Here is a 57,671-nt window from a genome sequence, read left to right on the forward strand (position 1 = left end):
GGGCGAAGCGTTTTTGGTTACTTTTTGCGCTCTTAAAAAAGGGACCCGCTGTAAGAGCGGAACCCATAGCCGCCGTTACCCAAATAACGGATATGCCCGCCCCCACCCCCCCCAACCACTCACAAATTCTCATACCGATTCATATCCAGGACCCCCGCCTCAACCGGCGTAGTCTCCCGAACATACTCCGACAAGTCGTGGAAATACCGCCAAAACAGCGGATGACTACGCCTCACCCCCCAACGATCCACAATCTTCTCAAATTGCGCGGCATCCTTGACCTGCTCCATCTGCGCCACAAAAACAGGCACTTCCTGCGCCGGAATATTGAACATGAAGTTCGGATAACTACTGAGCACCCCAGGGTAAACAGTCACCGTATCCAGCCCCGGCTGATAGCGGTACGCCTCACCCAGCAAAAACGCCACATTACTGTGAGCCCTGTTACGCAGCAGGCTGTAAACCACACGCGTCCCACTGGCAGTCTCAACACGCAACATCGTCGCCTCAGGCAACTGATCTATCACCTTGAGACCAGCCGCCGGACGCAAGGTCAGCCGGCTAAGCGCCTGTTCAGCATCCTGCAAGGCAGGCTCAATACCGTCACGCGAACAATAAGCACCAGAACAGCGATTGATCGGGTCCGGGCTCGCATTCAGATCGCCGTAACGGGCAATCAACTGGTTGGCAAAGTCCCGCTTGGGATCCTGTTCATTGAGGTGCAAGCCTGTAGGCTTATCGTCATCAATGGCTTCGTAATCCAGCCACAGCTTGATCTTGCCGCTGTTCTGGTACCAGTCGTCCATAAAGTCTTCACGAGAGTCCGCCGGCATCAGGCGCAGGAAGTTCTGCTCGGCACCGTTACGGATCAAGTCGAAGTAAAGGCGAGTCTGGGCCTGGTGCGAGACGTTGCCAAACACATCGAAATTCACCGCCAACTGGTAATAGGTCCGTTCCAGCAACGGATAGTCGAACAGCCACATCGTCTGAGGCACTTCGCCGATCAGGCCTTTGTTGACCGACGCACTGTCAAAGTGGCGGAAGATACTCAGCAAGGCGTTGTCATTGCCCGCCCACAGGCTCGACCAACTGGGTGGCGGCAAATCGGCATAACTGTCCCGGCGCAGCGCTTCGTACTGGTTGCGCTTGTCGCGATAGGCCAGCCACAGGCTCAACACGCTGCCTACATCATCGTTCTGCCCCGGCATGGCGAGCAACGGCGTGGCCTGTCCGCGATAACGTGCATCGGTGATGTAAAGGTCGTGGTCCGGGTCCTGGAACAGGGCCCAGAAGTTGTCGCGGATCACATCCGTGGCGATCTGCCCACGGCACACCGGCCCACGAATAAAGGTGCGTACAAAGTACTCGGCGTTATCCAGCATGAACTGGTAGCGCGCCTTGGCGGGGATTGCCTCGAAGGTGTCGAACGGATTGGCGCGACGTCCAGGACCGTAACCCGGCAAGGCGCTGACCTGCCAATCGCCGGTGTAAAACAGCGCTTTGATCCGCGCCATTTTGGCAGCGCTGAACGGATAGGTAATGTGAGTCTTGTGCACGATCACGCCCTGCACCGGCCACAGACGGTAGTACACCCGCGTGCCCGGATCGTCATTGGGGCGACGGGTGCTGATCAGGTCGATGGGCTGCCCACTCGGTGTGCGCGAGCGCACCCACTGGAAGAAATGCCCCGGCTCGCCGTTCTCGAAATAGATATGGGCCAGGAACAAGTGCTCGAACAACCAGCGGGCCACCAGGCTTTCTCGGGCGCCGGGCTGGTTGAGCAGGTTTTCCCACTGCTGCACCTGCAAGGCTTCCTTGGCACTCGGTGCCAGGCCCTGCTCATCGATCGGCGCGCCGGACGCCAGCCAGCGCTGCAGCGTCTGGTATTGCTGGTCGGTCAGGCCGGTGACCGCCAGTGGCATGCCTTCCTTAGGATGACTGCCTGCGTAGGCATTGAATTCGCCGGGGGTGGCGCACATGTTTTCGCGGTTCAGGCCCAGCACAATGTCGTCCGGCAGCTTGGCGTTGGGCTGCAGCGGCGCGTTATGCCCAAGTTCCAGCATGCGTGCCATCAACGCGGCCTGGCTGCCCTGGGCGTCCAGCACCGAATAGAAGCCCTTCTGCTGCCAGGCTTGCTTGCCGAATGCGTCATAGAACAAACGCGTAGTCGGCGCAGCCTGGCTGCGCTCGCCGTCGTACACCGGCACTTTGCTCGCGCCTCGGGCGGCGCCCTCGGCACTGCCCAGGTTGAGCTGGCAGGCGGAGTCATAGCAGGCATGGCAGGCCACACACTTCTCGGTGAAAATCGGTTGGATGTCGCGGGTGTAGGAGATCGCCGGGGCGGGACCTTCTGCCTGGGCAGTACTGGCAATCAATGCCAGGACGGCGCTGACGATAAGACGAAGTGACATGTATCCGGTCCCGATTCAATGCGTGCGCTGAAAAATTGCCGGTGATTCTACCGGGCCATCGCACCTCACAACGTGAGCGATATTCATGCAAAAGCCGGACATGCCGCAAATCCGCACAGGTTTGCTATGATCCACGCCCTCCGTAATGCCTGACCAGAGTAGTCCCATGTCCGATCGTAGCGCTCGTCTGCAAGCCCTCCACCACGCCCTCAAGGAACGCATCCTGATCCTCGACGGCGGCATGGGCACGATGATCCAGAGCTATAAACTGGAAGAGCACGACTACCGTGGCAAGCGCTTTGCCGACTGGCCGAGCGACGTCAAGGGTAACAACGACCTGTTGGTGATTACCCGCCCGGACGTGATCGGCGGCATCGAGAAGGCCTACCTGGATGCCGGCGCCGACATCCTCGAAACCAACACCTTCAACGCCACGCGCATTTCCATGGCCGATTACGGCATGGAAGAGCTGGCCTATGAACTGAACGTCGAAGGCGCACGCCTGGCGCGCAAGATCGCGGACGCCAAGACCGCCGAAAACCCGGACAAGCCACGCTTCGTTGCCGGCGTCCTGGGCCCGACCAGCCGTACCTGCTCGCTGTCGCCCGACGTGAACAACCCCGGCTACCGCAACGTGACCTTCGATGAACTGGTGGAAAACTACACCGAGGCCACCAAAGGCCTGATCGAAGGCGGTGCGGACCTGATCCTGATCGAAACCATCTTTGACACCCTCAACGCCAAGGCCGCGATCTTCGCCGTGCAGGGTGTGTTCGAAGAGCTCGGCATCGAATTGCCGATCATGATCTCCGGCACCATCACCGACGCCTCCGGCCGTACCCTCTCGGGCCAGACCACCGAAGCATTCTGGAACTCGGTCGCCCACGCCAAGCCGATTTCCGTGGGCCTGAACTGCGCCCTGGGTGCCAGCGAGCTGCGCCCGTACCTGGAAGAGTTGTCCAACAAGGCCAACACCCATGTGTCGGCGCACCCGAACGCCGGCCTGCCCAACGAATTCGGCGAGTACGACGAACTGCCTTCGGAAACCGCCAAAGTCATCGAAGAGTTTGCCCAGAGCGGCTTCCTCAATATCGTCGGCGGCTGCTGCGGCACTACGCCTGGTCATATTGAAGCCATCGCCAAGGCCGTGGCCGGTTATGCGCCGCGCCCGATCCCGGATATTCCCAAGGCCTGCCGCTTGTCGGGCCTGGAGCCGTTCACCATTGATCGCAGCTCGCTGTTCGTCAACGTCGGCGAACGCACCAACATCACCGGCTCCGCACGCTTTGCCCGCTTGATCCGCGAAGACAACTACACCGAAGCCCTGGAAGTCGCCCTGCAGCAGGTGGAAGCCGGCGCCCAGGTGATCGACATCAACATGGACGAAGGCATGCTGGATTCGAAGAAGGCCATGGTGACCTTCCTCAACCTGATCGCCGGCGAGCCGGACATCTCCCGCGTACCGATCATGATCGACTCCTCCAAGTGGGAAGTGATCGAAGCCGGCCTCAAGTGCATCCAGGGCAAGGGCATCGTCAATTCCATCAGCATGAAGGAAGGCGTCGAGCAGTTCATTCACCACGCCAAGCTGTGCAAGCGCTACGGCGCCGCCGTGGTGGTGATGGCGTTCGACGAAGCCGGCCAGGCCGACACCGAAGCGCGCAAGAAAGAAATCTGCAAACGCTCCTACGACATCCTGGTGAATGAAGTCGGCTTTCCGCCGGAAGACATCATCTTCGACCCGAACATTTTTGCGGTCGCCACCGGTATCGAAGAGCACAACAACTATGCCGTCGATTTCATCAACGCCTGTGCCTACATCCGCGACGAGCTGCCGTATGCGCTGACCTCCGGCGGCGTGTCCAACGTGTCGTTCTCGTTCCGTGGCAACAACCCGGTGCGCGAAGCGATCCACTCGGTGTTCCTGCTGTATGCGATCCGCAACGGCCTGACCATGGGTATCGTCAACGCCGGCCAGTTGGAGATCTACGACCAGATCCCGGCCGAGCTGCGCGAAGCCGTTGAAGATGTAGTCCTCAACCGCACCCCGGAAGGCACCGACGCACTCCTCGCCATCGCCGACAAATACAAGGGCGACGGCAGCGTAAAAGAGGCCGAGACCGAGGAATGGCGCGGTTGGCCGGTGAACAAGCGCCTGGAACACGCGCTGGTCAAGGGCATCACCACCCACATTGTTGAAGACACCGAGGAATCCCGGCAGTCGTTCGCGCGCCCGATCGAAGTGATCGAAGGCCCGCTGATGTCCGGCATGAACATCGTCGGCGACCTGTTCGGCGCGGGCAAAATGTTCCTGCCCCAGGTGGTGAAATCCGCCCGTGTGATGAAGCAGGCCGTGGCTCACTTGATCCCGTTCATCGAGCTGGAAAAAGGTGACAAGCCGGAAGCCAAGGGCAAGATCCTGATGGCCACGGTGAAGGGCGACGTGCATGACATCGGCAAAAACATCGTCGGCGTAGTGCTCGGTTGCAACGGTTATGACATCGTCGACCTGGGTGTGATGGTGCCGGCGGAGAAGATCCTGCAGGTGGCCAAGGAGCAGAAGTGCGACATTATCGGGCTGTCCGGCCTGATCACGCCGTCCCTGGACGAGATGGTGCATGTGGCCCGCGAGATGCAGCGTCAGGACTTCCACCTGCCCCTGATGATCGGCGGCGCGACCACCTCCAAGGCGCACACGGCGGTGAAGATCGAGCCTAAGTACAGCAACGACGCGGTGATCTACGTCACCGACGCCTCACGCGCGGTGGGCGTGGCCACGCAGTTGCTGTCCAAAGAGTTAAAAGCCGGCTTCGTCGAGAAGACCCGCCTGGAATACATCGATGTGCGTGAGCGCACCTCGAACCGCAGTGCGCGCACCGAACGCCTGAGCTACCCGGCGGCCATCGCCAAGAAGCCGCAGTTCGACTGGAGCAACTACACACCGGTGGTGCCGACGTTTACCGGTGCCAAGGTGCTGGACAATATCGACCTCAACGTCCTGGCCGAGTACATCGACTGGACTCCGTTCTTTATCTCCTGGGACCTGGCCGGCAAATTCCCACGCATCCTCACCGATGAAGTGGTGGGCGAAGCCGCCACCGCGCTGTACGCGGATGCCCAGGAAATGCTCAAGAAGCTGATTGATGAAAAGCTGATCAGCGCCCGTGCGGTGTTTGGTTTCTGGCCGACCAACCAGGTGCAGGACGATGACCTTGAAGTGTACGGCGACGACGGCCAGCCAATTGCCAAACTGCACCACCTGCGCCAACAGATCATCAAGACCGACGGCAAGCCGAACTTCTCCCTGGCCGACTTCGTCGCGCCTAAAGACAGCGGCGTGACCGACTACATCGGTGGCTTTATCACCACCGCCGGCATCGGCGCCGAAGAAGTGGCCAAGGCCTACCAGGATGCCGGCGACGATTACAACTCGATCATGGTCAAGGCCCTGGCCGACCGTCTGGCCGAAGCCTGCGCCGAGTGGCTGCACCAGCAAGTGCGTAAAGAGCACTGGGGCTACGCCAAGGACGAGCAACTGGACAACGAGGCGCTGATCAAAGAGCAATACAGCGGTATCCGCCCTGCTCCCGGCTACCCGGCGTGTCCGGATCACACCGAGAAAGCCCAGTTGTTCCAACTGCTCGACCCCGAGGCCCGCGAAATGCACGCCGGGCGCAGCGGTGTGTTCCTTACCGAACACTACGCGATGTTCCCGGCGGCGGCGGTCAGCGGCTGGTACTTCGCCCACCCGCAAGCGCAGTACTTTGCCGTGGGCAAGGTCGACAAGGATCAGGTCGCCAGTTACACCGCCCGCAAGGGCCAGGACCTGGCCGTGACCGAGCGCTGGCTGGCGCCGAACCTGGGTTACGACAACTAAGCCCTGACGGAGAAACGTGCCCACGCTCAACGCGGGCATGCAGCCCGTGACACTGCGCGTCGCCTCCCCGAACCCGCCTCGGGCAATCGTCTATGCTATCCCTCACACACCTTGTGTCGAGGGACGTATGGACGATCCAGCCAACTACAAGCCCCCTACCTTCTGGCAGATGCTCCACAGTGTGGTGGCCGCTGCGTTTGGCGTGCAGAGCGGCAAGAATCGAGCCCGCGACTTCACCCATGGCAAGCCCAGCCACTTTGTGATCCTGGGCATCCTGTTTACGGCGGTGTTTGCCTTGACCTTGTTTGGAATCGTCAAGCTGGTGCTGCACCTGGCCGGCGTCTAGCGCAGCAACAGACGTAGGCTGAATGGGTAGCGATAGGACTCGGGCTTGCCCTGGGCCGACAGCACGCGAAAATTCACCGACGGTGTCGGCCCCAACAAACGCCGCGCCTGGCCGGCATCGATCAATTGGAACAACGTCAACTGCCGGTCGCGCCCGCCGTATGCGCCAATGTCCAAGCCCTTGGCATCATCATGAACCAACACCATGGCCCAGCCGCCGACAGTGAAATGCCCGGCGACCAGGGACGACAAGCGTCCGTCCAGTCGAGCCTGCAAAATCTCCGGCGAGCTGTTGATCGCGCTGAACAGCACGTCCTTACCCGGTAACCGCCCGCTGGCCTGCAGCGCCTGCATGGCGCCCAGCGCCATCTGATCGTTGGCCGACCACACCAGCGCCGTCTGCGGGTAGCGCTTGAACAGTTGCGTCGCTTGCTCGAAGGCGCGCTCGCGGCTCCATTCACCGTAGACCAACTGACGCAGGCGCACCTCGGGATGCTCGGCCAGCGCCCGACGCATGCCCCGCTCACGCAATTGCGCGCCCGGCGTGGTCTTGACGCCGGAAAAGGCCAACAGGTCGAGGGATTGACCGGGCGCAACCGGTCCGTGCTGGCGCAGCAAGTCGTGAAGCATGAGGTAGCCAGCCTCTTCATCGTCAGCCACTAGGCTGCCGATCAAACGGATGCCACTGCGGGTTCCCAGCAAATGCATCTGGTCGGGGGTCAGCGCGCTGTTCACCAACAGCAGCTTGACGCCACTGCCCTCGGCCATGCGCAGGATCTGCGGTGCAACGTATTGCTCATTCACCAGCACCAGGTAATCAGGTCGCTGGCTGCCTTGCAGCACCTCACGCGCCTGAAGCAGCGTATTGTCGGGATTACGCTCGCCATAACGCACACGCAATTCCAGGCCGAGGTCCTTGGCGGCGGCCTGCATGAATTGCGTGTAGCTGACCCAGAAGGTTTCCGTCGATACGCCCGGATTGAGAAAGACCACCGACGTTGCATGAGCCATCACTCCATACGTCGATCCCAGCAACCAGACACACGTAATCAACACCTTCAACATAGATGCCTGAGCCTCGAAAATAGGCCGCCATGATAGTAGCAATGCCCAAACCAATCGAGGTTCGATCAACCACCTTTATTGGTGGCTTACCCAAAACACGGCAGTTCCCACCACCAGAATGATCAAGAACAGAATGGCCCACGCATCCACGGTACTGTCGGGTTTACGGGCTTTTGTCGGATTGCTCATCGCATCGCCTCTTGTCGGTTTTATAGGTGATTGCACTAAGACTCGCTCACAGTAAAGTTGATGATTGCCCGCATGACAAATGTGGATATCGCGATAACTGTTCTCATTAGTCATTTTGGTTATTTGCATATACTCAAACATCACTTTTGCGCATAAACGCAAACTGGTATCGTGCGCCGGCTCCGTTGGGAGTGCGCGGCCGTGCGCGCAGATTTGCCGAGAACAGGACCTATATGTACGTATACGACGAATACGATCAGCGCATCATCGAGGACCGCGTCAAGCAGTTCCGTGATCAGACCCGACGCTACTTAGCAGGTGAACTGAGCGAAGAAGAGTTCCGCCCTCTGCGCCTGCAAAATGGCCTTTATGTTCAGCGCTTTGCGCCGATGCTGCGGGTGGCCGTGCCCTATGGCCAACTGACTTCGCGCCAGATGCGCATGATGGCCAAGATTGCCCGCGACTTCGACAAAGGCTATGCCCACATCAGTACCCGCCAGAACGTACAGTTCAACTGGCCGGCGCTGGAAGATGTGCCGGACATCCTCGCCGAGCTGGCCACCGTGCAGATGCACGCCATTCAGACCAGCGGTAACTGCCTGCGCAACGTGACCACCGACCAATTCGCCGGTGTTGCCGCCGATGAGTTGATTGACCCACGCCCATGGTGCGAAATCGTCCGTCAATGGACTACCTTCCACCCAGAGTTCGCCTACCTGCCGCGCAAGTTCAAGATCGCCGTCAACGGCTCGACCTCGGACCGCGCGGCCATCGAAGTCCACGACATCGGCCTGGAGCCGGTCTACAACGCCGCTGGCGAGCTGGGCTTCCGTGTGCTGGTGGGTGGCGGCCTGGGCCGTACCCCGGTAGTTGGCGCGTTTATCAACGAGTTCCTGCCGTGGCAAGACTTGTTGAGCTACCTCGACGCCATCCTGCGTGTCTACAACCGCTATGGCCGTCGTGACAACAAGTACAAGGCCCGGATCAAGATCCTGGTCAAGGCGCTGACCCCTGAGGTATTCGCCCAGAAAGTCGATGCCGAGATGGAACACCTGCGCGGCGGCCAGACCACCCTGACCGAAGCCGAAGTACACCGCGTCGCCAAGCACTTCGTCGACCCCGAGTACAAGGCCCTGAGCAATCAGGACGCCGAACTCGCCGCACTCGACCAGCAGCACCCGGGCTTCGCCCGCTGGCGTACGCGCAACACCCTGGCGCACAAAAAGCCGGGCTATGTGGCCGTAACCCTGTCGCTCAAGCCTACCGGTGTTGCCCCAGGTGATATTACCGACAAGCAGCTGGACGCCGTTGCCGACCTGGCCGACCGTTACAGCTTCGGTCAACTGCGCACCTCCCACGAGCAGAACATCATTCTCGCGGATGTGGAGCAAAGCCAACTGTTCACCCTGTGGGGCGAACTGCGCGAAGGCGGTTTCGCCACGCCGAACATTGGCCTGCTGACCGACATCATCTGCTGCCCAGGCGGCGATTTCTGCTCCCTGGCCAACGCCAAGTCGATCCCGATTGCCGAATCGATCCAGCGCCGTTTCGACGACCTGGACTACCTGTTCGACATCGGCGAGCTGGACCTGAACATTTCCGGTTGCATGAACGCCTGTGGTCACCACCACGTCGGCCACATCGGCATCCTGGGCGTGGACAAGAAAGGCGAAGAATTCTACCAAGTGTCCCTGGGTGGCAGCGCCAGCCGCGATGCGAGCCTGGGCAAGATCCTCGGCCCGTCCTTCGCCCAGGAAGCCATGCCCGAGGTGATCGGCAAACTGATCGATGTGTACATCGAACAGCGCACCGAAGATGAGCGTTTCATCGACACCTACCAGCGCATCGGCATTGACCTGTTCAAGGAGCGCGTCTATGCAGCGAATCATTAAGAACAACGAAGTCCTCGACGAAACCTGGCACCTGCTGCCCAAGGACGCGAGCTTCGATGGCATTTCCAACTGCGACGACCTGATCGTGCCGCTGGCCCTGTGGCGCGAGCATGGCCACGCGCTCAAGGCCCGCGACGGCGGCCTGGGTGTGTGGCTGGACGCCGATGAAGAAGCCGAGGAGATCGGTCCTGACGTGGAACACTTCCAGGTCATCGCCCTGAATTTCCCGGCCTTCACCGACGGTCGCAACTACTCCAACGCACGCTTGCTGCGTGACCGTTATGGTTACAAAGGTGAGCTGCGGGCGATCGGCGATGTGCTGCGCGACCAGTTGTTCTACCTGCGCCGTTGCGGGTTCGATGCCTTCGCGCTGCGCGCAGACAAAGACCCGTACGAAGCATTGGAAAGCCTCAAGGACTTCTCGGTGACGTACCAGGCTGCAACCGATGAGCCGTTGCCGCTGTTTCGCCGGCGTTAAGTCTGCGGACATGAAAAAGCCCTGGCATGCCAGGGCTTTTTTTATGGTTGAAGTTTTATCGACGCCAGCACCTGCTTCTGCCCCATGGAGCATGGCACGCCTTCCGGCTGCGCCCGCACGGCCTCGATCACGCCCAGCAACTGCGCTTTGCTGTGCGCCAATTGCGCTTGCATCACTTCGATCTGTGCCACTTTGCGCTCCAGGGCCTCGATCAACTCGTCGCGCTTGTGCTCTCCAGGCGCAGGCATCAGCGCCTTGAGTTCCTGCAAGGTAAACCCGGCCTGCTGCGCACTCTGAATCAATTGCAGGGTCTGCAAGGCCTCAGGTGCATAACGCCGGTATCCGTTGGACTGGCGTCCGACCTGACTGATCAACCCTTCGCTCTCGTAAAAACGAATGCGTGAAGCGGCCAGACCGCTCTGTTTTGCCAGCTCACCAATATTCATCACAACGCCTGCTTGACATTAAAGTTAACTTTAAGCTTAGCCTGAGCCCTCCCCCGCTCAGGAGTCAACTCATGTCACCTTTTGAAGCCCTGCAACTGCCCAACGGCCAAATCATCGCCAATCGCATCGCCAAGGCTGCGATGGAAGAGAACATGGCCGATATCAACCAAGCGCCGTCCCGCGAATTGAAGCAGTTGTACAAGGCCTGGGCAGACGGCGAACCCGGCCTGCTGCTGACCGGCAATGTGATGATCGACCGCCACGCCATGACCGGCCCCGGCGGCGTGGCCCTGGAAAACGAGGAGCACCTGGACAGCTTTCGCGAATGGGCCGATGTAGCCCGTAACAAGGGCGTGCACTTCTGGATGCAGCTCAGCCATCCGGGGCGCCAGACCATGGCCAATCTCGGCCAACAAGCCTTGGCACCGTCTGCCATTGCGCTGGACCTGGGCAGCTTTTCCAAGATGTTCGCCACACCAAAAGCGATGACCGAAGACGATATTCAGGACGTGATCCGGCGCTTCGCAACCAGCGCACGCCTGGCCGAGAAAGCTGGCTTTACCGGGGTGCAGATCCACGGCGCCCACGGCTATTTGTTGAGTCAATTTCTCTCGCCCTTGAGCAACCACCGCAGCGACCGTTGGGGCGGCTCGCTGGAAAATCGCGCGCGCCTGCTGCTGGAAGTGATTCACGCCGTGCGCGCCAGTGTCAGCCCGTCGTTTTGCGTGGCGGTCAAACTCAACTCGGCGGATTTCCAGCGTGGCGGCTTCGATGAAACCGATGCGCGCGCGGTGGTCGAAATGCTCAACCCGTTGCCCATCGACTTGTTGGAATTGTCCGGTGGCAGCTACGAGGCGCCCGCCATGCAAGGCGAAGCGCGGGATGGTCGCACCCTGGCCCGTGAGGCGTATTTCCTAGAATTTGCCGCAGAAATGGCCAGCGTCGCCACCATGCCCGTGATGGTCACCGGTGGCATTCGCCGACTGCCTATCGTGAAGCAGGTACTGGACAGCGGCATCGCCATGGCCGGTATCGCCACCGCCCTGACCCTGGAACCACAATTGATCAAGCATTGGCGCGAAGGACGCGACCTCAACCCGCAACTCAAACCGATCGATTGGAAGCGCAAGCCCCTGGCCTCACTCGCTACGCTCGCCGTGGTGCGCGGCCAGATGCGCCGCCTCAGCCGTGGTCGTTTGCCCAACCCCCAGGTTATCCCCTGGCTGGCCCTGGCGTGTGACCAATGGTTTATCGCTCGGCGCACTCGGCAGTACCGTGCGGCCATGACGCAATCTTCACATTAAAGACGGAGCATTCGCCGTGATCGAGCTGTCCCCTATTGATCAGCAGTTTTTTAACCTCACTGACGATTGGAGTGCTTCATGGCGAAAATCAACCTGGCCCAGCAACTGGCGACCACCCTTGAACAGGCGGGCATCAAGCGCATTTGGGGCCTGACCGGCGACAGCCTCAACGGCCTCACCGACGCCTTACGCACCATGGACAGCATTGAGTGGATGCATGTGCGCCACGAAGAAGTCGCCGCGTTTGCCGCCGGTGCCGAAGCAGCAGCCACCGGCGAGTTGACGGTGTGCGCAGGCAGCTGCGGGCCGGGCAATCTGCACTTGATCAATGGTCTGTTCGACTGCCATCGCAACCATGTGCCAGTGCTGGCGATTGCCGCGCAGATTCCGTCTTCGGAAATTGGCTTGAACTACTTCCAGGAGACCCATCCCCAGGAACTGTTCAAGGAATGCAGCCACTTCATCGAGCTAGTCACCAACCCCGCGCAGATGCCCCAAGTGCTGCACCGCGCCATGCGCTCGGCGATCCTCAATCGCGGCGTAGCAGTGGTGGTGATTCCGGGGGATGTGTCGCTGCTGGAAGTCGAAGACACCCTCAAGCCGTGGCCGGCCCTGCACGCGCCACGCACAATGCCTGCGGAGGCCGATCTGCTGCACTTGAGCGAGATCCTCAAGGACAGTGAAAAAGTCACGCTGCTGTGTGGCAGCGGCTGTGCGGGCGCCCATGCGCAAGTGGTGGCCCTGGCCGATACGCTGGGTGCGCCGGTGGTACACGCCCTGCGCGGCAAAGAACATGTGGAATGGGATAACCCGTTTGATGTGGGCATGACTGGCCTGATCGGCTTCAGCTCCGGTTACCACGCCATGCTCGACTGCGACACACTGATCATGCTCGGCACGGACTTTCCATATCGCCAGTTCTACCCTACGGACGCAAAAATCATCCAGGTCGACCGCAACCCACAGGCATTGGGTCGTCGCGCTACCTTGGACTTGGGCATCGCCGCAGATGTGGGCGAAACCATCGACGCCCTCCTTCCGCACTTGACCCGCAAGACGGATCGCAGCTTCCTTGAGACTTCATTGAAGCATTACGTGAAAGCCCGCCAGGGGCTCGATGACCTTGCGCAACCTTCAAAAGCCAACCGGCCGATCCATCCGCAATACGTCGCGCGATTGCTCAGTGAGCTGGCCGACGATGATGCGATCTTTACCGCCGATGTCGGTTCGCCCACGGTCTGGGCGGCGCGCTACCTGAAGATGAACGGTAAACGCCGCCTGATCGGCTCGTTCAACCACGGTTCCATGGCCAACGCCATGCCCCAGGCCATTGGCGCGCAGGCAGCATTCCCGGGGCGGCAAGTGATTTCGATGTCCGGCGATGGCGGGTTCGCCATGTTGATGGGGGATTTCATCTCGCTGGCGCAGCTGAAGTTGCCGGTGAAAGTCATCGTGTTTGATAACTCGTCACTGGGGTTCGTCGCCATGGAGATGAAGGCGGCGGGTTATCTGGACGCGGGCACCGAACTGAAAAACCCGGATTTCGCGGCGATGTCCAATGCCATGGGTATCCTCGGCATTCGTGTGGAGCAGTCCGAAGACCTGGAGCCGGCCCTGCGCCGCGCCCTGGCCCACGATGGCCCGGTGCTGGTGGACGTGGTGACTGCCACCCAGGAACTGGTGATGCCGCCGAGCATCAAGCTGGAGCAGGCCAAGGGGTTTAGCTTGTACATGCTCAAGGCGGTGATGAGTGGGCGTGGCGATGAGGTAATCGAGCTGGCGCGGACCAACTGGCTGCGCTGATCTAAGCATGTGGGAGGGGGCAACCCCCTTCCCACGCTTTACGCTATTGCCAACTCAAGCCGTTTGTTTTTCTACCCACTGCCCGTAGGCATCGATAAAAGCCTGCAAAAACGGCTTGGTCTTTTCCGACACTTTGCCCGACTCATCAAACACACTGCCCGCCCCACCCAGGTAGGCTTCGGGCTGCTGCATGCACCATACATCCAGGAACACCAGGGACTGACGCAGATGGTGGTTGGCGCCAAAGCCTCCGATAGCACCAGGCGACACACTGATGATCGCACCCGGCTTGCCGCTCCAGGCGCTTTGCCCATAAGGACGGGAACCCACATCAATCGCGTTCTTCAACGGGGCCGGCACCGAGCGGTTGTATTCCGGGGTCACGAACAGCACCGCGTCGGATGAACTCACCTGTTTGCGGAAAGTACTGTAGGCTGCCGGCGGTGAATCAGCGTCGATGTCTTCGTTGTAGAGCGGCAAATCGCCAATTTCGACGATGTTCAACTTCAGATTGGCTGGGGCCAGTTCGGCCAATGCCAACGCGACCTTGCGGTTGATCGACTGTTTTCTCAAGCTGCCAACCAGGACGGCAATCGTGTAGACCTTGCTCATTGAGGTTTTCCCGATGTCTGACTAAAGGAGCTTGTAGTTATAGAGGCTTCACGACAGGTTCACCAGAAGGTTTTGAGAATCCTCCAGACGTTTGCCTCGCACCTCTCTGCGTAGGAGGCGTCGTAAAATCCCAGCGAATAGTATTTTTTTTCCGTAGGCAAACTACCCCTCTTTATTACGGTCTACAGAACCGCAAATCGAGTGTTTATCTCCAGAGGTTCTAAACAGATGGCAGCAGTACTTGTCGGACAGTTCCATGCCAGAGACGCGGAAGGTCGCGTTTATTCCGTGCATGAGTTCCAGGAATCCAACCCGGCGCAAGGCGACCTGGCTGGCTCGGCGCCCACCACAACCTACAAGCTGGCCATTGGCGACCGTGTAGAAAAACTGGAAGGCGATGAGTTCAAACTGATCCAGTCGGGCATCATTATTGTCCGCGAATCGCAAACCACCCTCGCTTCATAAGATCTCGCCTTGATGACCTGCTCAGTCCTGGCCATTGCTGGCGTTGACTGGGCTGGGGTGATCAGGGGCTGCGGATTTCCGTCACTTCGATGCCCTGCTCGCCTTGCTTGAGCGTGACCAGCAAGTGCCCCCGCTCCCCTTCCACGGCGTACATCGAGCGCGTGTAGCCCGACGTGTTGTACGCGGGATACGCGTCCACCTGCCTGATCAAGGTCACCCCCAACACCGCCCCCACTTGTTCGCCGACCTGTTCCTGAGCACGGATAAACGCTTCGAGCGCCAGACTTTCCGGTGTGTTGTTGTCGTGATTATTGAGGAGATAAGCCGCCGCGCACCCCACGGTCACCAGAACCATGAGTTGCTTGGCCGTTACCCCGAAGAACGTCGAGGGAATAGGCATTCGAGACCAGACCTGTTTTTGTTGTAGTGCCGGTACCCGGCTTTGGTCGTTGATGATCAGACGAGCCATTTTAGTAAGGTCGTGGCTGAACGCCAGTGGCATAGGCGACTTGCACCGTCTTTTTTGCGCACGACCGCTTGCACCATTGAAACCCCACCACACTGCACATAGACTCCGGCCATGCGTTTACGTCATATCGAAGTGATTCAGGCCATCTTGCAGACCGGACACCTCGGCACGGCCGCCGAATGGTTGCAACTCCCCGTGGGCGATGTGGACGCGGCGCTGAAGGAAGCCGAGCAGCAACTGGGCTTTATGCTGTTTGCCAGCGTGCGCGGGCGCTTGCAGGCAACACGGGAAACCCTCGAACTGCAGGCAGAAATCGCCCATATATACGAAGCGCTGGAACCGGTGCAACGCCTGGCCAGCCGTTTGAAACACCATCACGCCCCGCCCTTGCGTGCGCTCTGTACCCCGCCCCTGGCCAATCAACTGCTGCCGCAAAGTATCGCGGTGCTGCGTCGACGCTTTCAGGACACCCCGTGCAACCTATCAAGCCAGCCCACAAGGGAGATCGTCAGGAGCCTGTTGCTGCATGAGGCCGATGTCGGCTTGAGCCTGCATGACCCGGAACACCCGCAAATCGTCAGCACCGTGCTGGCTCAAGGCAAACTGCAGTTGCTCGCGCCCCACGGCTGGCTCAAACCCAAGCAGAAGTACATTGCACTACAGGACCTAGCCGGCCAGTCGATGATCGGGTTGGAGGGGCAAGACCCGCTCAGCAGCCTGCTGGACGCCAAGCTGCAAGCCCTACGGCCGCTTCCGGTGGTGCAGACGCGGGTGCAGACCTACCAGATGATGCGCAGCATGGTAGAAGCGGGAGAAGGCTTGGCGATTGTCGACCCCTTCACTGCGTTTGGCGCGCCAGAGGCCGGACTGGATGCGTGCCCGGTGTCGCCGCCAATGATGGTCAGCCTGTACGCGCTGACCCTCAAGGATGGCGCGGCCTCTCCAGCGATGAATGCATTGCTGGAGATTGTCACGCAGAAGGCTGAAAGCCTGCTGCTGAGTTAAGCCTTGTCGACTTCGGCCTTGAACAGCCGATACCAGAAAATCGCCACTTCGCGAGTTTGCGGGTCAATGCCGCGATAGCGCAGGTGGTCGATCCCGCCCATCACATAGCCGCATCGCTCATAGAGGCGGCAGGCGCCGAGGTTGTTGTTCTGGGTTTCGAGCATCATGCCCGGCAGGTTTTTCTTGCGGCTCCAGAACTGCGCTACATCCAGCAAGGCCTTGGCTACACCGTGCCGCCGCGCCGGCAAGACCACCGCCAGTTCATCCACATGGGCAAAGCCATTCCAGTTGGTGCTGACCACGACATGCCCCACCGGTCGATCGTCCAGATAGGCCATGAAGATCGCACTGTCTGGGGCATCGCGGAAACTGGCGAACTCCTCAGGATCAATCCCATAACATTTGCGGTACGGCAGGATACGCTCCAGCGGCCATTGATCGACGCGCTTGCCCATCTCCGGCACGCTGTAGGCGCTGACCTCGAAACTGAAGTCATTGCCCCACACGTAGGCATCAAAACCTTCGTCGGCGACTCGCACACTGAGCCCTGGATACTTCGGGTTCATTACAGCTTGCATAAACATCCTTAACCCTTGATGCAGTCGACGGTGTAACAACGACCACTGCCGTCATCTTCGTGTTGTAACCCGTGAACATCGGCAAAAAAACCGGGAAAACTGCTATCGAACGTACGGGCAAATGCCAGGTAGTCGATGATCGAGCGGGTGCTCTCGGTAAAGCGCTCGCCGGGCATGATCAACGGAATGCCAGGCGGATACGGCACCAGCATCACGGCTGCGACGCGTCCTGGCAAGGCATCAATAGACACTGCTTCCACTTCACCCCTTACCAATTGGTCGTAGGCGTGCGCCGGTTTCATCGCAATTTCCGGTAATACGGTGTACATGCGCTTGAGGTGTTTGGCGGTGGCGTTGCTGCGGTAACAGCTGTGCAATTGGTCGCACAGGTCGCGCAAACCCAGGCCCTGATAACGCGCCGGCCCTTGGGCAAACACCGAGGGCAAACAACTGGCCAGGCTGACATTCGCGTCGTAGCTGCGTTTGAATTCCAACAACTCGGTGAGCAACGTACTCCATTTGCCTTTGGTGATGCCCATGGAAAACAACACGAGGAAGGAATACAACCCGGTCTTCTCCACCACCAACCCGCGCTCCCAGAGGAACTTACTGACCACGGCGGCAGGGATCCCACAATCGCTCAAGGCGCCGCCGGCATTGAGACCGGGCATGACCAGCGTCACTTTGATCGGGTCCAACAACACATAATCTTCGGCCACATCCCCAAAGCCATGCCAGTCATCCTGCGGCTGCAACAGCCAGTCCTCCGTCGCGACGCGGTCGATGCCCGCCACCGACGGCGGCTGCCAGATCGAGAACCACCAATCTTCAGCGGCGATATGCTGGCGGAGGTTAGCCAGCGCGCGGCGAAAACTCAGGGCTTCGTCGAACATTTCCTGGAGCAACGAACGCCCGGCAGGGCCTTCCATCATCGCCGAAGCCACGTCCAGCGACGCGATGATGCTGTACTGAGGCGAGGTGGAGATGTGCATCATGAACGCCTCGTTGAAACGGTCACGGTCCAACTGACGGGCGCCGCCGTCCTGTACATGGATCATCGAGGCCTGGCTGAACGCGGCCAACAACTTGTGAGTGGAGTGAGTGGTGAACACCAGTGGGCTGTCCGGAGTGCGCGAGGTGCCCATGCCATAGCGCCCGGCAAAGAATTCGTGGAACGCCGCGTAGGCGTACCAGGCTTCGTCAAAGTGCAGCACCTCGACGCTGTTGCCCAATTGCTGCTTGATCAGCTCGGCGTTGTAGCACAGGCCGTCATAGGTGGAGTTGGTGACCACGGCCAACTTCACTTTCGCTGGCCGGCCACGGGTCAACGGGCTGGCGTCGATCTTGGCGCGGATCGACTCGGGGCTGAATTCACTCAGGGGGATCGGACCGATAATGCCCAGCTCGTTGCGCTCCGGGCACAGGTACAGCGGGATCGCGCCGGTCATGATGATCGAGTGCAATACCGACTTGTGGCAGTTGCGGTCCACCAGCACCAAATCATCGCGGGCGACCATCGAGTGCCAGACAATCTTGTTGGCGGTGGAAGTGCCGTTGATCACAAAGAAGGTGTGGTCAGCGCCAAAATTACGGGCAGCACGAGCCTCTGCTTCGGCCAGGGGGCCAGTGTGGTCCAGCAGCGAGCCCAATTCGGGAACAGAGACCGACAAATCCGAACGCAGGGTGTTTTCCCCAAAGAACTGATGAAATGCCTGCCCCACCGGGCTTTTGCGGTAGGCCACGCCACCGCCATGGCCGGGGGTGTGCCAGGAATAATTTGAATCAGCGGTGTGCTGCACCAAGGCCTTGAAGAACGGCGGCAACAGGCCATCCAGGTAGGTGCGCGCAGCGCGGGCCACTTGCCGGGCCAGGAATGGCACGGTGTCTTCGAACAGATAAAGGATGCCACGCAGTTGATTGAGCTCGCTCATGGCATCGGCCGGGGCGTTTTCCAGGGTGACTTGCTCGCCCAAGGCAAAGATCGGCAGATTCGGTGCCCGTACCCGCGCCAAGCGAATCAGCTCAACCATGTTTTGCAGCAGATGGGTATTTTCGCCAGCGCCTTCGGCGGCGATCAACATGCAGGCCAAGCCGTGATGGGTAGACGCCACTAGCCGACCTTCGGCGTAGTCCACGGCGGAAAAAACACTGAAGCCCTCTTGTTCCAACTCCCTGGCAATGCCGCGGACCCGGTCGCCGGCAACGGAGTCGGCCTTGATGTCGCGGTGCACGATAAGGATAGGGAACTTCAGGTCTTTGTACATGGGGGCGTGGGAGTCCTGAGGGCTATGCACTCAGGGTAGAAGCTGGGAAGCGATGACGCGAATGAAGATTTTGAAAGCTATGCAGATCAACTGTGGGAGGTGGCTTTCTCCCGATCACGGTGTGTCAGCTAATAGTTGATTGGCTGATCCACCGCTATCGGGGGCGAGCCCCCTCGCACAGGTTGATCGGACCCACGCAGGGCTATTGTTGTGTCAACTGGGTCCACAGCGCCGGCGCGCCCGCCGACTTGGCAATCGCTTCCAGGCGTTGCGCATGCTCGACCATGTCCTGCTCGCTGGCGCGGAGAATGGTGGTCGGCTTGCGATCTGCCGGCAGGCGCCGGATTTCCGAAGGACGATTGCCCGAGCCTTCCGCAGAGCCGCTGCCATCGGAAGCATTGCCGGCCAGGGACAGGCTGGTCTGCCCGCCGGTCATGGTCAGGTAGACGTCGGCGAGAATCTCGGAGTCGAGCAAGGCGCCGTGGAGTTCTCGGCCGGAGTTGTCGACGCCATACCGCTTGCACAATGCATCCAGGCTGTTGCGCTGGCCAGGGTGACGCTCCCTGGCCATCATCAAGGTGTCGAGGATCGAGCAGTGCTGGGAAATATCCGCGCGATCCGTCTGCCCCATGAGGGCAAATTCGTTGTTGATGAAGCCGACGTCGAACGCCGCGTTATGGATGATCAACTGGGCGCCGTTGATGAATTCGAAGAACTCATCGGCCACCTCGGCAAAACGCGGTTTGCCCTTGAGGAACTCGTCGGTGATGCCGTGGACGCCGATGGCGCCTTCGTCACTGTCGCGATCCGGTTGCAGGTAGACGTGGAAGTGACGCCCGGTGAGGCGCCGACCCATGAGTTCGACACAGCCGATTTCAATGATCCGGTGGCCGTCAGTCACCGGCATGCCGGTGGTTTCGGTATCGAGTACAACAGATCGGATGGCCATCAGGGTTCAGCTCTCAACGGGGTGGTGGTGTGCGTCAAAGGGCGGGATGTTAACACGTCAGACGGCATCAGCTTTGCTTGTAGCCCCGCACTTCATCCACGCCACGGTTGGCCAACTGGTCGGCACGCTCGTTGCCGGGGTGGCCGATGTGACCACGTACCCACTTCCAAGTGATGTCATGGCGATTGCATTGCTCATCGAGCAGTTGCCATAGGTCGGCATTCTTGACCGGTTCTTTGGCGGCGGTCTTCCAACCGCGCTTTTTCCAGTTGACCATCCACTCGTTGATGCCCTTCATCACGTACTGCGAGTCGGTCACCAGCAGTACGTTGCAACGGCGCTTGAGTTCTTCAAGGCCGCGAATCGCGCCCATCAATTCCATGCGGTTGTTGGTGGTGTTGGCTTCGCCGCCCCACAGTTCCTTCTCGACGCCCTTGCACACCAGCAACGCGCCCCAGCCGCCGGGGCCTGGGTTGCCCTTGCAGGCGCCATCGGTGAAGAGTTCTACGGTATCGGTCATCGGTTACATCCATCAAAACAGGCGGGATCTGAAATCAAAAAGGTTTTACGGTTCGCTTTGCTTGCGATTGACCTTGGCCATCGGCATCGGCACCAGCTTGCCCATGGGCTGGCGGGGCACCTGGCGCACTGGCCGCAGCCCGACCACAATCTTGCGCGCTACTAATAAATAGAAGCCGCCGCCCGACAGTTGCCAGGCACCCGCGCGGCGTTCCCAGCCGGCCAGGCGCGCCTGCCACTTGGTCGAGGCAAGCGGCGGACGATAGCACCCGAAGCGGCGTTTCTCCAGCGCGAAGCCCAGCAGGTTCAACCAGTCCGCCACCCGCGACGGCGAGATGCAGCGCGCCTGGCGAAGGCCATCATGAGCGAACACATGGCGCAGCCCCCAACTGCTCCAGGGGTTGATACCAACAATCAGCAAATGGCCACCAGGGCGCACGCTGCTCGCCGCCTCGCGCAGCAACCCGTGAGGCGACAGGCAGAAATCCAGACCATGCTGCAACACCACCACATCCGCAGCGTGCTCGCTCAACGGCCAGGCCTGTTCCTCACAAACGATCTCTACGCCCGGCAACGGCGCACCCAGGCGCACATTGCGCTGCACCTGCGGCGCAGACGGCGGCGTCTGTGCCGAGGGACCGTAATGCACGAGGTAGCCACCAAAGAAACGACCCAACTCGTCTTCGAGCATGCGCCGTTCTTCATCCAGCAAAAATTGCCCGATGGGCCCGGACAGCCATTCGCGGGCCGCGCCGATCAGGGCCAGCCACTCAGGATCGGCCTGGGCGAACGCTTTATCAGTCATTGCATTCTCCAACTCGCCTAGACGTTCTAAGATGCACCAATGTGTTCAGCTTGGCGAATCGAAGAATGATACAGATCAGTGCTCTGCCCGCCTTCACCGATAACTACATATGGTTGCTACAGGACCCGCATACCCAACGTTGCGCGGTGGTCGATCCCGGCGATGCCGCGCCGGTACTGGCCTGGCTTACGCAACATCCGGAGTGGACCCTGAGCGACATCCTGATCACCCACCATCACCATGATCACGTGGGTGGCGTCGAGCAACTCAAGCGCGTGACCGATGCCAAGGTCTACGGACCGGCCAACGAGCAGATCCCGGCGCGGGACGTCGCCCTGCAGGATAACGATCGCATCAACGTGCTCGGCTGGGACTTTGACATCTATACCGTGCCAGGCCACACCCTCGGCCACATCGCCTTCTATCACCAGGGCGTGCTGTTCTGTGGCGACACCCTGTTCGCCGCCGGCTGCGGCCGCCTGTTCGAAGGCACGCCGGAGCAGATGCACACTTCCCTTGAGCGCCTGGCCGCACTGCCCGCCGACACGCTGGTGTACTGCACCCACGAATACACACAAAGTAACCTCAAGTTCGCCCAGGCAGTGGAACCGGACAACGCCGATATCGCCGAACGGGTGGAAATCGTCCGCCAACTCCGGGCCCGTGGTGAGATAACACTGCCCTCCAACCTGGCATTGGAAAAACGCACCAACCCTTTTCTGCGTACTTCTGAAACATCCGTTAAACAAAAAGCGGACGAACGGAATGGCCGCGACAACCGCTCTGGGGCCGAGGTGTTTGCTAGCTTGAGGGCTTGGAAAGATAAGTTCTAAGACGATGCAATCTGATACGTAATTTCTGAATGGTTGACCGGAACCAAAGTGCTTTCTAGAATCGCCCGACATTTTTGCCCGGAACTTACTTCCAGCCAATGTCGTCATCTATTCGTAAATCCAACCATTCAGACGCATTGACCCGCCTGGCTCAAGCTGTGGCGGTGGCTGTGTCCGCAACGCTGGCGGGCTGCCAATCGACCAATTTCACTGCACAATCCACCGTGCAACCCAAGCCCAACCTTACTGCCAAAATCAAACAGAAACCCGTCATCTGGCTTTCAGAAAAACCTGCTCCCGAAGTACCGCAGGATGTCTGGGAACGCATGCGACGGGGCTTTCAATTGCAGGACAACGTTGGCGTCAACCCGCGCATCGAGCAACAGCGCCTGTGGTTCGCCAGCAACCCGTCCTTCCTGGAGAACGCCGGCGAACGCGGCAGTCTCTACATTCATTACATCGTCGAACGCCTTGAAGAACGCAACATGCCCCTGGAGCTGGCGCTGCTGCCAGTGATCGAAAGTGCCTACAACCCAATGGCCTATTCGCGCAGCGATGCCGTCGGCTTGTGGCAGTTCATCCCCTCCACCGGGCGCTACTTCAACCTGCGCCAGACCCGCGCCTATGATGGCCGCCGCGACATTACCGCCTCCACCACCGCCGCCCTGGACTACCTGACCCGTCTGCACGACATGTTCAACGGCGACTGGCTGCTGGCGCTGGCAGCCTATAACGCCGGCGAAGGCACGGTGAGCCGGGCGATCGAGCGCAACGAGAAGCTCGGTCTGCCCACCGACTACTGGAACCTGCCCCTGCCCCAGGAAACCAAGGATTACGTGCCCAAGTTCCTGGCGCTGTCCCAGGTGGTGCTGGCCCCTGAGGCCTACGGCGTCAACCTGAACCCGATTGCCAACACGCCTTACTTCGAAGTCGTAGAAGTCAAACAAAGCATGGACCTGTCACGGGTCGCTGCGCTGGCTGAAATCGATGAAGACGAGCTGTTCCAGCTCAACCCGGCCCTGAAACAACGCACCACCCTGGATGGCCCGCAGCATCTGTTGGTACCGAGTTCCAAGGCGCAGTTGCTGACCAGCACCCTTTCGACGATGAAGCCTGAAGAATTACTGGCGATGCGCCCGAAGAAACAGGTCTTCGACGAAGTTGAGACCGCACGGGTTGCCGGCCGCAGCCGAAGCTACAAGGTGCGCAGCGGCGACAACCTCACGCTGATTGCCAAGGCCAACAAGGTCGATGTGCATGACCTGCAACGCTGGAACAAGCTTAACGGCCAGGCCCTCAAGGTTGGCCAGACCCTGGTGATGCAGGACACCCGCCGCGCAGTAGCCAGCAGCAAGAAGCCGGTGCAGTACAAGGTCAAGAAAGGCGACTCGCTGTACATCGTCGCCAAGCGTTTCAACGTCGAGATGCAACATCTCAAGCGTTGGAACCCGCGTACTGGCCAGGCGTTGAAGCCGGGGCAGATGCTGGTAGTTTCCGGGCCGCGCTAAGGCTTTCAGAACACTGTAGAACCAATGTGGGAGGGGGCTTGCCCCCGATATCGGTGGATCAGCCAATGAATCTGGTGGCTGACAAACTGCTATCGGGGGCAAGCCCCCTCCTACACTGAATCTCCAGTGTTCCCAACCGGCTTTTTCCAACCGGAACAAGCTGTTACTGTACCGACCATAAAGCCCAAGCCGCCTGGATCGGATCTCTGACTTGAAGCGTCCCCTCCTTCTACTAATAAGTCTGGCCTTGAGCTTTGGTGCGAACGCGACGATTACCGAGAGCCACGGGTATACGCAGTTCGGCAGGCTCAAATACCCAGCCAAATTCACCCACTTCGATTGGGTAAATCCTGCAGCGCCGAAAGGCGGGACCTTGCGGGTCATGGCATTTGGCACCTTCGATACGCTCAACCCCTACACGTTCAAAGGCTCAAGCCCGGTTTCAACCCCCAACTTCCTGCAATACGGCGTCAATGAGCTCAACGAACCATTGATGGTCGGCACCGGCCAGTACGCGCCATCCGGCGATGAGCCGACCTCAAGTTACGGATTGATTGCCCAATCGGTGGAGTACAGCGAGGACCGCAGTTGGGTAGTGTTCAACCTGCGCCCGGAAGCACGCTTTCACGACGGCAAGCCGATCACCGCGTATGACGTGGCGTTTTCCTATCGCACTCTGCTGACCGAAGGCCACCCGCAATACCGCACCAACCTGCAGGAAGTGGCGCGGGTGGACATCCTCAACCGTCACCGCATCCGCTTTGTATTCAAGCGCGCCGGCAACCCGCTGCTGATCCTGCGCTTGGGCGAGTTACCGGTGCTGCCCCAACACTATTGGAAAAACCGCGATTTCAAGGCGACCACTTTCGAACCGCCGCTGGGCAGTGGGCCTTACCGTATCAGCAAGGTCACGCCTGGGCGCCAATTGGTGTTCGAACGGGTCAAGGATTACTGGGGCAAGGACCTGCCGGTCAACCAGGGTTTCTATAACTACGACAAGGTCGAGGTGGAGTTCTACCGCGACAGCGACGTGGCCTTCGAAGCCTTCAAGGCCGGCGAGTTCGACATCTATATCGAGCACCAGGCCAAGAATTGGGCGAATGGTTACAACTTCCCGGCGGTGAACCGGGGTGACGTGATCAAGGCGCAGATCGCTCACCAGATCCCCACTCAGAGCCAGGGCCTGTTCATGAACACCCGCCGGCCGACCTTCAGCCAGACCAAGGTGCGCGAAGCCCTGGGGCTGATGTTCGACTTCGAATGGACCAACCGCACGCTGTTCAGCAACGCCTACAAACGCACTTTGAGCTACTACCCCAACAGCGAATTCGCGGCGACCGGCGTACCCGTGGGCCACGAATGGCTGATGCTCTCGCCGTACCGCGAGCAATTGCCGGCGAACCTGTTTACCCAAGCCTTCAGCCTGCCGCAGACCGACGGGCGCGGCATCCCCCGTGAAAACATGCGCCGCGCCCTGTCGCTGCTGGGCGAAGCCGGGTGGAAGCTGTCGGGCCAACGCCTGCTCAACAAGGACGGGCAACCGCTGCGCTTCGAGATTCTGCTGGTCAATCCGAACCTGGAGCGCATCCTGCAGCCCTATGTCGAGAACCTGATCAGCATCGGCATCGACGCGCGGCTGCGCACCGTTGACCGCGCGCAGTACAAGCAGCGCCTGGATCAGTTCGACTTCGACATGATCCTGATCACCCTCAATCAGACCCTGAGCCCCGGCCTTGAGCAGTGGCAGTACTTCCACTCCAGCCAGGCCGCAATCAAGGGCAGCAAGAACTACGCGGGCATCGCCAACCCCGTTGTCGATCACCTGCTGGAACAACTGCTGGCCGCGCAGACCCGCGAAGAACAACTGGCCGCCGGCCGCGCCCTGGACCGAGTGCTCCTGTGGCAGCACTACAGCATTCCCAACTGGTACCTCAACTATCATCGCCTGGCGTACCGTAACCGGTTCGCCTTTGTCACCACGCCGCCCTACAGCCTGGGCCTGAGCGCGTGGTGGCTGAAAGCGTCGGAGAAAGCCCAATGATGTCTTTGCGTACTTCACTGTTTGCCGGCCTGTTGCTGTGCTCCGCAGCCCACGCGGCGCCGCAACATGCGCTGACGCTCTACAACGAGCCGCCGAAATACCCCGCCGACTTCAAGCACTTCGACTATGTGAACCCGGATGCCCCCAAGGGCGGCACCTTCCGCGAATCGAGCATGGGCGGCTTCGACAGCCTCAACCCGTTTATCAGCAAGGGCGTGCCGGCCGACAACATCAGTCTGATCTACGACACCCTCGCCATGCAGAGCCTGGACGAACCCATCACCGAATACGGCCTGGTCGCCGGCAAGATCGAAAAAGCCCCGGACAACAGCTGGGTGCGTTTCTACCTGCGCCCCGAAGCGCGGTTCCACGACGGCCACCCGATCCGCGCCGAAGACGTGGTGTTCACGTTCCAGGAACTGATGAAGGAAGGCTCGCCGATCTACCGCACCTACTACGCCGATGTCGATGAAGTGGTCGCCGAAGACCCGCTGCGGGTGTTGTTCAAATTCAAGCGCACCAACAACCGCGAGTTGCCACTGATCCTCGGCCAACTGCCGGTACTGCCCAAGCATTGGTGGGCCACGCGGGACTTCGCCAAGGGCAACCTGGAGGTGCCGCTGGGCAGCGGGCCGTACAAGGTGGCCGAGGTCAAGGCCGGGCGCATGATCCGCTACGAGCGGGTCAAAGACTACTGGGCCAAGGACCTGCCGATCACCAAGGGTTTCTACAATTTCGATAACCGCATCACGGACTACTACCGCGACAGCACCGTGTCCCTGGAAGCGTTGAAGGCCGGGCAGTTCGACTACTGGCTGGAATTCAGCGCCAAGAACTGGGCCAACGCCTACAACATTCCGGCAGTGACCCAGGGCCGGTTGATCAAGGAAGAGATCCCCAACGGCAATCCCACGGGCATGCAAGGTTTTGTGTTCAATACGCGCAAGGCGATGTTCCAGGACGTGCGCGTGCGCAAGGCCATCAGCCTGTTGCTGGACTTCGAGTGGAGCAACAAACAGCTGTTCAACGGCGCCTACACCCGCACCCGCAGTTACTTCGAAAACTCTGAAATGGCCGCCACCGGCCTCCCCGGCCCGGATGAGCTGAAAATCCTCGAGCCCCTGCGCGACAAAATTCCGGCCGAAGTCTTCACCCAGGCCTTCGAGCCGGCCAAAACCGACGCCAGCGGCATGATCCGCGCCCAGCAACGCGAGGCCTACCAACTGCTGCAGGAGGCCGGCTGGCGCATCGTTGATGACAAGATGGTCGACACCACGGGTAAACCTGTGACCATCGAGTTCCTGCTGGCACAGACCGAGTTCGAACGCATCCTGCTGCCCTTCAAGCGCAACCTGGCGGACCTGGGCATCGACCTGGTAATCCGTCGGGTGGACGTCTCGCAGTTCGTCAACCGCGTCCGCTCTCGGGACTTCGACATGATGGTGGGCAGCTTCCCGCAGTCCACTTCGCCGGGTAACGAACAACGGGAGTTCTGGAAGTCTTCCAGCGCCGACAAGCCTGGCAGCCGCAACTACATGGGCCTCAAGGACCCAGCAGTGGACCAGTTGGTGGAAGAACTGATCGACGCCGATTCGCGCAAAAGCCTCGTGGCCCATGCCAAAGCGCTGGATCGCGTGCTGCAGTTTGGCTACTACGTGATCCCCAACTGGCATATCAAGACGTTCCGCGTGGCGTATTGGGACCACCTGGGGCACCCCAAAGTCCCGCCGCGCTACGACGTGGGCACAGCCACCTGGTGGAGCAAACCCAATGTCAAACCTGCCGTCACCTTGGACACAGACACGAACGCCGATTCGGCGAGCGGAGGCGATTAAATGCTGGCCTATATTGTTCGCCGCCTGTTACTGATCATCCCCACGCTGTTCGGGATCCTGCTGATCAACTTCATCATTATCCAGGCCGCCCCCGGTGGTCCGGTGGAACAGATGATCGCCAAGCTTGAGGGCTTTGAAGGCGCCACCAGCCGCATTGCCGGCGGCGGCGCCGAAGTCTCGGTGGCTGGTTCCAGCAGCTATCGCGGCGCCCAAGGGCTGGACCCGGCGCTGATCAAGGAAATCGAAAAGATGTACGGCTTCGACAAGTCGGCGCCGGAACGCTTGTGGATCATGGTCAAGAACTACGCCCAGCTGGATTTTGGCGACAGCTTCTTCCGTGACGCCAAGGTCATCGACCTGATCAAGGAAAAGATGCCGGTGTCCATCTCCCTTGGGTTATGGAGCACGCTGATCATGTACCTGGTGTCGATCCCCCTGGGGATCGCCAAGGCCACGCGGCATGGCAGCCATTTCGACGTCTGGACCAGTTCGGCGATCATCGTCGGCTACGCGATCCCGGCGTTTTTGTTCGCCATCCTGCTGATCGTGGTATTTGCCGGCGGCAGTTACTTCGACTGGTTCCCGTTGCGCGGGCTCACCTCCAACAACTTCGACGAGTTGAGCTGGGGCGGCAAGATCCTTGACTACTTCTGGCACCTGGCATTGCCCATCACTGCGCTGGTCATCGGCAACTTCGCAACCATGACGCTGCTCACCAAAAACAGCTTTCTCGACGAGATCAACAAGCAGTACGTGGTCACCGCCAAGGCCAAGGGTCTGACCAACCACCGCGTGCTCTACGGCCATGTGTTCCGTAACGCGATGCTGCTGGTGATCGCCGGGTTTCCGTCCGCGTTCATCGGGATTTTCTTCACCGGCTCGTTGCTGGTGGAAGTGATCTTCTCCCTCGACGGCCTGGGCCTGATGAGCTTTGAAGCGGCGATCAACCGCGACTACCCGGTGGTGTTTGGCACGCTGTTTATCTTCACCCTGCTGGGGCTGATCGTGAAACTGATCGGTGACCTCACCTACACCCTGGTCGATCCGCGTATCGACTTCGCCAGCCGGGAGCATTGAGATGAATCTATCCCCCCTCAATCGCCGCCGGTTCGAGCGTTTCAAGGCCAACAAACGTGGCTGGTGGTCCCTGTGGCTGTTCCTGATCCTGTTCGGGCTGAGCCTGGGCGCGGAGCTGATCGCCAACGACAAGCCGCTGGCCGTGCACTACGACGGCGACTGGTATTTCCCGGCGCTCAAGCGCTACCCGGAAACCACCTTCGGCGGCGAATTCCCACTGGAAGCCAACTACAAGAGCCCGTATATCCAGGAGCTGCTCAAGGCCAAGGACGCCTGGACTCTGTGGGCACCGATCCCGTTCAGCTATCAGAGCATTAACTACGACCTGAAAGTGCCGGCCCCCGCGCCGCCCTCTTCCGTGAACTTGCTGGGTACCGATGACCAGGGCCGCGATGTACTGGCGCGGGTGATCTACGGGTTCCGGGTTTCGGTGCTGTTTGCCCTGACCCTGACCATCCTAAGCTCGATCATTGGCGTAATCGCCGGAGCCTTGCAGGGTTTCTATGGCGGCTGGGTCGACCTGGCCGGGCAGCGTTTCCTGGAAATCTGGTCCGGGCTGCCGGTGCTGTATTTGTTGATCATCCTCGCCAGCTTCGTGCAGCCCAATTTCTGGTGGCTGCTGGGCATCATGCTGCTGTTTTCCTGGATGAGCCTGGTGGATGTAGTGCGCGCCGAGTTCCTGCGTGGGCGCAACCTTGAATACGTGCGTGCAGCCCGGGCACTGGGGATGCAGAACGGCGCGATCATGTTCCGCCACATCCTGCCCAACGCCATGGTCTCAACCATGACCTTTATGCCGTTCATCCTCACTGGCGCTATCGGCACCCTGACCGCACTGGACTTCCTCGGCTTTGGTCTGCCAGCCGGCTCGCCGTCCCTGGGTGAACTGGTAGCCCAGGGCAAATCCAACCTGCAAGCACCGTGGCTGGGCATGAGCGCGTTTGCCGTGCTGGCGATCATGTTGAGCTTGCTGGTGTTTATCGGCGAGTCCGCTCGCGATGCCTTCGACCCGAGGAAATGAGATGAATCAGGACAATCTGATCGAAATCCGCGACCTCAGCGTCGAGTTTGTCACCGGCGAGCATCACCACAGGGTGGTCAACAACGTCAGCTTCGACATCAAACGCGGCGAAACCATCGCGCTGGTCGGCGAGAGCGGCTCTGGCAAGTCGGTGACCGCCCACTCGATCCTGCGCCTGCTGCCCTACCCCTTGGCACGGCACCCAAGCGGCATCATCCAGTACGCCGGACAAGACTTGCTGACCCTCAAGGAAAAGACCCTGCGGCACATTCGCGGTAACCGCATCGCAATGATCTTCCAGGAGCCGATGACCTCGTTGAACCCACTGCACTCCATCGAGAAGCAGATCAACGAAGTGCTCGGCCTGCACAAGGGGCTGACCGGCAAGGTTGCCACGCAGCGCACCCTGGAATTGCTCGAACTGGTGGGCATTCCCGAACCGCACAAGCGCCTAAAAGCCCTGCCCCACGAGTTGTCCGGCGGTCAGCGCCAGCGGGTAATGATTGCCATGGCATTGGCCAACGAGCCGGAACTGTTGATCGCCGACGAGCCGACCACGGCCCTCGACGTGACCGTGCAGTTAAAAATTCTGGAGCTGCTCAAGGAGTTGCAGGCACGCCTGGGCATGGCCTTGCTGCTGATCAGCCACGACCTGAACCTGGTGCGGCGCATTGCCCATCGCGTCTGTGTGATGCAGAAAGGTTGCATCGTCGAGCAGGCCGAATGCGAGACGCTGTTCCAGTCGCCGCAACACCCTTACACCCAGGAATTGCTGGCGGCCGAACCCAGCGGTGGACCGGCCAATAATGTGGTCGGGCCGCCGCTGCTGGAGGTCGATGACCTGAAGGTGTGGTTCCCGATCAAGAAGGGCTTTTTGCGCAACACCGTCGATTACGTCAAGGCGGTCGATGGCATCAACTTTAGCCTGCCCCAAGGGCAAACCCTGGGCATCGTCGGCGAAAGTGGTTCGGGCAAATCCACCCTCGGCCTGGCGATTTTGCGCTTGATCGGAAGCAAAGGTGGGATTCGCTTCGAAGGCCAGCAGCTTGACCGCCTGACGCAACAGCAGGTGCGCCCGCTGCGCCGGGAAATGCAGGTGGTGTTCCAGGACCCGTTCGGCAGCCTGAGCCCGCGCATGAGCGTCAGTGAGATCGTTGGCGAAGGTCTGCGCATTCACAAAATGGGCACGCCGGCCGAGCAGGAAGCGGCGATTATCGCGGCGCTCAAGGAAGTGGGCCTGGACCCGGAGTCCCGCCATCGCTACCCCCACGAATTTTCCGGCGGGCAACGCCAACGCATCGCCATCGCCCGCGCGTTGGTGCTCAAGCCGCGCCTGATCCTGCTGGACGAACCTACCTCGGCGCTGGACCGCACGGTGCAACGCCAGGTCGTGGAATTGCTGCGCAGCCTGCAGGCCAAGTACAACCTGACCTACCTGTTCATCAGCCATGACCTGGCGGTCGTGAAGGCATTGAGTCACCAATTGATGGTGGTCAAGCATGGCCAGGTGGTGGAACAAGGCGATGCGCGGGCGATTTTTGCTGATCCGCAGCACGCGTATACCCGGCAGTTGCTGGAAGCGGCGTTCCTCGTTCCTGCCTGAATGCACGCAGACCAAATGTGGGAGGGGGCTTGCCCCCGATGAGGGATTGTCAGCTGATGCAGCTGTGGCTGACCCACAACAATCGAGAGCCCCCCCTCCCACCTTCAGCCCTACTCCTTAACGCCTGCCTAGTAGCGAACCAATATCATTTGCGCTCACCCCATCCTTTTGCTTTAATCGCGACCAATTCTTATTTACACCGTTTCTCTCGCGCTGGATGGCTAGTGTGTCGACCTCCTTCACCCACCTCTACGGCACCCACCACGGCTGGCTGCTCGGTCTGTTGCGCAGACGCCTGAACGACCGCTGGGATGCCGCCGACCTGGCCCACGACACCTTTATCCGCTTACTCAGCCGCCCACCGACCGAGACCGATCACGCGCGCCAGCGCTCCTACCTGGCCACCATCGCCCGTGGTTTGTGCATCGACCATTGGCGACGTCGCCAACTGGAAAAAGCCTGGTTCGACAGCCTCGCCCTGCGTCCCGAAAGTACCCAGCCGTCGCCGGAACAGCGGGCAATCATCGTCGAAACCCTCTACGAAGTGGACGCCATGCTCGCCCGCCTGCCGAGCAAGGTTCGCGAAGCATTCCTGCTGGCCCAACTGCATGGCCTGCCCTACAAAGCCATTGGCGAGCAACTGGGCGTGGGCGAACGCATGGTCAAGAAATACATGGCCCAGGCCTTGCTGCATTGCGCGATCCTCGAAGCCGAGCTGGATGGGATGCTGGTGCAATGAATACCCCCGGCAAGCTCAGCCACGCCAGCCTGGAACAGGCCGCGCACTGGTACGTGCGCCTGCAGGACCAAGGCAGCGCCCAGGAGCAGCAACGCTGGCAGGCCTGGATGGCGCAGAACCCGGAGCATCTGGCGGCCTGGCAGTATGTGGAGCGCGTCAGCCAGCGTTTCGCGCCGCTGATGGACCAAGCCCCGAGCGCCAGCCGCGCCTTGCGCAGTTCGCGGCGCCAGACACTCAAAACATTACTGGTGTTGTGTGCCGGTTCAACCCTGGCGTGGGGCACTTGGCGCAACACCGCCCTGCCCCGGCTGGTGGGCGGCTGGAGCGCCGACTACGCCACCGGCAGCGGCGAGACCCGCGATGCCGTGCTGGCCGATGGCAGTCATGTATGGCTCAACGCCCTGAGCGCACTGGATGTACGCTTCGATCCCCTGCAACGCCTGTTGCACCTGCGCTTTGGCGAAGTGCTGATTGATACGGCCAAGGACGCCGGCCGACCCTTCCTGGTAGACACCGAACACGGCCGCCTGCAGGCCCTGGGCACTCACTTCAGTGTGTTGCAAGGCGAAGACCACACTGAGCTCAACGTCTTTGAGGGCCGGGTGCAAGTGCGCACCGCCAGCCAGCAGGTGCGCATCATCGACGCCGGCCAGCAAATCGCGTTCAACCGCGATGGCTTCAACCCAACCACCGCGGTATCCCCCGCGCGTGAAGCCTGGAGCCGTGGCGTGCTGCTGGCCGACAATTTGCCCCTGGGCCAGTTGGTGGCCGAGCTCAACCGCTATCGCCCCGGCCACCTGGGCTGTGACCCGGCGGTGGCGCACTTGCCGGTGATGGGTTCATTCCCGCTGATGGACAGTGACCACGCCCTGCATCTGCTGCAAGCCGCGCTGCCGGTTCGGGTCGATCGGCTGATGCCATGGTGGGTCACCGTCGGCCCACGGTAAGTTTTTCCCCGCCGCCAGTTCCCTTTTTCAAAACTCGTTCGGTTAACCCTGTAGACGCTTTCAATTCGCCGATCGACTTGATCCAAAGGGAAACATTCATGTCGCAACCTGCTCGCTTCGCGCTGCGCCCATTGGCGCTGGCCACTTCGCTGTTTTGCCTCGGTGTGCCGGTGGTGTATGCCGCCGAATCGCCTTCGACCCAGGAGACCACGCGCAGCTACCGCATCGCTGCTGGTTCGCTGATCAGTGTGCTGAACCGCTTTGCCGAGCAGTCGGGCATTTTCATTGCCGGCCACAACAGCCTGGCCGCCGGCAAGACCAGCCCTGGCCTGTCGGGCAACTACACCGCCGCCAGTGGCTTGCAACACGTGCTGCAAGGCAGCGGCTTGCAGGCCCTGCCCCAGGGCAACAATGGCTACGTGCTGGAACTGATCCCGGCCAGCACCGGGGCCCTGGAGCTGGGCGCTACCACCATTTCTGGCCAGGACTTGGGCGCTACCACTGAAGACACCCACTCCTACACCACAGGCTCGATGGCCTCGGCCACCGGTCTACCGTTATCGATGCGTGAAACCCCGCAATCGGTCACCGTGATCACCCGCCAGCAGATGGACGATCAGGGTTCCAATAGCATTGCCGATACCCTGCGCCGCGCCCCTGGCGTGAGCGTGCAGAACTACGACAGCGAGCGCTGGGAGTTCTCCAGCCGTGGCCTGCCGATCACCAATTTCCAGTACGACGGCGTCAACTCCACCTACGACGGCGTGTACGACTACGGCACCACCAGCACCGACATGGCGGTGTACGACCACCTGGAAATCATCAAAGGTTCGGCTGGCCTGTTAAGCGGCTCCGGCGACCCGTCCGCCACCGTCAACCTGATCCGCAAAAAGCCCACCAAGGACTTCAAGGCCTCGGTCACCCAGACGTTCGGCTCCTGGGACAACTACCGCACCGAAGGCGATATCTCCGGCTCTTTGACCGAGTCTGGCAATGTACGCGGGCGCTTTGTCGGCGTGTATCAGGATCGCCAGTCCTACCTGGACCATTACCAGAACACCAAGGACATCGCCTACGGCATCCTGGAAGCGGACCTGACGCCCGACACCCTGCTGACCTTTGGCATCGACCAGCAGAACACTCGCTCGCGCGGCGCCAGTTGGACCGGTTTCCCGATGTACTTCAGCGACGGCTCGCGCACGAATTTCTCGCGCTCGTTCAACCCGGCCGCCGACTGGAGCCGCCGTGACTTCCAAAACCAGACGCTCTTCGCCTCGGTACAGCACAACTTGGCCAATGACTGGTCGCTCAAAGTCAGTCTCGACCGCAAACGCAGCCAGCACGACACCCTGCTGGCCTCCGCCAGCGGCGGCAACCCGGACCCGGTCACCGGCGACGGCATGTACATGTTCATGGGCAAGTACAAGGGCGACCAGGTGCAGAACACCCTGGACGTCAATTTCAGTGGACCGTTCAGCCTGTTCGGCCGCGAGCATGAGTTGATCATGGGCTTCATGGCCACCCGCTCGAAACAGGACGTGCCGGTGTACGGCTCGATCTACCCCGGCGTGGGCGGCAGCATCTTCGACTGGCAAGGTGAATACGCCAAACCGAACATCCCACGCAGTGGCCAGAACGATATCGTGCAACGCCAGACGGGTGCCTACCTGGCCACTCGCCTGAAGCCCACCGATGACCTGTCGGTGATTCTCGGCACCCGCGTGAGCAATTTCAGCGGCACCGACAGCACCGACTTCTACGACCCGACCCAGACCGACAACCGCACCACCTACCACCAGAGTGGCGTGGTCACGCCGTACGCCGGGATCGTCTATGACCTCAACGACACCTGGTCGGTGTACACCAGCTACACCCAAATCTACCGACCACAAACCAGCAAAGACGCTGACCGCAAATTGCTCGACCCAGTGGAAGGCCAAACCTACGAAGCCGGGCTCAAGGCCGCGTTCTACGACGGTCGCTTGAACGCCAGCTTCGCCGCGTTCCGCATCGAACAGGACAACGTGGCCGAGTATGTCTCAGGCTTCGATACAGACTCGATTTACCGCCCCATCGCCGGCGCGACCACCAAGGGCTTTGAAGCCGAACTGTCGGGCGAGGTGCTGGACGGCTGGAATATCGCCGCCGGCTACACCTACCAGCACACCCGCGATGCCGATGACGGCTACGTGTACAGCTCGGTGCTGCAGACCACCACGCCACAGCAAGTGGTGCGCCTGTTCAGTTCCTATCGCCTGCCCGGCGCACTGGAAAATGTCACCGTGGGCGGTGGCGTGAACTGGCAGAGCGCGTTCTTCGGCAACGTGTTCCAGCCCGATCCGAGCGATACCGTCAACTTCGGCCACGACTCGCGCATCACCCAGGACAGCTACTACCTGGTAGACCTGATGGCGCGCTACCGCTTCAACGAGCACCTGAGCACCACGTTGAACGTGAAGAACCTGTTCGACAAAAAGTACTACACGGGCCTCGGCAACTTCGGCACTGGTTTCTACGGCGAACCGCGCAGCCTGCAGCTGGCGACCAAGTGGGACTTCTAAGCTGACGCCATTGGCGGCGTGTGTAATGATCATCCCTCGTTCTTCCAAGGGATGGAGCCACCGCTATGTCACCGGACACTTGCGCGACACACTCGCCCCGCTTCTGGCGTGACGAGCGCTTGCCGTTCATAGAAGCGCGGACCATCGCCGACGGGCGCAAGGTCACTTACACCCGTCACGCCCATGAGCATTTTTCTATCGGCGCGATCACCACCGGACGCAGCTATTACCACTACGGCGCCGAGACCTTCCAGATCAGCGTCGGCACGGTGGTATTGATGAACCCTGGCGACGTGCATGCCTGCAACCCTATTGAGAACGAGCATTGGTCCTACCATATGCTCTACCTCGATACCCCGTGGCTCACGAACCTGCAATACCAACTGGGCTTCAGTACCGAACAGGGTTACCGGCCATTCAATACGCCCCATACCCGTGACCCGGTGTTGTTCAGCGGCCTGTTGGCGCTGTACAGCACATTGGTGGACGAACAGGCCGAACTGCTGCAAAAGCAAAGTGCACTGATCAGTTATTTCAGTGAAGTTCAGCAGCGCCTGAACCCATCGCTTACGCCAGTGCGGGAGGTGAACCACAAGCTGGAACGCGCCGCCGAATTCATCCGCGCGCACTGCACCCTTGCGTTGAAACTGGAAGATATTTGCCAGGCGGCCGAGCTGTCGCCGTCGTACCTGATCCGCGCGTTCAAGCAGTATTACGGGCTGACGCCCCATGCGTTTGTGGTCAATGAGCGTATCCAGTTTGCCCGCAGCCAACTACGCCAGGGCGAACTGATCGCCGATGTGGCCCTGGCCGCAGGCTTTGCCGACCAAGCGCATTTCCAGCGTGCCTTCAAACAGCACTTCGCCGCCACGCCCGGCCAGTACCGCGACCGGCTCAAGCCATCAGCAAATAACCCACACTGGCCACCAGCAACGCGGCCATTGAGCGGTTGAACACGCGCACGCCCTGGGGGTTACTCAAGTAGCGGCGCAGGAAGGTGCCCGCATAGGCCCAGCACGCCACCGACAGGTAACAGATCACCAGATAGAGGCTTGCAAACAGCCACACCTGACCGGCGTCGCCATCAGCCACGAACAGACCCATTCCCGCCACGCAAGCCAGCCAAGCCTTGGGGTTGAGCCATTGCATGATGGCGCCGTAAAGCATTGATGGCGCAGTGGCGGTGCCCTCGGCGTCCAGGCGGCCATCATCGACGGCCAGTTTCCAGGCCATGTACAGCAAAAAGGCCACGCCGCCCCATTGAATCAATTGGGTCAGGATTGGCCAGCGCAGTAACACTTCATGCAGGCCCAGGCCGATCAGCACCAACAGCAGGGTGAAACCGACGGCAGCGCCGAACACGTGTTTCTGGCTGGCGGCAAAACCGAACCGAGCGCCGGAACTCAGGGCCACGACATTGACCGGTCCCGGTGTGATAGAGGTGGCCAGGGCGAAGGCGGCCATGGAAATAATCAAGCTCATTGCGGATCCCTTTTTATGGTGATGCATGAAGAGGGATCCACGGTATAAGGCCGAGCCGAAACGGTATTGAACAAAATCACCCTGGCCCCAGTCCCGCGGCGAGGCTGCCTCAGCGCTGCGCAGGAATGCGGATATCGCCCTCCCGGCATTGGGTTTTCACACTGCGCGGGCAGCCGGCGAACGCCAGCTCCTTGGTCAGGCAGACGCGCACTTCCGACAGCACCTTGCCTTTGCAGATCACGGCCAACCCATGATTGCCCATGCGCGGGTTGCTCTCGCGAAACAACGCCTCGATCTCACGGGCAGGCAACGAAGGCGGTGTATTGAACGGTTGCAGTTGCGGCGGAATGGCGACAACGCCCAGTGCCACATCGGTCTTTTCCAGATACGCCATTGGATCAAGCCCACTGCAAGTACCGTGCTTGGCCCATTCGTGCTTGAGCAGGGAACGCGTGGGAAACAGCGCCGCGCCCTTGTCCATCTCTTCGCGAGACAAGCGTGACTGGGAATCACAGGACGCCGGCCACCCGCCCTTCGCGTATTGCGGCCACAGACCGTGAAGCACAAAACCGTAGCCTTTACCTGAACACTGTTCGTTATCCGGGTGCGTCAGGCAAAACGTCGGCGACCATGACAGCGACAACACGTAGAAATCAAACTCTCCAGGCGTGCCCTGACTTCTTGGGGCCGCCATTGCGCCTGTAGCAAACACAAGGCACAACACCATCCAGTATCTCATCCGTCTATTCCTTGAGAAAAAACACGTATATCGCATCTAGCCGGGATGATGGGGGTTGCGCTGTAGCACCTTGTCCAGAATCCGGTCGGTTTTCAATGCCTCGATAGCCAGCGAAGGATGCTCGGCGTCACCACGGATATGCGCGTTCATGGCCAACACGTGGTGCCACTGGATATGCGCGTGGCACGGCACGTCCAGCACTTCGTTGGTCTCGCCTTCAAGGCGCAGCGGTTGGTCTTCGAAAACGGCAAACGTAATGCGACCCTTACTGCCGATCAGCTCGACGTTGTCTTCCCGTCGGTCGGCAACAAAGTTCCAGCAACCCATGCCCAGCGCGCCCGAGCTGAAGGTCCAGCAAGCTGTAACCGCGTCCTCGGCCGCATAGCGACCTGCCTGGCGTGCGGTAAAACCGGACACCTCGACGATATCCCCGGCCAGGTACTGGAACAGGTCAAAACCGTGGCTGGCCAGGTCGGCAAAGTAGCCGCCACCCGCGATCAGCGGGTCGGTGCGCCAGTTGGCGGCGCTGGCGTCCTCGGCAGCCGGTGGTTTGCACAGGGTCCAGGTAAGCTGACGCAGCTCGCCGATGCGCCCATCCCGCAGCCAATCGCGAACTTGCTGAAAGCGCGGCAGCGAACGGCGGTAGTAGGAGACAAACAGATGCAGCCCGGCACGCTCGAAGGTACGTTGCATCAATGCGCTTTGCTCGGCATTCAGCGCCATGGGTTTCTCGACGCAGCAATGCTTGCCGGCCGCGGCCACCATCAGGCTGTATTCCAAGTGGCTGTCGGGCGGTGTGGCGATGTAGACCGCGTCCACCTCGGGGTCGTTGATCAGCGCCTGGGCGTCGGTATAGGAACGGGCAATGCCATGGCGTGTTGCATAATCGCGCACGGCGGCCTCGCGACGCCCCATCACGGCTACTAGGGCCGAACCTGGCGCTTTGTAGAAAGCGGGCCCACTCTTCAATTCAGTGACACTGCCACAGCCGATCATGCCCCAACGTACGGTGCTCATCTGTTTTCCTCGTGCGTTTTGTTCAGTCGGGCAGTATCCACATACCCATCCCTGCGCGCCATAACCACTTAGCATGACAATTGCATTACACTTTTATGACATTCATGCCGCTGCGGGACACAGACGATGAAAATCAGGGCAACGGTCATATGCGAACACGAGGGGCATATCCTCTTCGTGCGCAAGGCCAGATCAAAATGGGCGTTGCCGGGTGGCAAGGTCGAACGCGACGAACGCCCGGTGGGCGCCGCCGAACGCGAGCTGGAAGAAGAAACCGGATTGAACGTGGACGGCCTGCTCTATCTGCAGGAACTCAAAGCCCGCGACACGCTGCATCATGTGTTCGAAGCGTCAGTGGTGAACATCGCGGACGCGCGACCCTGTAACGAGATTGTCGACTGCCAGTGGCACGCTTATGGCGCGCTCGACCAGTTGGACACCACCGACGCCACCAAACACATCGTCAAATCCTTTCTACGCCGCCTGTAAATCGGCGCTCTGGTCGCTGACCAACAACTCTCGTATCACCAAGCCATTCGCTCTCTGCCGTTCGACAAAGGATTTGACGAACGCGGCAGCGGCTGCCTGCACCAACGGTACTGTCAGTGTTCAATAATCCAGCGTCTATTTGTAGCGAAAACGCCGAAACACCCGCGCCAAAAAGCCTCTTTCACGACCTCTCGTCTGCTGCCTCGGCTTACGCTTGACTCCAAGCGACGATCAAAAGAGGCTCTTGGCTATTCGCCATCATCCCCGAGCACTCCCATGAGCATCGATCACCCAAGCCAGCCCGACAGTGACGTGTACCGAACGCTGTTGGAGTCGACCAAAGCCATCCCCTGGCGTATCGATTGGCAAACCATGACGTTCAGCTACATCGGCCCGCAGATCGAAACATTGCTGGGCTGGACCCCGCAGAGCTGGGTCAGCGTGGACGACTGGGTCGAGCGCATGCACCCGGATGACCGTGAATACGTGGTGAATTTCTGTGTGTCGCAGTCCCGCGCCGGCGTGGACCACGAGGCGGATTACCGGGCACTGACCGTCAACGGCGACTACGTGTGGATTCGTGACGTGGTGCACGTGGTGCGCAAGGACGGCGAGGTCGAAGCCCTGATCGGCTTTATGTTCGATATCAGCGAACGCAAGAAAACCGAAGAACACTTGGTACGCCTGCAAAAGCAACTTGAGGAATATTCCTACCAGGACGGCCTGACCGGCATCGCCAACCGACGCATGTTCGACACCGTGCTTGAGCGCGAATGGGCCAGCGCCCAGCGCAGCCAGTTGCCGCTGTCGTTGATCATCCTGGATATCGATTTTTTCAAGCAGTACAACGATCACTACGGCCATATCAAGGGCGACGAATGCTTGCGCCAGGTCGCACGTACCCTGTCGCTGGCAGCCAACCGGCCACGGGATTTCATCGCGCGGATCGGCGGTGAAGAGTTTGTATGGCTACTACCGGAAACCGACGCGGCGTCGGCCAAACAGGTAGCACGACGTTGCCTGCACCTGATCTGCCAGCAGCAGATCGAGCATGGTTTTTCGGCGGTGTCGAACCTGCTGACCATGAGCCTGGGCGTCGGTACACGTATCGTCACACCAGATAGTCCGATGCTGGAATTTGTCGAGGGTGTCGACAAATTGCTCTACCAGGCCAAACGCAATGGACGGATGCGCGCGGAGTTTGCCGAGGGTGAAGTTTGACGCGGAGGTCAAATCGCGGGCAAAAAAAATCCCAAGTAGCTGATGGAAACTTGGGATTTAAAAATGCATAAACCGTGGGAGGTGAACGCCCGGCTATAGTAACGACTGTAAAAACGTGTAACAAGACTATTTCAATCCTTTCGTCGGATTGGAAGTGTTGTAAGTCCTTCAATAACCACATGTTTTTTAGGGTAGTGACGGATACAAGTGCCACTTTTTGGTGCAACTACCGGGTATATTTCCACTTATAAAAAAGGGTTATTAATAAAAATAACGACGCATCCCTAGATGGGTCCACGCGTGATTACACCCTGTTTTTTTCGTAGCGTACGTCGTCACACTCAACCTGCCCTACTTTCGACCAGCCCAGGCGTTGGTAAAAACCGTTTGCACGAATGTGGTCACGCCCGTCGGTGATCAGAAACAGTGTGGTGTGGTGTTCAAATAACACGGCTTCGGCAACAGCCATCAGTTTCCGACCGAGGCCGAGACGCTCGTGAGTCGGCAGTACGAACATCGCAAACACTTCGCCTTCGGCTAGGTCGACCATCGCAAAGGCTGCAGGTTGACCGTCTACCTCAGCGATCCATGCACAGGGCGCGTCACGAATGCTCTCGGCCAGAACTTGGGGCGTAATGCCCAGGTCGGCCATCTGCGCAACGCTCAAATGGTTTTGCACCACAGACGTACGGATGGCGAAGAGCGTGGCGACATCGTCCTGCGTCGCTACCCGGATAGTGGTTTGCATACTGGCTCCCTGTCCTTGGATAAAGGCGCAATTGTAGACAAATGAGAAGCCAGGGGTTGGGATGGTTTTGTAAGCCGAGTGCTGGTGGCCGAGGCCTATTTACGCGCCACTTTGTAGCGTACGCAGTCCTGGTAGAAGCTTTGGCGGATCGCCTCCGGCTTGAGGCGTGAACGGCTGTCGTAGGTCTGCTCGGTGATGCCCATGGCCATCATGCGCATCCAGGATTTGTTGAACTTGAGGGTCTGGATCTTCTGCCGAGCGGCGTACAACGACACCCCCGACAGCTTGAGTTCCTGGGCCCTGGCAGCGGTGCCAGCGCCCCAACTGCACATGTACTTGTCACCCTCGCGCAGCTCCCGTGCCTGCACGACAGCCGCGCCCCCTGCCAGGGAGCAGGCGATCAGCATGATTCCAACATTGCGCATTTGCATCCCCGCCTAACCACCTGAAAATAAAAGCGATTCTGGCGAGAATTTTGTTACAAAGGGGCCATTAAATTGCCTTATCGAGTGAACGGGTTGTTGGCGAGTACGCTCGCCACACAGCGTTCACCCATTACAACGTTGCAGGCAGTCACCACTGATAAGTCGCACTCGCCTGCACCGTGCGCTGCGAGCCATACCAGCACCACGAGTAGGAATAGCACGACGCGACATACTCTTTATTCGCCAGGTTGGTAGCGTTCAGCGCCAGGCGCAGGTTGTCCTTGAGGTTGACGATGTTCTTGATGTCGTAGTGCACCGCCGCATCGAACAAGGTGTAGCCCGGTACTTTCAGGGTGTTAGCCGTATCGCCCCACGAAGAGCCGACATAACGCGCACCGGCGCCGGCACCAAAACCCTTGAGGTTGCCGTCATGGAAGGTGTAGTCCGCCCACGCCGAGGCGGTGTGACGCGGAACCGCGTAAGTGGTGGTGCCCTCTGCGTTGATGGCCGGGCCTACGCCGATGTCGCTGATGGGTGCATAGCGCACGGTATTGTTGGACTTGCTGATGCGGTTATCCAGGTACGCGTACGCCGCAGTGATGTCCAAGTTGTCATTGAGGCTGGCCTTACCTTCCAACTCAAAACCACGGGATTGCACTTCGCCGTCCTGGCTCTGGCAACGACCGGTACCGCACAGGTGCGTAGGGTCCGGATCGGTCGTCAGTACGTTGCTCTGGCGCAGGTCAAAGATCGCCGCCGTGATAAAGCTGTTACTGCCCGGCGGCTGGTATTTGATGCCGATTTCATACTGTTTACCTTCGGTAGGCTTGAACACCGAGCCGCCATATCCGGTGCCCGACTGCGGGTTGAAGGATTCCGAATAGCTGGCATACGGCGCCAAGCCATTATCGAAGAGATAGACCAGGCCGACACGACCGGTGAAGGCCTTGCTGTCCAGCGAGGATTGACTCTTGACGCCCGTGCGAAGAGTTTTGGTGCTGCTCTCGGTGCTGGCCCAGTCATAACGACCACCCAGCAGCAACACCCACTTATCCCACTTCATCTGCTCTTGCAGGTAGACGCCGGTCTGTTCGCTACGCGACGTGCCGTCGGTGGTGTACGCCGGTACCGCAACGGCTGCGCCGTAGACCGGGTTGAAAATATCCAGGGTTGGCCCGGCAGTGTAGGTGCCTGAGCCGGACAGGGTGTCGGTGCTGGTGTTCTGATAATCGAGCCCCATCAGCAAGGTGTGCTGCAACGGGCCCGTGTCGAATTTGGCCTGGACCTGGTTGTCGAGGGTATAAGCGTCCATGTCCACATCAGTGGCGATAGTCGAACGGCGGATAGTCCGATAATCCGTCAGCAGGTAGTTGCTGTAGAGGCTACGGTATTGGCCTTCACTGCGCAGGTAACGCGCGTTTTGGCGTACGGTCCACACGTCATCGAAGTGATGTTCGAAGGCGTAACCGATGGAGTAATACTCGCGGTCGCTCTTCTCAAAGTTCTTTTCACCGTCGTAGAAATCCACATCAATGCTGCGCCCGGTTGGACTGTGCAATACCGAGCCCCAGGCGGGGACTGATCCGTAGGACGCGCCCTTGGGGTCCTTTTGAAAATGCCCGAGCAGCGTCAGCGACGTGGCATCGTCCGGGCGCCAGGTGAACGCGGTCGACAGCGACTGGCGGCGGGTCTCGGTGTGTTCGACCTGACCATCGGCATCGTCGAAAAGTCCGGCAACACGGTACGAGTACACGCCCTGATCGTCTATCGGCCCGCTCCAATCGAAGGTGGTGCGCTTCTTGTTGAAGGTGCCGTATTCGACGCCCACTTCATGAAACGGCGTGTCCAGCGGGCGCTTGGTGACCATGTTAATTACCCCGCTCGGTGTGCCTTGACCGTAGAGCACCGACGCCGGACCACGCAGCACTTCAACACGCTCCAGGTCGAAGGCGTCTTTTTGCGGCAAGGCATCACGACTCGATGGCATCCGCAGGCCATCAAGGTAGGTGGCCGGAGCGAACCCGCGGATGGTCAATTGGTCCAGACGCGAGGCGGTAGCGCCACGGGTTTCCGGGACCACAGCGGCGCTGTAGCGCAGGATCTGGTTGAGGCTCTCGGCGTTCTGCGCACGCATCTGGTCTCTGGTCACGATGGAGATCGACTGCGGGGTTTCAATCAGCGCGGTGTCGGTCTTGGTTCCCGACAGGCTGCGCGTGGCCACATAGCCGGACACCGGCCCAGTGGGGCTTTCAGCCTGGTAGGCAGCGCTGATAGTGGTGGGCTGCAACTCCATGGCGCCGCCGTTATCCGGGATGGCTTCCAGACGGTAGCGGTCGGCGGAAATCTTCAAGGCTTGCAGGCCGTTGCCGGCCAGCAGTTGGTTCAGGGCCACATCGGTGTCGTATTGCCCACTCAAGCCATTACTACGCTTGCCCCGAGTCAAGCTTGCATCAAAGGCCAACACCAGCCCCGCCTGCTCGGCCAGGCTATTGAGGGCCTGGCTCAAGTCACCGGCCGGGATCTGGAAGCTACGCACAGCGCGGCTGCTTTCTTCGGCAACGGCGGATTGGACATTCAGCAACGGCACTGCGGCAAAAGCCATCGCCACTGACAGAGCCAGTGGATGCACGGGACGAGCGAGGCGCGACATGGGAAATCCTGCGTAATAGAGGTTCTATTAACCATGACGGCCATGTCCGCAAATCGGGCAGGAATGAGATCGGTTTTTATCTGAGAAAGTTTTCCCCGTGTACTGATGCAATCAGTTGGACCGCTTTTTTGTGTAGCCCTCTGCCAGGACATGGGTGGGCTCCCACGAATTCCTCTGGTTCAAAACTGGTACTTCATCCAGCCATGATCCAGGGATCTGAAAAAAGCGATCCGTCCATCACCCCCACGCCACCACCAACAACCCTACCCCCAACGCCAGGCACAAAGGCGAATAAAACCACGTGTCCATACTCGCAAACCGCGACCCACTGACTTTCTTGAAAAACCCGACCAACTCCGAGTCCCCAATCGCCCTGGCAAACATCACCAAGGCAATCGCGCTGATCCCCCACTGCAATGCCCCATGGGACACTGGCGAGAAATAAAGCCCAGCCCGAAGACACACGAGCAGCGCAATCGCCACCAGCCCCATCGCCACCAGAAAAGTGCCCAATGCCGACGGTTTAAACGCCGGGCGTGGCCCGCTGGCGAATTCGCCGGGGAGTTGGGGGATGGCGGCGAGGCTGCCGAGTTTGCCTCCCGCCGCCCAGTACAGGTGGACCATGCTGATGCAGGTAAAAATGCCGACAATCCACCGCGCGATGACAAAGCTCATGGCAGGCTCTCCTTAAAGGTGCGAAACAGGATAGTCGCCCAGAGATTTTTTGCAGGCATTTCGTCGGCAGCTGATGCTAAAGTGCCGCCCCATGAAATTCGCCCGTGCCGACCGCTCGCTAATTGCCTGGATGCTGTATTGCTGCGTCCTGTTCAATGTGTTCGTCTGCAGTATTGGTCATGGGCAGATGGTGGGGATGCAGCTCAATGGCATCGGCGGTCAGTTCTGTACCGTGGACCCGCGTACCCAGGCGCCCCAGCCGTCCAACTCCACCGATGAGAACCTGCCCACGCTGTCCAAGGCGTTTGGTTGTCCGCTGTGCTCCTCTGGCGGGATGGGACCGGCGCTCAGTTCCAGCCTGAATGTGGCGGTGTTGCCGCAACCCCATGCGCCACCGCCGGCCATTGTGCTGGCCGCCGACATCCCTGCTCGCTTCACCTGGCCCGCGGCTAACCCGCGCGCGCCTCCTGCCTTCGCCTGATCCCTTCGCTTTCCGATCTGCACCGGCCACCGTTTTTCCAAGGAGATACGGACGGCTGTGCATTGCTTTCAAGCCAAGTTTTTCAGGATTCAACTATGAAACATTTACCCCTGTTGGCGGGCCTGTTCGGCTGCCTGCCTGTCTGCGCCTGGGCCATTGAGCTGGCCCCGACCACCATTGATGGAGAATCAACTGCCGAGCCTGGCCTGTCCCTGGATCAGTCCAGCGGCGTGGCTTCGCGCTTGGGATTGAGCGTGCGGGAAACCCCGGCGTCGGTGGCCATAGCCAATCGCAACGATATCGAGCGTCATGGCGCCAAGACCTTCCGCGATGCAGCCAACACCCTGCCCGGCGTCAACGCCAGCGCACCGCCGGGTTTCGGTGGGTTTGTGTCTTATCGTGGATTTACCAGCAGCCAGATCACCCAAATGTTCAATGGGATCAACGTAGCCACCGGCCTGGCGCGTCCCGTGGATGCTTGGATCTATGACCGGGTGGAACTGGTCGGCGGCCCCTCCTCCTTGATCAACGGCGCTGGCTCCGTGGGCGGCTCACTGAACTACGTCACCAAGTTGGCGACCCGTGAGGACCAAGCCGCCGAAGGCCAACTGACCTATGGCAGCTACGACACGGCCGGCATGGCTTTTGGCGTGAACCAAGCGTTGACCGAACCGGGTGCCGAGGTGCAGCACTATGCGCGCCTGGATGTCAGCCGCAATACCAATCACAGCTACATCGACCGCGCTCAGCGCGATGCCTGGAGCCTGGCGTTTTCCCTGCTCAGTGACCTCACTCCCGACCTGTCACACACCCTGGCCCTGGAGTATCAGGATGAACACGAAGACAGCCCGTATTGGGGTACACCGGTGCTCAACCCCAAGGCCGGCGAGCTGAAGATCGACACACACAACCGCTTCAACAACTACAACGTGGCAGACGGTCGTTATGAACAGCGCACGCTGTGGGCACGCTCGATTATCGACTACCGGATCAACGACAGCACCACGCTGAAAAACACCCTCTACCACCTCGACAGCCAGCGCGACTACCGCAACCTGGAGACCTACCAGTACACCACCAATAACAGCGCGGTGAACCGGTCCACAGCCTACCAAGTGCGCCATCAAGGCGAACAGAACGGCAACCAGTTCGAGCTGCGCCATGACGACAGCCTGTTCGGCCTGTCGACCACTTGGTCCGGCGGCTTTGAGTACAAGGTCAACAGCACCACCAGCACGCCCTGGAATATGCCGGGTAACAGCACGGTGGATCCAAACGACTTCAATCCCGGGCACTTCTACGACATCCCGCGAACCCAGGAAAAGTTCGGTAAGGACAAGACTAATGAAGTCACCACCAAAGCACTGTTCATGGAAAACCGACTGGGCCTAACCGATAAACTCTCGCTGCTCAGCGGCCTGCGTTACGACGCCATCGATCTGGATGTGACCAACCACCGCGTTGTCACGGCTACTAATCCACGGCACTTCAAGCGCCGTTGGGAGCCGGTGACAGGCCGCGTGGGCCTGACGTACCAGTTCATCCCCTCAGCCAATGTCTACGTGCAATACAGCACCGCCGCCGAGCAGCCCACTACCACCACTCAGGTGTTCGACGTCTCGACCGGCAAGCAGTGGGAAGTGGGCAGCAAGTTTGACTACTTGGATGGGCGTGGCTCGGCGACCGTGGCCGCCTACAGGATTGAGCGCAAGGATTTTGCCGTCACCGACCCACAGGACCCGACCACCAGCATCCCGGTCGGCGCGCAGTCGTCCAAGGGCATCGAGCTGGCGACTTCGCTGCGCATCACACCAAAGCTTCTGGCAGAGGGCAACTTCGCCTGGGTGGATGCGGAGTACGACGAGTTCAACGAGAAAATCGCCAGCGGCGCAGTGGTTTCGCGTAAAGGCAATACGCCGACCAACGTGCCCAAGCGCGTGGGGAATGTGTGGATGACTTATGATTTCGCCGAGGACTGGCAAGGCGGCGTGGATGCGCGGTATGTCGCCGAGGTGTACGCAGATAATGCCAACACGATGACCGTCCCTGCCTACACCCTGTTCGGGACGTTCCTGCGCTACAACGTGGATGCGCACACGTCGGTGACTGGGCGGGTGCGCAACTTGACCAATGAGGTGTATGCCGAATTTGCGCATGTATCGCCGGCTTACTACCTCGGTTCGCCGAGGACCTTTGAAGTGGCGGTGCAAACCAAGTTCTAAACAGCAACGTGTTCACAATGTGGGAGGTGCGGTGCGACGATTCGGCTTGCTCCCTCCCACATTACGGATCATTTCAGGCTGGCTTCAACTTTCCCCGCCACATCCTCCGTCAACCAAGCCTTCCACACTTCAGGGTGTTCTTTCATAAACGCCTGAGCCACGTCACGTGGCGGTGTGTGGTTCTCGCTCATGGTCGCCAAGGCTTTGTTCAGCGGCTGAATCGGAAACTCGACCTTCTCGAAAAACGCCGCAATCTGCGGGTGTTCCTTCTGAAACGGGGTAGACACACCGATGCTCAACTTGGACGCCAAAGACCGCGTAGGCTTCGGATCAGGATTATCCGCATCCGTCAGCGTTTTCCAGGCCTCGGCATCGAACGGTGGTTCTTCCAGCTGGATCAACTTATAGCGGCCCATCAAGGGCGTCGGCGACCAGTAGTAGAACAGCACCGGCTTGCCACGGCGGATCGACGAGGCAATTTCGGCATCCAGTGCCGCCCCCGAACCACTGCGAAAGTTCACATAACTGTCGTCAAGGCCATAGGCCTTGAGCTTCTGCTTGTTGACCACTTCCGAGGTCCAGCCGATGGGGCTGTTAAGGAAGCGTCCTTTGCCTGGGGATTCCGGGTCTTTGAACACGTCCTTGTAACGAGCCAGGTCTTTTACGCTTTTAAGGTCCGGTGCCAGAGGCTTGATGCCTTTGGCGGGATCGCCCTTGACCACGTATTCCGGCACCCACCAGCCCTCGGTGGCACCTTTGACCGTATCGCCCAGGCCGACAACCTTGCCTTCGGCCTCGGCCTTCACCCACACCGGGCTGCGCCCTGCCCACTCTTCGCCGATGACCTGAATGTCGTTCTTGGCCAGGGCGGTTTCCAGCGTAATAGTGGTACCGGGCAAGGTGTCGGTGGGCAGGTCATAACCCTTCTCGACAATCACCCGCAGTATTTCGGTGATCAGGCTGCCGCTTTCCCAGTTCAGGTCGGCAAAGTGTACCGGCGCCTGCGCGGCCGAGACAGACAGACTCAGGGCCGTAAACGACGCAGCCAACAGCGTTCTCAATCCTTTCATGCCCTTGCACCTCGCGATATCGCAGCAAACAGCGGACGGCTTTGCTGCTATGCGCGAAGCCTCTGAATAGTTAAGTCAACTCAACTGTAGTAGAGGTTCCGGGAGATAGGAGATGTTCGCAGTATTTGTTGGCTATTCGCTGGCCTTGAACGTTACCAGCTCACCCTTGCGCCATTTGGCGGCCTTGCCGGTCACGGCTTTGAGGGTTTTGGTCAGGCCTTCCTGCAGTTGTTCATTGGCCGCAAACACCAGCATCACGCTATGGCCTTCTTTGAAGACGATGCCGTGACCTTCGGCCGTCGACACAAAGGCATAGTCGCCCAGGCCATACACCGTCAACTTGATGTCGCGGAACTTGAGTTCGAACTTGCCACCTTCGCGACTGGGCAATACCGCGGCACGAAAATGGTCACCCACCTTGAGTTCCAAGCGCGGCTTGTCATCTACGACCATCGCCGCTTCCGTGTCTATTTCGGCGATATAGATGCCTTCCGGCGTCTGCTCAGTGATGTAAACGAAACGGGATTGAAACTGTTTGACCAACTTTGCGCGCAAATCACCCAGCACGAACAACGCGTGCATATCCAGATTACTGACTGCCAAGGAAACGCCCCCACATCGAAAAGAGCGCTGTCCGCCAGAGCGGGCAGCACAAAAAAACGGCCATCTCGGCTCGATCACACAACACAATCATAGAAAAAACTGAAGAAGATCTCGCGGCTGCGCTCCAGGAGACTAGTGCAGACGCACACGATGGGCCTCATGCAAGGTCATCGCGAATCGCAGGAGATCACAGGTTCAATAACCAGAGAATACTGGTCGACCCGCTTCAGAAAATAACACTATTAAAAACGCAGTTTCCGACAGCGTATACAAACAAAAAACGCCTCGGCGTGGAACCAGACGCCAACTGCCGACGACAATACTAAAACAGCAACACAGGTTAAAACCACCTGTAACGCTGCTGCTGGGTCAACAAAGATCGATCGACAGGAGCTGACCATGCAACGACGCCAATACAACGCTATGCCTTCCAGCACTCGTTCATCATGGCAGGACGAACATCCATACTACTGCTTGCACAGTCCCAACGGGTACCCTCAATCAGTTCTTTACCAAGTAGTACCCGCCGGAAGAAACTTCTTTCATATCCGCGAAGTGACCAGCGGCAGGATCAAAGGCTTTCGCAGCGACCACATCGAGGCCTGTGAACTGGCCAAGCGCCTGGAGGCCTCCCTGCTCGGGGGGATCGTTTCGTCACCCGGATGACTTTACTGCGCCGCCACCCCTCAACAACTGCCATACTGGCCTGTCCATTGAAATTGGCCCCGTTCGGGTCAGGTTTCATCAGTGCAGTTGGTTACCTCGAAGGGAAGGCTATACGTGACGGAATTTGATATTGGCGAATTTTTCATCCACGGCGACGCAAGGGAAGTAGACGGTGAGTTTCAAGCAGTGATCGTGATGCGCGCCAAGCCACCGTTGACCACTGTGACCACGCATCAGGTGGAAAAGGACCGTTGGTTCAAGACGCTGGATTCCGCCGCCATCGCTGGAAAAGAATCCGCCCAGGCGCTCAAGACTGCGGTGGATTCAGGCGCGCTGACCTCCTGACAATCCGATCGAACTCTACCGCGCCACAAGCCTCCCATGCATAACCATCCAGAAACCTGCAGGGAGAACGATATGGACGCGCCAATACCTACACTCGAAACGTTATTCGAACAACTGGGCCTGGACTCGTCGCCGCAAGCCATCGACGCCTTCATTGTCGCGCACCCGCTGAGTGACGACGTGAAGTTGATCGACGCACCGTTCTGGACGCCGCAACAGGCTCAGTTTCTGAAGGAAGAACTGCGTGAAGACGCTGACTGGGCCATCCCCGTAGATGAGCTCAACCAGCGCCTGCATCAACCGCAGTAACCCACTCGACGCAGGCGGCCTGCGGCTCGCAGGCGCTTGCCCTACCTGTAACCGTGCCTAACGCACAGCCTTCGCCGCCTCCGGCTTATAGCCCAGACGCAAGCCACCCCAATGCCGCCCACGGACCATGATAGGTACCGACAAATCGTGCATCAACTCGCCGGTATCGCGGGTGTAGGTCTGCAACAACACCGCTTGTTGATGGCTGCCGCAACGAATCCCGGTGCGGTCGTCGAACTTGCGCTTGGTCCGATTCTGCACCGCGTCTACTTGGGTATCACCGGTCAGCGCCTGGGAAAACGCGTTGTTGTGGGTCGGCACATAGCCTTGGGGCGTGCAGGCAATCGCAAACACTAACCCTTCGTGACGTGGCAGCAGCGCTTCCTGAATCGCCGGCAACACTAGGTCGGTATAACCGTCGAACCGCGTGTGGTACTTGCTCGGGCTGGTTTTGGGGATCAGCGTGTAGCTGCGGTCGAACAGGTCGTCCAGGCTGATGCGGTTTTGCTGCACATCCGCCTCGAACTGCTCGGCAATGCGGCCAGCCCCCTCCCGCGCCAGGTCGTAGACACGCTGGTGATAGTCATCGAGCCCGACCTCGGCGAGGCGCTCGCTGATGGTTTCCGCCTGCCCTTCCATTTGCACAGCGGCGTCGGCCAATTGGCGGGTTTGCTGGTCGCTTATATCCAGGTCGCTGCGCATCTGTTCAACGGCGTGGAACAAACTGTCGAGCTGGGCGCGGTTGGTGTCGGCGCCCTGGGCGATCTCATTGACCTGCCCTTCCACATCCGCCGCCAGGCTGGCGATGCTGTGCAGTTGTTCGCCAGCCTGCTCCACCTGCTCGACACCGGTGTGCAAGTCCGCCGACAACTGGCGAATCTGCTCCACCACCTGAGCCGTGCGCTGCTGGATGTCCGCCACCATCAACCCAACTTCATCGGTGGCGGTGGCCGTACGACCGGCCAGGCCACGCACTTCGTCCGCCACCACGGCAAACCCGCGCCCATGCTCGCCCGCCCGCGCCGCTTCAATGGCGGCGTTAAGCGCCAGCAGGTTGGTCTGGCTGGCGATGGACTGGATCACCAGGGTGACGCGCTGGATTTCTTCGCTGCGCTGGCTCAAGGCCTCGATCAACTCGCGGCTGGCATTGGCACGCTGGCTGAGCTGGTGCATGCGGATGATCGACTGGGCCAGAACTTCACGACCTTCGGTGCTGCGCTGATGGGCTTGGCTGGCAGCATCCAAAGCCTCGCGGCTCAGTTGGGAAGTGACTTTTTCGGTGCCGATCATCACTTCGGCACTGCTGACAATCTGCTTGGCGGCGCTCAATTGCGATTGCACGCGCGCAGCCAACTGCTTGACCGAATAGGCCACTCCGGCGGCGGACAGTGCGTTATGGCTGGTGGTATAGGACAGGTCGCGGGTCAGCTCGCCTATCGCATCGACGGCGGCAGACTGCTCGATCACAGGCTTGGGACTTTTCAGGCGGGGCAACCAGATGACCAGCAAGGCCAGTGGCAGGCAGAGGTACAACGGCAGGCTGGCATAAGCAAGGCCCAGCAGTACCAGCACCAGGGCAGTGCTCTGCAAGAGCGGCATCAACCAGCCGGGCAACCCGCGCACCACCGCTTGGGGTGGCACTGCTGCGCCCATCAGAGTTCCGTCTCCAGCCATCTTCATTACCCCACTGCTTGTCGTTATTGTGTCTGCATTTAACGCCACTATCGGGCCATTATCCATGGGCCTTTAGTGGGGTGGGCTGCAGCAGATCAATAGACGGGCGTAACGGGGGTCTTTCTCTGGGGAACCGCGCGGGCGGCCCCCAGCTTCACCGCATCAGGCTTGGCGCTGATGCTTGTCGATCTGCTCGTGGCGCTCTTGCGCTTCGATGCAGTACTTGGTGGTCGGGCTGATCAACAGGCGCTTGAGGCCGATAGGCTCACCGCTGTCATCGCACCAGCCAAAGGAATCTTCCTTGATGCGTTCCAGTGCACGCTCAAGCTGCGGCAGCATGCGCTGGTCGCGGTCGATGGCGTTTACCAGCCAGGTGCGCTCTTCTTCAACGGAAGCGGCGTCGGCCGGGTCAGCCGGAGTGTCCAGGCTTTCAATGGCGATACGGTTCTGTTCAATGCGCTCGTGGTGCTCCACTTTCATGTCTTGCAGCAATTGCTCAAAAAAAGCGTGCTGTTCGGCATTCATGTAGTCATCCGCCGGCATGGCCAGCAACTTTTCCTTTGTCATTGATTTCTCTATAAAAAATACGTGCATTAAGGCGAATAAGGGAGCGTTCCGGCCGACCTCTGCAGGTCTCGGAAGGGCGCCATCCATTCCAAGCGCCACCCGGCACTCAATTTACGAGGGGCGGCAGTCTAAGGCCGACTTGAGGGCGCAGCAACTGAAAAGACAGGCATTTTTACCGATACAACCCCAAAAGGCACCAGGACGGGCTTGGCGAATGGTTATCGGAGTGCGTTTATAGCAAGAAATTCAGTGTTGTGGAGCTATATAGAAGACAAACGGTTGAAACAGACTGTTGATGATTAAATGTGGGAGGTGCGGTGCGACGATTCGACTTGCCCTCAGTCGAATCGTCGCACCGCACCTCCCACATTTTGTAGCGCGTCAGCGTTTGAGTTTGCGTTTATTGCGGTACTGGTCGATCACCACCGCCACCACGATGATCAAGCCTTTGATGATGTCCTGGATATACGCATCCACCCCCACAAAGGTAAACCCGCTGGCCATCACCCCAAGGATAAGCGCGCCGATCACCGTACCGGTAATACGCCCTACCCCGCCCGCCAGGCTGGTGCCGCCGATGACCGCTGCCGCAATCGCGTCCAGCTCATAAGACATGCCCATGCCCGCCTGACCCGTGGCGGCGCGTGCCGAAGCCACCACACCTGCCAGGCCTGCCAGGAGGCCGGCGATGCTGTAGACGATGATCAGGTGACGCTTGACGTTGATCCCCGAGGTCCGCGCCGCCTGCATGTTGCCGCCGATGGCGTAGGTGTACTTGCCGTACTTGGTGTAGCGCAGGGCGATATGGAAGATTACCGCCACCACCAGGAAAATGATCACCGGCATCGCGCCATGACCAATAGCCGTGTACGAGTCCGAGAGCATGCTCACCGGCTGGCCTTCCGTGTAATAACGCGCCAGACCACGGGCCGAAACCATCATGCCCAGTGTCGCGATAAACGGCGGGATACCGGTGACAGCAATGATGCTGCCGTTGATCGCCCCTGCCAGCAGCCCCACACCCAGCCCCATCGCCACCGGAATCCACACGGGCAGATCGGTCAGCGACGGGAACACCGCCCGGGAAAAGTCAGAAGTCTGAGCCAAACTGGCGGCAATCATCGCCGACAGCGCCAGCACCGAGCCCGAAGACAGGTCGATCCCCGTTGTGATGATTACCTGCGTCACCCCGATGGCCAGCAGGCCGATGATCGATACTTGCAGGATCATCAGCACCAGCCGCTGGGAGTTCATCAAAAAGCTCTGGTCACGCACGATCCAGCCGAACAACTCAAACACCAGCCCGATGCCGATCAGCACCAGGAAGATACTCAGCTCGGTGGGCAGTCGCCGCCGGTTCTTGACCGGTGCCGTGGCAGGCTTGTTGTCTGTTATCGCGTTCATAGCCAATCACCTTCTTATTCTATGGTGCGGGCCAACCGCAGGCCCGCACGGCTGTTCGTCAGTGGACTACGGTCATACCGGAGGCCAACTGCATGACTTTTTCCTGGGTCGCATCCGCACGGTCCAGGGTGCCCATCAGTTCACCCTCGTGCATCACCATCACCCGGTCGCTCATGCCCAGCACTTCAGGCAGCTCCGAGGAAATCATGATCACCGCCATGCCTTCGCTGGCGAGGAAGGAGATCAGGCGATAAATCTCGGCCTTGGCACCGACGTCGATGCCTCGGGTCGGCTCATCCAGGATCAGCAACCGCGGATTGGTCATCAACCACCGGGCGAGCAAGGCTTTCTGCTGATTGCCGCCGGATAAGGTGTCGATGCACTGCTCAAGAGACGGGGTTTTCACCCGTAGCTTCTTGCACATGTCTTCGCACAGCGCACGCAGGGCTTTCTGCTGGATAAAACCGTTACCCGAATAGTGCGGCAGTACCGCCATCTCCATGTTTTCCAGCACCGACAGGCACGGGAACAGGCCGCTGAGCTTGCGGTCCTCAGTCAGCAGCGCAAAGCCTTTCTCGATGGCCATGTGCGGATCGGTAATGCGTACCGGCGCGCCATCCAGGGTGATCTGCCCGCTGCTGCTTGGGGTGATGCCAAAGATGGTTTCCGCCACGTTGGTACGGCCCGAGCCCATCAACCCGGCAATACCGAGGATCTCGCCAGCATGCAGGTCGAAGGAGACGTCCTTGAACACGCCATCCAGGGTCAAGTCGCGCACCGACATCAGCAACTCGCCGATAGGCGTCTCGCGCACCGGGAACAGCTGGCTCAGCTCGCGACCCACCATCATCGAGATCAAGCTGTCGCTGTTCATGCTGTCAGCACGTTGCAGGCCGATGTAATGGCCGTCGCGGAACACCGCCACTTCATCGGCGATGGCAAACACTTCGTTCATTTTGTGCGTGATGTAGACGATGCCTTTGCCCTGCGACTTGAGGTCGGCAATGATCGAAAACAGGTGGGCCACTTCCTTTTCGGTAATGGCCGAAGTCGGCTCATCCATGATCAGGATGTCGGAGTCGTAGGACACGGCCTTGGCAATCTCGACCATCTGCCGTTCGGCGATGCTCAGGTTACCCACGTGTTCCTCGGGGTCCAGGTTGATGCGCAGGCGCGCCAGCAACTCGGCGGTGCAGCGGTGCATTTCGCGGTGGTTGACCATGTGCAGGCTGTTGAGCTGCTCGCGGCCGATCCAGATGTTTTCGGCGATGCTCATATGGGGCATCAGGTTGAGTTCCTGGTGGATCATCGCGATCCCGGCTTTCTGGGCCGCCAGGGGTGTTTCAAAGACGATGGGCTTGCCGCGCAGACGGATTTCGCCAGCATCCGGCTGATAGATACCGGCGATGATTTTCATCAAGGTCGATTTACCCGCACCGTTCTCGCCCATCAGCGCCAGCACCGTGCCGGGGCGCACACGCAGTTGTACGTCGGCCAAGGCGACGACGCCGGGAAAGCCTTTGCTGATGTTGACGATTTCCAGCAGGTAGGGTTCTTCCTGCGCCAGCGGCTGGATACCGGGAGGCTGCGAGACAACGGCTTGAGCGAGCATAGGGAGGTACTCCATCAGCAGGGCGGGCACGACCGCCCTGCCGGTTCATTGTTGTTATGTCTGGGCTACTTGAACTTGGCGACGTTTTCCGGAGTGATCAGTTGGAACGGGATGATCACGTTCTGCTCGACCGGCTCGTTCTTGGCCATCTTGCGCGCTGCTTCCACCGAGCCCACCGCCTGGCCCTTGGCGTCCTGGAACGCGGAGGCGGCCATGTCACCCTTGGTGATCGCATTCAAGCCGTCCGGCGTACCGTCGACCCCCGCGATCAGCACACTGCCTTTTTCCTTGCCGGCCGATTTCAAAGCCATGGATGCGCCGATCGCCATCTCATCGTTGTTGGCCAACACCGCGTTGAACTCGCGGCCTTGGGTCAGCCAGTCGTTGACCAGGGTCATGCCCTTGTCCCGCAGCCAGATGCCGGTCTGTTCCTGTTCGATCTTAATGTCCGGGTACTTGGCCAACACTTCCTTCACGCCCTTGGTGCGGTTGGTGGTGGAGTTGTTCGCCAGGTCGCCCAGCAGGATCACGATCTTGCCCTTGCCGCCAAGTTTTTCAGCGATGTACTGCATTTGCAGCTTGCCGGCCTCGACGTCATCGGAGGTCACGGCCACTACGTCCTTGGGCAGGTCTTTCTGGTCCGGACGGCGGTTGACGAACACCAACGGGATGCCCGCCTTGGTCGCGGCGTTGATGATGTTTTTGGTGGAAGCCGTGTCGACCGGGTTGACGATGATGGCGTCGACTTTCTGACTGATAAAGTTCTCGACCTGGCTCAGTTGCTTGACCACATCGGCGCGGGCGTCTTCGAACTGCAACTGCACGCCGTCGCCCTTGGGATAGGACTTGGCTTGCTTATCCATGTCTTCGCGCAGGTAAGTGAGGAAGGTGTCATCGAACGCGGACATGCTCACGCCGACCTTGATGTCGGCGGCGCTGGCAAAACCGCTGGCCAGCATCATGGATAAAGCCAGCGCGGTAAAACGGATCGGGGTCTTCATGAACGGTCTGTCTCCACTTTCTTGTTGGTTTTTTGGACGTTGCGTTTATCAGAGCTCGGCGGGCAGTCGAACGACCGGGGCGCCAGGAATGCAGCAGACCAGCGCGCCTTGGTTTTCGACGCACAGCACATTAAGGAAGGAGAAGTAGAACGGCCGGGCGCGGGGCAGACCGCGGGGCGTGTGGGCAGGGCGTAAAACTCGCAGTACAGCGTTGAAGATTTTCATCTGACGGTACCTGGTTGTTTTTGATCTTGTTTTTGTTGAGTCGCCGGGGTCGAGCCCAAGACGTACTTTATGCAACCTGGAAAAGACTTTATTGGAAAATAATTTCCATATCAACCTGTTTTAGAATTTTATTCTATTTTTGTTGAAACCACCTGCTGACGCTCGGCGCTCAGGCGTGCGGCGTCCAATATACGGGTGGTTTCCAGCGCGTCATAGGCATCTACCGGCAAGGGTCCCTGCCCTTGCACGGCCGCTTGCAGTTGCCGGTAAAACTGCGTCCAGCAGCCCTTTTCTGAAGGCACCCGTTCACGCTCATCACCTTGCTCAAACCAGCCCCAGCGGCGGTGCTCCTCGGCGCCCCAGTGCTCGCCTTCGGTTTTCGGCGATTTGCCCGCCATCAACGCT

51 protein-coding genes (1 of these 51 running past the window's edge) are annotated in these 57,671 nt (G+C 59.7%); 26 read left to right on the forward strand and 25 right to left on the reverse strand.

The window, feature by feature from the left end:
* Positions 1–119: 119 nt before the first annotated feature.
* Positions 120–2,411, reverse strand: coding sequence for a fatty acid cis/trans isomerase (locus tag AOA61_RS20845; RefSeq protein ID WP_032885839.1), 2,292 nt, complete (start codon positions 2,409–2,411; stop codon positions 120–122).
* 166 nt (positions 2,412–2,577) lie between these two features.
* Between AOA61_RS20845 and metH the strand changes: the two genes are divergently transcribed.
* A complete protein-coding gene (gene metH / locus AOA61_RS20850) occupies positions 2,578–6,288 on the forward strand; it encodes a methionine synthase (protein ID WP_095185926.1) in 3,711 nt (1,236 codons plus the stop codon).
* A 127-nt stretch (positions 6,289–6,415) separates the two neighbouring features.
* A complete protein-coding gene (locus AOA61_RS20855) occupies positions 6,416–6,634 on the forward strand; it encodes a DUF2970 domain-containing protein (RefSeq protein WP_032885836.1) in 219 nt (72 codons plus the stop codon).
* Here the strand turns inward: AOA61_RS20855 and AOA61_RS20860 are convergent.
* Positions 6,631–7,698 carry an ABC transporter substrate-binding protein gene (locus tag AOA61_RS20860; RefSeq protein ID WP_099602641.1) on the reverse strand — a complete coding sequence of 356 codons (1,068 nt, stop codon included), beginning with the start codon at positions 7,696–7,698 and terminating at the stop codon, positions 6,631–6,633. The genes AOA61_RS20855 and AOA61_RS20860 overlap by 4 nt on opposite strands.
* Positions 7,699–8,120: 422 nt before the next feature.
* Between AOA61_RS20860 and AOA61_RS20870 the strand changes: the two genes are divergently transcribed.
* A complete protein-coding gene (locus AOA61_RS20870) occupies positions 8,121–9,779 on the forward strand; it encodes a nitrite/sulfite reductase (RefSeq protein ID WP_032885834.1) in 1,659 nt (552 codons plus the stop codon).
* Positions 9,763–10,257, forward strand: a complete 495-nt coding sequence (locus tag AOA61_RS20875) for a DUF934 domain-containing protein (protein WP_032885833.1) — start codon at positions 9,763–9,765, stop codon at positions 10,255–10,257. The genes AOA61_RS20870 and AOA61_RS20875 overlap by 17 nt, the downstream gene beginning before the upstream one ends.
* Positions 10,258–10,298: 41 nt before the next feature.
* On the opposite strand, the gene AOA61_RS20880 is transcribed toward AOA61_RS20875, so the two are convergent.
* The gene (locus AOA61_RS20880; RefSeq protein WP_032885832.1) at positions 10,299–10,703 is read right to left on the reverse strand and encodes a MerR family transcriptional regulator; all 405 of its coding nucleotides are present in this window, start codon (positions 10,701–10,703) and stop codon (positions 10,299–10,301) included.
* A 71-nt stretch (positions 10,704–10,774) separates the two neighbouring features.
* Between AOA61_RS20880 and AOA61_RS20885 the strand changes: the two genes are divergently transcribed.
* Complete coding sequence (locus AOA61_RS20885; RefSeq protein WP_099602643.1) at positions 10,775–12,007, forward strand: NADH:flavin oxidoreductase/NADH oxidase family protein; 1,233 nt, start codon at positions 10,775–10,777, stop codon at positions 12,005–12,007.
* Positions 12,008–12,085: 78 nt separating this feature from the next.
* Positions 12,086–13,810: a ubiquinone-dependent pyruvate dehydrogenase gene (poxB, locus tag AOA61_RS20890; RefSeq protein ID WP_099602644.1), complete on the forward strand. Its 1,725-nt coding sequence runs from the start codon at positions 12,086–12,088 to the stop codon at positions 13,808–13,810.
* A gap of 54 nt (positions 13,811–13,864) precedes the next feature.
* Here poxB and AOA61_RS20895 read toward each other — a convergent pair whose 3' ends face one another.
* Complete coding sequence (locus AOA61_RS20895) at positions 13,865–14,422, reverse strand: NADPH-dependent FMN reductase (protein ID WP_032885829.1); 558 nt, start codon at positions 14,420–14,422, stop codon at positions 13,865–13,867.
* A gap of 228 nt (positions 14,423–14,650) precedes the next feature.
* Here AOA61_RS20895 and AOA61_RS20900 point away from each other — a divergent pair, with 228 nt between their 5' ends.
* A complete protein-coding gene (locus AOA61_RS20900) occupies positions 14,651–14,887 on the forward strand; it encodes a hypothetical protein (protein WP_032885828.1) in 237 nt (78 codons plus the stop codon).
* Positions 14,888–14,948: 61 nt separating this feature from the next.
* On the opposite strand, the gene AOA61_RS20905 is transcribed toward AOA61_RS20900, so the two are convergent.
* A complete protein-coding gene (locus tag AOA61_RS20905) occupies positions 14,949–15,287 on the reverse strand; it encodes a hypothetical protein (protein WP_099602668.1) in 339 nt (112 codons plus the stop codon).
* 180 nt (positions 15,288–15,467) lie between these two features.
* Here AOA61_RS20905 and AOA61_RS20910 point away from each other — a divergent pair, with 180 nt between their 5' ends.
* Positions 15,468–16,361 (forward strand): LysR substrate-binding domain-containing protein, encoded by an 894-nt coding sequence (locus AOA61_RS20910; RefSeq protein WP_099602645.1) that lies wholly within the window; start codon positions 15,468–15,470, stop codon positions 16,359–16,361.
* Here AOA61_RS20910 and AOA61_RS20915 read toward each other — a convergent pair.
* The 5 genes from AOA61_RS20915 to AOA61_RS20935 form a co-directional block, all read right to left on the reverse strand.
* A complete protein-coding gene (locus AOA61_RS20915; protein ID WP_032885825.1) occupies positions 16,358–16,927 on the reverse strand; it encodes a GNAT family N-acetyltransferase in 570 nt (189 codons plus the stop codon). The two genes, AOA61_RS20910 and AOA61_RS20915, sit on opposite strands and share 4 nt — an antisense overlap.
* Before the next feature lie 20 nt (positions 16,928–16,947).
* Positions 16,948–19,203, reverse strand: a complete 2,256-nt coding sequence (locus AOA61_RS20920; RefSeq protein ID WP_099602646.1) for an Orn/Lys/Arg decarboxylase N-terminal domain-containing protein — start codon at positions 19,201–19,203, stop codon at positions 16,948–16,950.
* A 202-nt stretch (positions 19,204–19,405) separates the two neighbouring features.
* Positions 19,406–20,146, reverse strand: a complete 741-nt coding sequence (dnaQ, locus tag AOA61_RS20925) for a DNA polymerase III subunit epsilon (RefSeq protein WP_163033241.1) — start codon at positions 20,144–20,146, stop codon at positions 19,406–19,408.
* Positions 20,147–20,219: 73 nt separating this feature from the next.
* Entirely contained in the window at positions 20,220–20,672 is a 453-nt protein-coding gene (gene rnhA, locus AOA61_RS20930; protein ID WP_017738572.1) for a ribonuclease HI, read from the reverse strand.
* Between the two features lie 45 nt (positions 20,673–20,717).
* Complete coding sequence (locus AOA61_RS20935; RefSeq protein WP_032885822.1) at positions 20,718–21,476, reverse strand: class I SAM-dependent methyltransferase; 759 nt, start codon at positions 21,474–21,476, stop codon at positions 20,718–20,720.
* Between the two features lie 65 nt (positions 21,477–21,541).
* Here AOA61_RS20935 and gloB point away from each other — a divergent pair, with 65 nt between their 5' ends.
* From gloB to AOA61_RS20990, 11 genes are all read left to right on the forward strand, one after another.
* Complete coding sequence (gene gloB, locus AOA61_RS20940; protein WP_099602647.1) at positions 21,542–22,309, forward strand: hydroxyacylglutathione hydrolase; 768 nt, start codon at positions 21,542–21,544, stop codon at positions 22,307–22,309.
* Positions 22,310–22,407: 98 nt separating this feature from the next.
* Positions 22,408–23,817, forward strand: a complete 1,410-nt coding sequence (locus AOA61_RS20945; RefSeq protein WP_032885820.1) for a lytic transglycosylase domain-containing protein — start codon at positions 22,408–22,410, stop codon at positions 23,815–23,817.
* A gap of 211 nt (positions 23,818–24,028) precedes the next feature.
* Positions 24,029–25,858 (forward strand): extracellular solute-binding protein, encoded by a 1,830-nt coding sequence (locus AOA61_RS20950; RefSeq protein ID WP_099602648.1) that lies wholly within the window; start codon positions 24,029–24,031, stop codon positions 25,856–25,858.
* Positions 25,855–27,693 carry an extracellular solute-binding protein gene (locus AOA61_RS20955; RefSeq protein ID WP_099602649.1) on the forward strand — a complete coding sequence of 613 codons (1,839 nt, stop codon included), beginning with the start codon at positions 25,855–25,857 and terminating at the stop codon, positions 27,691–27,693. The genes AOA61_RS20950 and AOA61_RS20955 overlap by 4 nt, the downstream gene beginning before the upstream one ends.
* The gene (locus tag AOA61_RS20960; RefSeq protein WP_032885816.1) at positions 27,694–28,770 is read left to right on the forward strand and encodes a microcin C ABC transporter permease YejB; all 1,077 of its coding nucleotides are present in this window, start codon (positions 27,694–27,696) and stop codon (positions 28,768–28,770) included.
* Between the two features lies 1 nt (position 28,771).
* On the forward strand, positions 28,772–29,791 hold the full coding sequence (locus AOA61_RS20965; protein WP_032885814.1) for an ABC transporter permease: 1,020 nt from the start codon (positions 28,772–28,774) through the stop codon (positions 29,789–29,791).
* 1 nt (position 29,792) lies between these two features.
* Positions 29,793–31,394 (forward strand): ABC transporter ATP-binding protein, encoded by a 1,602-nt coding sequence (locus AOA61_RS20970; RefSeq protein WP_032885813.1) that lies wholly within the window; start codon positions 29,793–29,795, stop codon positions 31,392–31,394.
* A gap of 217 nt (positions 31,395–31,611) precedes the next feature.
* Positions 31,612–32,133 (forward strand): sigma-70 family RNA polymerase sigma factor, encoded by a 522-nt coding sequence (locus tag AOA61_RS20975; RefSeq protein ID WP_099602650.1) that lies wholly within the window; start codon positions 31,612–31,614, stop codon positions 32,131–32,133.
* Positions 32,130–33,080 (forward strand): FecR domain-containing protein, encoded by a 951-nt coding sequence (locus AOA61_RS20980; protein ID WP_095185936.1) that lies wholly within the window; start codon positions 32,130–32,132, stop codon positions 33,078–33,080. Before AOA61_RS20975 ends, AOA61_RS20980 begins: the two co-directional genes overlap by 4 nt.
* Positions 33,081–33,178: 98 nt before the next feature.
* A complete protein-coding gene (locus tag AOA61_RS20985; protein WP_099602651.1) occupies positions 33,179–35,641 on the forward strand; it encodes a TonB-dependent receptor in 2,463 nt (820 codons plus the stop codon).
* Between the two features lie 65 nt (positions 35,642–35,706).
* Positions 35,707–36,594, forward strand: coding sequence for an AraC family transcriptional regulator (locus AOA61_RS20990; RefSeq protein WP_095185938.1), 888 nt, complete (start codon positions 35,707–35,709; stop codon positions 36,592–36,594).
* Here AOA61_RS20990 and AOA61_RS20995 read toward each other — a convergent pair.
* The 3 genes from AOA61_RS20995 to AOA61_RS21005 all read right to left on the reverse strand — a co-directional run bounded on the left by AOA61_RS20995 (position 36,536) and on the right by AOA61_RS21005 (position 38,879).
* Positions 36,536–37,123 carry a LysE family translocator gene (locus AOA61_RS20995; RefSeq protein WP_099602652.1) on the reverse strand — a complete coding sequence of 196 codons (588 nt, stop codon included), beginning with the start codon at positions 37,121–37,123 and terminating at the stop codon, positions 36,536–36,538. The two genes, AOA61_RS20990 and AOA61_RS20995, sit on opposite strands and share 59 nt — an antisense overlap.
* Positions 37,124–37,232: 109 nt before the next feature.
* On the reverse strand, positions 37,233–37,862 hold the full coding sequence (locus tag AOA61_RS21000) for a ribonuclease T2 (protein WP_032885804.1): 630 nt from the start codon (positions 37,860–37,862) through the stop codon (positions 37,233–37,235).
* A gap of 36 nt (positions 37,863–37,898) precedes the next feature.
* Positions 37,899–38,879, reverse strand: a complete 981-nt coding sequence (locus AOA61_RS21005; RefSeq protein WP_099602653.1) for a Gfo/Idh/MocA family protein — start codon at positions 38,877–38,879, stop codon at positions 37,899–37,901.
* A 126-nt stretch (positions 38,880–39,005) separates the two neighbouring features.
* On the opposite strand from AOA61_RS21005, the gene AOA61_RS21010 reads away from it, so the two are divergent.
* Positions 39,006–39,368 (forward strand): NUDIX hydrolase, encoded by a 363-nt coding sequence (locus AOA61_RS21010; protein WP_032885802.1) that lies wholly within the window; start codon positions 39,006–39,008, stop codon positions 39,366–39,368.
* Positions 39,369–39,644: 276 nt separating this feature from the next.
* Positions 39,645–40,589 carry a diguanylate cyclase gene (locus AOA61_RS21015; RefSeq protein WP_095185941.1) on the forward strand — a complete coding sequence of 315 codons (945 nt, stop codon included), beginning with the start codon at positions 39,645–39,647 and terminating at the stop codon, positions 40,587–40,589.
* A gap of 304 nt (positions 40,590–40,893) precedes the next feature.
* Here the strand turns inward: AOA61_RS21015 and AOA61_RS21020 are convergent, their stop codons facing one another.
* From AOA61_RS21020 to AOA61_RS21035, 4 genes are all read right to left on the reverse strand, one after another.
* Complete coding sequence (locus AOA61_RS21020; protein WP_032885800.1) at positions 40,894–41,337, reverse strand: GNAT family N-acetyltransferase; 444 nt, start codon at positions 41,335–41,337, stop codon at positions 40,894–40,896.
* A 95-nt stretch (positions 41,338–41,432) separates the two neighbouring features.
* Positions 41,433–41,762: a hypothetical protein gene (locus AOA61_RS21025; RefSeq protein ID WP_032885840.1), complete on the reverse strand. Its 330-nt coding sequence runs from the start codon at positions 41,760–41,762 to the stop codon at positions 41,433–41,435.
* A gap of 148 nt (positions 41,763–41,910) precedes the next feature.
* The gene (locus tag AOA61_RS21030; RefSeq protein WP_099602654.1) at positions 41,911–44,412 is read right to left on the reverse strand and encodes a TonB-dependent siderophore receptor; all 2,502 of its coding nucleotides are present in this window, start codon (positions 44,410–44,412) and stop codon (positions 41,911–41,913) included.
* Positions 44,413–44,649: 237 nt separating this feature from the next.
* Positions 44,650–45,087 carry a DUF3995 domain-containing protein gene (locus AOA61_RS21035; RefSeq protein WP_032885797.1) on the reverse strand — a complete coding sequence of 146 codons (438 nt, stop codon included), beginning with the start codon at positions 45,085–45,087 and terminating at the stop codon, positions 44,650–44,652.
* Between the two features lie 91 nt (positions 45,088–45,178).
* Between AOA61_RS21035 and AOA61_RS21040 the strand changes: the two genes are divergently transcribed.
* Together AOA61_RS21040 and AOA61_RS21045 are read left to right on the forward strand one after the other, a co-directional pair.
* Positions 45,179–45,568, forward strand: coding sequence for a DUF2946 domain-containing protein (locus tag AOA61_RS21040; RefSeq protein ID WP_095185943.1), 390 nt, complete (start codon positions 45,179–45,181; stop codon positions 45,566–45,568).
* A gap of 95 nt (positions 45,569–45,663) precedes the next feature.
* Positions 45,664–47,790 (forward strand): TonB-dependent siderophore receptor, encoded by a 2,127-nt coding sequence (locus tag AOA61_RS21045; RefSeq protein WP_099602655.1) that lies wholly within the window; start codon positions 45,664–45,666, stop codon positions 47,788–47,790.
* A gap of 68 nt (positions 47,791–47,858) precedes the next feature.
* Here AOA61_RS21045 and AOA61_RS21050 read toward each other — a convergent pair whose 3' ends face one another.
* Both AOA61_RS21050 and AOA61_RS21055 read right to left on the reverse strand, forming a co-directional pair.
* Positions 47,859–48,860, reverse strand: a complete 1,002-nt coding sequence (locus AOA61_RS21050; RefSeq protein ID WP_032885793.1) for an ABC transporter substrate-binding protein — start codon at positions 48,858–48,860, stop codon at positions 47,859–47,861.
* A 132-nt stretch (positions 48,861–48,992) separates the two neighbouring features.
* Entirely contained in the window at positions 48,993–49,442 is a 450-nt protein-coding gene (locus tag AOA61_RS21055) for a hypothetical protein (protein WP_032885792.1), read from the reverse strand.
* Positions 49,443–49,862: 420 nt separating this feature from the next.
* Here AOA61_RS21055 and AOA61_RS21060 point away from each other — a divergent pair, with 420 nt between their 5' ends.
* From AOA61_RS21060 to AOA61_RS21070, 3 genes are all read left to right on the forward strand, one after another.
* Positions 49,863–50,129 (forward strand): hypothetical protein, encoded by a 267-nt coding sequence (locus tag AOA61_RS21060; protein WP_163033237.1) that lies wholly within the window; start codon positions 49,863–49,865, stop codon positions 50,127–50,129.
* Positions 50,130–50,243: 114 nt separating this feature from the next.
* Positions 50,244–50,474 carry a hypothetical protein gene (locus AOA61_RS21065; protein ID WP_032885791.1) on the forward strand — a complete coding sequence of 77 codons (231 nt, stop codon included), beginning with the start codon at positions 50,244–50,246 and terminating at the stop codon, positions 50,472–50,474.
* A 72-nt stretch (positions 50,475–50,546) separates the two neighbouring features.
* A complete protein-coding gene (locus AOA61_RS21070; protein WP_032885790.1) occupies positions 50,547–50,783 on the forward strand; it encodes a DUF2789 domain-containing protein in 237 nt (78 codons plus the stop codon).
* A gap of 57 nt (positions 50,784–50,840) precedes the next feature.
* On the opposite strand, the gene AOA61_RS21075 is transcribed toward AOA61_RS21070, so the two are convergent.
* The 6 genes from AOA61_RS21075 to AOA61_RS21100 all read right to left on the reverse strand — a co-directional run.
* Positions 50,841–52,436, reverse strand: coding sequence for a methyl-accepting chemotaxis protein (locus AOA61_RS21075; protein ID WP_099602656.1), 1,596 nt, complete (start codon positions 52,434–52,436; stop codon positions 50,841–50,843).
* A 183-nt stretch (positions 52,437–52,619) separates the two neighbouring features.
* Positions 52,620–53,024, reverse strand: coding sequence for a TraR/DksA C4-type zinc finger protein (locus AOA61_RS21080; RefSeq protein ID WP_010564800.1), 405 nt, complete (start codon positions 53,022–53,024; stop codon positions 52,620–52,622).
* A gap of 381 nt (positions 53,025–53,405) precedes the next feature.
* On the reverse strand, positions 53,406–54,428 hold the full coding sequence (locus tag AOA61_RS21085) for an ABC transporter permease (protein ID WP_032885788.1): 1,023 nt from the start codon (positions 54,426–54,428) through the stop codon (positions 53,406–53,408).
* A gap of 58 nt (positions 54,429–54,486) precedes the next feature.
* Positions 54,487–56,040 (reverse strand): sugar ABC transporter ATP-binding protein, encoded by a 1,554-nt coding sequence (locus tag AOA61_RS21090; protein ID WP_032885787.1) that lies wholly within the window; start codon positions 56,038–56,040, stop codon positions 54,487–54,489.
* Positions 56,041–56,105: 65 nt separating this feature from the next.
* Positions 56,106–57,041: a sugar ABC transporter substrate-binding protein gene (locus tag AOA61_RS21095; RefSeq protein WP_095185946.1), complete on the reverse strand. Its 936-nt coding sequence runs from the start codon at positions 57,039–57,041 to the stop codon at positions 56,106–56,108.
* A gap of 353 nt (positions 57,042–57,394) precedes the next feature.
* Positions 57,395–57,671 carry the 3' portion of a Gfo/Idh/MocA family oxidoreductase gene (locus AOA61_RS21100; RefSeq protein WP_099602657.1) on the reverse strand. Its footprint extends 752 nt past the window's final position, so the window shows 277 of its 1,029 coding nt (coding positions 753–1,029); its start codon lies off the right edge, out of view; the stop codon is at positions 57,395–57,397.

Origin of the sequence: Pseudomonas sp. 2995-1 (assembly GCF_002742505.1) — a bacterium.
GTDB lineage: Bacteria > Pseudomonadota > Gammaproteobacteria > Pseudomonadales > Pseudomonadaceae > Aquipseudomonas > Aquipseudomonas sivasensis.

Bases quoted from the DNA above. Each gene is read 5' to 3' on its own strand.
- AOA61_RS21000 (WP_032885804.1), bottom strand. From the start codon at position 37,862: ATGAGATACTGGATGGTGTTGTGCCTTGTGTTTGCTACAGGCGCAATG.
- AOA61_RS20880 (WP_032885832.1), bottom strand. From the start codon at position 10,703: ATGAATATTGGTGAGCTGGCAAAACAGAGCGGTCTGGCCGCTTCACGC.
- AOA61_RS21010 (WP_032885802.1), top strand. From the start codon at position 39,006: ATGAAAATCAGGGCAACGGTCATATGCGAACACGAGGGGCATATCCTC.
- AOA61_RS21015 (WP_095185941.1), top strand. From the start codon at position 39,645: ATGAGCATCGATCACCCAAGCCAGCCCGACAGTGACGTGTACCGAACG.
- AOA61_RS21075 (WP_099602656.1), bottom strand. From the start codon at position 52,436: ATGGGCGCAGCAGTGCCACCCCAAGCGGTGGTGCGCGGGTTGCCCGGC.
- AOA61_RS20900 (WP_032885828.1), top strand. From the start codon at position 14,651: ATGGCAGCAGTACTTGTCGGACAGTTCCATGCCAGAGACGCGGAAGGT.
- AOA61_RS21050 (WP_032885793.1), bottom strand. From the start codon at position 48,860: ATGAAAGGATTGAGAACGCTGTTGGCTGCGTCGTTTACGGCCCTGAGT.
- AOA61_RS21020 (WP_032885800.1), bottom strand. From the start codon at position 41,337: ATGCAAACCACTATCCGGGTAGCGACGCAGGACGATGTCGCCACGCTC.
- AOA61_RS21085 (WP_032885788.1), bottom strand. From the start codon at position 54,428: ATGAACGCGATAACAGACAACAAGCCTGCCACGGCACCGGTCAAGAAC.
- AOA61_RS21070 (WP_032885790.1), top strand. From the start codon at position 50,547: ATGGACGCGCCAATACCTACACTCGAAACGTTATTCGAACAACTGGGC.
- AOA61_RS20870 (WP_032885834.1), top strand. From the start codon at position 8,121: ATGTACGTATACGACGAATACGATCAGCGCATCATCGAGGACCGCGTC.
- AOA61_RS21025 (WP_032885840.1), bottom strand. From the start codon at position 41,762: ATGCGCAATGTTGGAATCATGCTGATCGCCTGCTCCCTGGCAGGGGGC.
- AOA61_RS20985 (WP_099602651.1), top strand. From the start codon at position 33,179: ATGTCGCAACCTGCTCGCTTCGCGCTGCGCCCATTGGCGCTGGCCACT.
- metH (WP_095185926.1), top strand. From the start codon at position 2,578: ATGTCCGATCGTAGCGCTCGTCTGCAAGCCCTCCACCACGCCCTCAAG.
- AOA61_RS20860 (WP_099602641.1), bottom strand. From the start codon at position 7,698: ATGTTGAAGGTGTTGATTACGTGTGTCTGGTTGCTGGGATCGACGTAT.
- AOA61_RS21080 (WP_010564800.1), bottom strand. From the start codon at position 53,024: ATGACAAAGGAAAAGTTGCTGGCCATGCCGGCGGATGACTACATGAAT.
- AOA61_RS21035 (WP_032885797.1), bottom strand. From the start codon at position 45,087: ATGAGCTTTGTCATCGCGCGGTGGATTGTCGGCATTTTTACCTGCATC.
- AOA61_RS20945 (WP_032885820.1), top strand. From the start codon at position 22,408: ATGTCGTCATCTATTCGTAAATCCAACCATTCAGACGCATTGACCCGC.
- AOA61_RS21030 (WP_099602654.1), bottom strand. From the start codon at position 44,412: ATGTCGCGCCTCGCTCGTCCCGTGCATCCACTGGCTCTGTCAGTGGCG.
- AOA61_RS20920 (WP_099602646.1), bottom strand. From the start codon at position 19,203: ATGTACAAAGACCTGAAGTTCCCTATCCTTATCGTGCACCGCGACATC.
- AOA61_RS20995 (WP_099602652.1), bottom strand. From the start codon at position 37,123: ATGAGCTTGATTATTTCCATGGCCGCCTTCGCCCTGGCCACCTCTATC.
- AOA61_RS20990 (WP_095185938.1), top strand. From the start codon at position 35,707: ATGTCACCGGACACTTGCGCGACACACTCGCCCCGCTTCTGGCGTGAC.
- AOA61_RS21090 (WP_032885787.1), bottom strand. From the start codon at position 56,040: ATGCTCGCTCAAGCCGTTGTCTCGCAGCCTCCCGGTATCCAGCCGCTG.
- AOA61_RS21095 (WP_095185946.1), bottom strand. From the start codon at position 57,041: ATGAAGACCCCGATCCGTTTTACCGCGCTGGCTTTATCCATGATGCTG.
- AOA61_RS20905 (WP_099602668.1), bottom strand. From the start codon at position 15,287: ATGCCTATTCCCTCGACGTTCTTCGGGGTAACGGCCAAGCAACTCATG.
- AOA61_RS21040 (WP_095185943.1), top strand. From the start codon at position 45,179: ATGAAATTCGCCCGTGCCGACCGCTCGCTAATTGCCTGGATGCTGTAT.
- AOA61_RS20885 (WP_099602643.1), top strand. From the start codon at position 10,775: ATGTCACCTTTTGAAGCCCTGCAACTGCCCAACGGCCAAATCATCGCC.
- AOA61_RS20895 (WP_032885829.1), bottom strand. From the start codon at position 14,422: ATGAGCAAGGTCTACACGATTGCCGTCCTGGTTGGCAGCTTGAGAAAA.
- AOA61_RS20960 (WP_032885816.1), top strand. From the start codon at position 27,694: ATGCTGGCCTATATTGTTCGCCGCCTGTTACTGATCATCCCCACGCTG.
- AOA61_RS20915 (WP_032885825.1), bottom strand. From the start codon at position 16,927: ATGAACCCGAAGTATCCAGGGCTCAGTGTGCGAGTCGCCGACGAAGGT.
- AOA61_RS20965 (WP_032885814.1), top strand. From the start codon at position 28,772: ATGAATCTATCCCCCCTCAATCGCCGCCGGTTCGAGCGTTTCAAGGCC.
- AOA61_RS20855 (WP_032885836.1), top strand. From the start codon at position 6,416: ATGGACGATCCAGCCAACTACAAGCCCCCTACCTTCTGGCAGATGCTC.
- AOA61_RS20910 (WP_099602645.1), top strand. From the start codon at position 15,468: ATGCGTTTACGTCATATCGAAGTGATTCAGGCCATCTTGCAGACCGGA.
- poxB (WP_099602644.1), top strand. From the start codon at position 12,086: ATGGCGAAAATCAACCTGGCCCAGCAACTGGCGACCACCCTTGAACAG.
- gloB (WP_099602647.1), top strand. From the start codon at position 21,542: ATGATACAGATCAGTGCTCTGCCCGCCTTCACCGATAACTACATATGG.
- AOA61_RS20935 (WP_032885822.1), bottom strand. From the start codon at position 21,476: ATGACTGATAAAGCGTTCGCCCAGGCCGATCCTGAGTGGCTGGCCCTG.
- AOA61_RS21045 (WP_099602655.1), top strand. From the start codon at position 45,664: ATGAAACATTTACCCCTGTTGGCGGGCCTGTTCGGCTGCCTGCCTGTC.
- AOA61_RS20970 (WP_032885813.1), top strand. From the start codon at position 29,793: ATGAATCAGGACAATCTGATCGAAATCCGCGACCTCAGCGTCGAGTTT.
- AOA61_RS21060 (WP_163033237.1), top strand. From the start codon at position 49,863: ATGCAACGACGCCAATACAACGCTATGCCTTCCAGCACTCGTTCATCA.
- AOA61_RS20980 (WP_095185936.1), top strand. From the start codon at position 32,130: ATGAATACCCCCGGCAAGCTCAGCCACGCCAGCCTGGAACAGGCCGCG.
- AOA61_RS20955 (WP_099602649.1), top strand. From the start codon at position 25,855: ATGATGTCTTTGCGTACTTCACTGTTTGCCGGCCTGTTGCTGTGCTCC.
- AOA61_RS20845 (WP_032885839.1), bottom strand. From the start codon at position 2,411: ATGTCACTTCGTCTTATCGTCAGCGCCGTCCTGGCATTGATTGCCAGT.
- AOA61_RS20975 (WP_099602650.1), top strand. From the start codon at position 31,612: ATGGCTAGTGTGTCGACCTCCTTCACCCACCTCTACGGCACCCACCAC.
- AOA61_RS21005 (WP_099602653.1), bottom strand. From the start codon at position 38,879: ATGAGCACCGTACGTTGGGGCATGATCGGCTGTGGCAGTGTCACTGAA.
- AOA61_RS20875 (WP_032885833.1), top strand. From the start codon at position 9,763: ATGCAGCGAATCATTAAGAACAACGAAGTCCTCGACGAAACCTGGCAC.
- rnhA (WP_017738572.1), bottom strand. From the start codon at position 20,672: ATGACCGATACCGTAGAACTCTTCACCGATGGCGCCTGCAAGGGCAAC.
- AOA61_RS21055 (WP_032885792.1), bottom strand. From the start codon at position 49,442: ATGCACGCGTTGTTCGTGCTGGGTGATTTGCGCGCAAAGTTGGTCAAA.